Genomic DNA, 57,671 nt, shown 5'->3' with positions numbered 1-57,671 from the left:
TGTGCCTTGAATTCCTTCCTCCTCAAGAACTTCCAGTACCGCGCTGCCCATCCCTCCGGCGAGGATATGGTCCTCAACCGTAACCAGCCTCCCTGTTTTTTGGACCTCGGCAGTCACCATTTCCCGATCGATCGGATTGATAAAACGCAAATTAATCACACCGGCCTGAATACCTTCAGACTCCAGCTGCTTAGCAGCCTCCATACAAAAATTTACAACCGGCCCAAAACCGATCAGGGTAATATCCTGGCCCTCTCGCAGCAGTTCCGCTTTGCCTTTCGGCAATGTTTTGAATTCCTTATCAATCTTCACACCGACACCGGCCGACCTCGGGTACCGGACAGCTACCGGGTTGTCCAAGGTGAGCGCTGTATGAATCATATGTTTAAGTTCATTTTCATCTTTAGGCGCCATCAAGGTAAGGTTCGGGATCGTTCTGAAAAAAGAAATATCGAATATACCGTGATGCGTCTTCCCGTCCTCGCCGACGACGCCGGCCCTATCGACCGCAAACACGACCCTGGCATTTTGCAGGCAGACATCATGCAGGACCTGGTCATACGCTCTCTGATAGAACGTGGAATACATGGAAACAACCGGTTTCAGTCCCTCCAGCGCGAGTGCCGCAGCAAAAGTTACCGCGTGCGGTTCGGCAATTCCGACATCAAAAAATCTTTCGGGGTAATTTTGGCCAAAATTGCTCAGACCTGTCCCTGATCCCATGGCTGCCGTAACTGCAACGATCCTGTTATCCTCTTCCGCCAATTCACAAATGGTCCGTCCAAATACTTCCGTATAAGTCGGCGGCGCATTCTTTTTAACCATTTCACCCGTTTCTTTGGAAAATGGCCCTACCCCATGGAAGATATCCGGGCTTTGCTTGGCCGGCTCATACCCATTGCCTTTGCAGGTCTTAATGTGAACCAGAACCGGACCTTTTTTTTGTTTGGCCTGGTGGAGAACCTTTTCCAGTGACGCAATATCATGTCCATTAATTGGCCCGAGATAGGTCAGGCCCAGCTCCTCGAACAACAGACCGGGTACCAGGAAATATTTAATGCCGTCTTTAGCCCTTCCAGCTGCTTTAGCCATGGAGGACCCAATACACGGGATATTTCTTATGAACTTTTGGACATCTTTCTTCCTTCTGTCATAAGATGGATCTGTCCTGATCTTGTTCAGATACGAGGACATTGCGCCGACATTCTGGGAGATAAACATTTCGTTATCATTTAAAACAATAATTAAATTGCTGTCGCTGTTACCGGCATGATTCATCGCTTCATAGGCCATCCCGCCGCTCATTGCTCCATCACCAATCACAGCAACAACATGATAATTTTCCTTCTTAATGTCCCTGGCTTTGGCGAAGCCCAGTGCAGCTGAGATGGAAGTGCTGGCATGTCCGGTATCAAAACAGTCGTATTCGCTTTCCTCTCTCTTCGGAAAACCTGCCAAACCGTGAAATTGCCGGATCGTCTTAAAAGCTTCCTTCCTTCCGGTTAGAATCTTATGACCATAGGCCTGATGACCAACATCCCAGATAATCTTGTCGGTTGGGGTGTCAAATACTCTATGCAGCGCCAGGGTCAGTTCCACAACGCCGAGGTTTGATGCCAGATGACCGCCATTCACTGAAATAATATCTATCATCTCCTGACGGAGTTCTTCAGCCAGAACTGTCAGGTCACTTTCGCTTAAGCTTTTCAGATCGGTCGGAGAATCAATTTTGTCCAGAAGCCGCAAATTATTTTCCTCCTCGTTTATTTTTTGTCATGCTCAGTCCAGTTACCTTTTCCACACTGGCAATCACTCTGCCGGTCATATCAACAATCCGATTTGCTTCGTTAATCGCAATGGTTTTGCCCCAGGCCTTTCCCGTCACAGTAAGCGAAGCAATCAAGGCCAAAATCAACACATTTAAAAGTACCTTCCAGGTACTTAAAACAGAAAATTTAGCGATTAAGCTTAAGATAATGGTCGCGCCCATTGCCCCGCTTAATGTTCCCGTGATATCGCCGACAATATCATTGGCGAAATTGGCGACTTTATCGGCGTGTTTGATTAAATAGACAGACTGCTTGGCGCCAAAAATTTTTTTGGCTGCCCGGGCATGGTGAGGCGCTTCATCAGCAGCCGTCACCGCAATACCGATGATATCAAACAGGATTCCGACCGTAATCACAACCATCAGCAATATCCAGGTCAGGCTTACCGAAAAAAACCTTAAAAAAGCCTCTGTTCCGCTTCCCAGAAGTGAAGCAATAAAAAACGTGGCAATAAATACGGTAATAATATAGCGAACACTTTGTTTCTTGCGAACCAAAAGTCTATCCTGCCTTTCTAATCCTATACCCTGTTCTCAAAATAACGACACGAGAATGGGCTGCATTCTGGCGTCACTAAAAGATCAAACCGACTGCGCAGCCCAGAATTGCGCCACCAAACACTTCAAAAGGCGTATGACCGATTAGTTCCTTAAACTTTTCCTCTTGAATATTATAACCCAAAAAATCTGTCGGGTGCTGCCGCATCCATTCCACAAGATAGTTGATAATTCTGGCATGATTTCCGGCTGCGCGCCGGACACCGGCAGCATCATACATGACAATAACAGCCAGCGTAACAGCAATCGCAAACAGAGAAGATTCCCAGCCATCGGTTTTGCCAATGCTGATGGCCAAGGCACACACAATCGCTGTATGCGAACTTGGAAATCCGCCGGAACTTGTCAGAAGATCAAAATCCCATTCCTTCTCAATCACAAAATTGATCAGGATCTTTAAGAATTGGGCAAGTATCCAGGCAAAAAGCGAAACCCACATGATATTGTTGTTCAATATCGAAGAGACTGGGTTCATGGAGATGAATCATCCTCTCTCATCCTGATTAATTTTTTCTATCATGATGATGTTTCTGTCATTGTTCCCGTCATTCGTCATTTTTATCTGTACCTTGTAACCCCTAAAATTGTAATATAATGGTGAGCAGATTTCTTTTAAGACAAGGCGGTCGCTCTCTGCCATCCATGGCACCGCGACACTAGGCCATCCATGGCCGTCGGAGGCGAGCCATACCGAGTGTATGGCGATTGATGACAACGCAGTATGAAAAGAAATCCGCCGCCAGGATATATGAGATTTAGGGGTTACATGGTACTAGTTTGTTCTTTCAGCGGTGTAGTCAGCCAGAGATAATAAAAACGCCGCTTTCGGGCCAAAACAAGATAGGGATTCTTTCGCCAGAAAGATCGTTTTTTCCAGTTGTTCCCTGGCCCCCTCAAGCCCCAGCAGCGACGGATAGGTCGGTTTGCCGGATTTCTGGTCCTTACCGGCGGATTTACCGATAACCGCACTTTCTCCTACAACATCAAGAATATCGTCTTTGATTTGAAAGGCTAATCCTAAGTATAAAGCATAGCTTGTCAGGATTTCAATCTCCGGTTCCGATCCTCCGCCTAGAATTGCGCCAAGACGAGCTGAAGCCTTTAGAAGAGCGCCGGTCTTTAAATGATGGACCTGCTCGATATCAGCCAGCGTACTGTTTTCCAGGTTGCCAAGCGTATCCAGGCTCTGCCCTCCGACCATGCCCTGCCAGCCGGCGGCTTGAGCGGTCTCTCGGATGACCCTTAATTTTTTCTGAGCCTCTATTGCCGAAGGCCCGGCCAGCAGCTCAAAAGCAAGCGTAAGCAAGGCATCACCCGCCAAAATGGCTCCCGCTTCTCCGAACACTTTATGGTTCGACAGTTTACCTCGGCGATAATCATCATCATCCATGGCCGGAAGATCGTCATGAATCAGAGAATAGGTATGGATAAGCTCGATCGCGGCAGCTTCCGAGACAAGCTCTTCCGGACGGCCGCCGACAAGCTCTGCACAGGCCAGAGCCAATACGGGCCGAATCCTTTTACCTCCGCCGACCAGGGAATAGTTCATGCTCCTGCCCAGGATATTCTGATCCAGCGGCAAATGATTGAGATATTGTTCAACCATCTCTAAATAGTCATGATAGCGTTCTTTAAACATTTTTCTGTCTGTACTCCTAATCTTGATCGGTTAAGACCAGTTCGCCTTTACTGTTTTCCAACAACACTTTGACTTTTGCTTCGGCCGAATCCAGAAGGCCGTTGCATTGTTTGATCAGGTCAATTCCTTCCCCAAACAATTCCAGGGCCTGCTCGAGCTGCACATTGTTCTGGTCGAGGTCATTAATAATTTGTTCCAGCTTTTCAATCCCCTTTTCAAAGCTGAGGGCTTCTTTATCATTATTCTTTTTCATGGCAATCCTGGTAATCCTCTCTTGACGTTTGAATCGCTTAACGCTTATCGTTCTACTGTATCTGTTACTTCGCAGATTAACTTCCCATCGCTGAGCCGCACGGATAAAGTGTCCCCTGCCGCGGCCTGTCTCACCGTTTTGATTAATTTCCCCTCGGTATCATAGGCTAAAGAATATCCTCTTCCCAGTATATTCAAAGGACTTAATAAGTCAATTTTCGCGCTTAACAACCTAAGTATACCATTCTTTTCTGTCAGAAATCCAGTCATTCCCTCGACAAGACGCGTGGAGAGATAGTCCAGATTCTGTCTGGACTGTTCGACACGCCAGCCCGGGCGGGCCAAAGCAGAGTTGGACATCAGTTCTTCCACTTTATGCCTTTTGGTTCGCAGAACGCTTTGGATTCTTTGTGTAAGTTTTTCTTCATAATAACGAATACCGTCTTTCAATTCGTTAAGGACCGGAATGACCAATTCTGCAGCAGCCGACGGCGTCGGCACTCTTAAATCGGCAACAAAATCCGCAATCGTATAATCGACTTCATGACCGACAGCAGAAACGACCGGTATGCTGGAAGCGGCAATGGCTCTTGCCACCTCCTCGGTGTTAAAAGCCCATAGTTCTTCCAGGGAACCGCCTCCTCTGCCGACAATCAGCAGGTCAATCTCTCCATAATGATTGGCTCGCTGAATAGCTCGGACGATTTCTCCCGGTGCTGCCTCACCCTGAACCGCAGAAGGAATAATGATTAAAGAAACCAATGGATTGCGTCTTCGGGCAATATGCAAGATGTCCTTCAGCGCTGCTCCGGTAGAACTGGTCACAATGGCCACCCTCGAAGGAAATCTTGGAATCGGTTTCTTCTTCTCTGTGGCGAACAGTCCTTCGGCAGCCAGCCGGCTCTTTAGCTGTTCAAATGCCAGATATAAAGCGCCGATGCCGCTCGGGCAGATTTCTTCCGCATACAGCTGGACGCTGCCGTCTTTTTCATAAAGACGGATACTTCCCCGGATCAACACCTTCATTCCGTTTTGAGGCTGAAAACCGGCCGTCAGATTCCTGGTTTTAAACATTACGGTTTTAATGCCGGCTTCTTTATCTTTCAACGTAAAATACCAGTGACCTGACGGAATATGATCTTTGAAATTGGATATCTCGCCTGTCACCCAGCAATTCCATAAACCGTTATGTTTTTTCAGCGCGTCATTGATTTCCCGGTTGATTTCCGATACTGTCAATATTTTTTCGGTCAAATCAGTTCCACCTCATTTAAATACCCTTTAAATACCCTTGTCGATCTTAAAAAACATGGATATAATGGCGTGCAGATTTTTACAAAGTTCTGGTAATTCGTTATAATAATAGTACTATTATACTTACAAAATATCAAAAACACTAGAACAGCGCACCATTTTGAAGGGAGAAACAGGAATATGGAAATTATGAAAACCGTAGCTGAGCTTATGGCTTTGTCCGCAGTCACCGCCCCGAAAGCAAAAGGACAGGATTACATAAACGTAAAGGTCATTACAGAGCCAGCTGTACTGACCTATCTGGCCGATGAAATGTCGAAGTGCAGCGAGGAAAATGGGAAGAAGTTTTTCAACCGTGATGCTGCCAATATACGTAATTCTCAGGCGCTGGTTTTACTTTCTCTGAAGGATGCCAAACATGCCGGCTTAAACTGCGGCGCCTGCGGCCATCCAAACTGCACGATGCTCGAAGCTGTCGCGCAAGGGCCGGAATTTAACGGTCCGCTTTGTCCCTGGCGCCTGATTGACCTGGGTATTGCACTCGGGTCAGCCGTAAAGACAGCCGGAACGCTCAACGCGGATAACCGCATCATGTATTCCGCAGGCGCCGTTGCGAAAAAAATAGGGTTAATAGAGGGGGATATCGCTGTCGCAATCCCGCTGAATGCGAGCAGCAAAAACATCTATTTTGACCGCTAATGTTCTATTCTTACTTAGTCTTTTTTGTAAAGAATCTTTTGTATTCGTATACTGCTAATAGCTCACAAAACTATTAGCGGTATTTTCTTATCATTTTGGGTTTACGCCATGTACCCTAACCGCTCTTCGGCTATTGCGCCCTCCTTGGCGCGTCGCTCCTTGCCATCCATGGCACCGCGACATTAGGCCATCCGTGGCCGTCAAAAAGCCGCGCTCCGCATCGTGCTCCGCTTGGGCGCGGATAGACTACATGGCGTTGATTTTGAGTATATAAAGTAATAGGAAAAGCGCCTCAAATGAAGCGCCATCTTAGACTGAATATCTTTTTTCTTAGACTGAATATCTTTTCTTATAATATCTTCCTTCGAATCAGGATATATACTGCAGTTCCCGTAACCAGCGCAGCAATCGCCACGACGAAGACAAACCCATATGGATTTGAATCGCGGAAAGGGACATTGACATTCATTCCCCAGAAACTTGCGATCATCGTCGGGATCGCTAAAATAATCGTCATCGACGTTAAGAATTTCATGACCATATTCAAGTTGTTCGAAATAATGGATGCAAACGTATCTGTCAGATTCGTAAGGATCCTGCTGTACATCTCAACCATCTGAACAGCCTGATTATTTTCAATGATGACATCTTCCAGCAAATCTTCATCTTCTTCATGAATCTGAATGAGATGCCGGCACTGATTATTCGAGCGGATACGCAGCAGCCGATCCATAACAATGCCATTGGAACGAAGCGAGGAAGTAAAGTACGTTAAACCCTGCTGGAGATCCATCAGTTCGAATAGTTGTTTGTTTTTCATGGTTCTGCGCAGATCCACTTCAATTTGTTCACTTAACCTGCTGATTTGGCGCAGATATCTTAAATAATACGTTGCGGACTTGTAGAGGATCTGAAACAAAAACCTTGTTCGCTTGGCCGTATTGAAAGACCGCCGGTTATACTCATTAAATTCGAGAACAACGGGGTTATTTTCGAGACAGACCGTGATAATGTTTTCAGTCGTTATAACGATACCCAAAGGCAACGTGTCATAACTCGTCTCACTTAACATGACCGGTATATTAATAAGAATAAGCGCAGAATCATCTTCAATTTCAATACGCGGACGTTCTTCCTCATCAAGCGCCGCTTTGAGAAAATCAAGCGGGCAGTTGGTTTTTTCCGCAATCAGAACAAGTTCATCTGACGCAGGATTAACAAGGTTGACCCAGGCATTTCGCGTCAGGCTGTTCAGGTCATGTTCCTGGTAATTAATTCCATCGTTTTTATAGATTCTGAGCACAGCTTCCCCCCCGTTTTCCGCAGGAAGAAAGTCTCAGAATCCAAATGAAAAAAGCTATCTGCTTGATGACAGAACTATTTTCAATCTTCAAAAAATCGTAAGAAAACTAAGACTTTTTCCTGCTTTATACTATTGTAGATTTCTATTCCTCCGTAGGAACCGTCACCGTCCAGTTTTCTCACCTGCTTTCATTTTTAGAAAACTTGGCTGATGCCAAGCCTTTTGGCAGTCGCCTTCGTTTCACTGAAAAAAGACTCTAATGTTTCAAAAGTCTTTCGAGGCCTATAAAAAATATACTCTCTAATCAGGCATAAGTCAAACATTAATGAAAAATGACCGGCTGAACACGTACCGGCCATTTTTTATAATAATTTTTTGGACACCGAATTGAATAAAATTCCCGTTCATCCTATTGTAACTTGTCAGGTGGTCATACCACCGTCCGACATGTACAATATATCACAAATCACATGGGTATACAAGTACTTTACGTGATAGTTTTTAAATTTTTTACAATTTTTTGGATGGTGCTAAGCAATATATTCATCGTTTTCATGGTCATAGGTGAAATTCTGGGTTTTCGTTATATCCTCTTTTCATTTCTTACTGGCTTCTTTATGGAAGATGTAAGCCCAGAGGTTTTGGAATGTTAGCGTGGCTTCCCGTTTATAGCTGCGATAACGAGTGAACGGTGTATTTTGTGCGAGGCTGCAACTGCCCAAGAAAAATGCACCTCCAAATGTTCGTTTTTTTGTCCAACATTTGGGGTGCACATTAACATTGACGTCTTTTATTTAGGGCTAAGTTGTGTTACAGCCCCATAACCAATACAAGGAACAACTTTAACGGGTCAACTAGTTTGTCATTAAATACGCGTCGATCGAAGCTGCAGCCGTTTTTCCAGCGCCCATTGCGAGAATGACAGTGGCTGCGCCGGTCACGATGTCTCCGCCGGCATACACACCCGGAATCGAGGTCGCCATGGTCGTCTCATCGGCAACGATGTTCCCCCACTTGTTCAGTTCCAAACCTGCTGTCGTGGTGGTCACGAGCGGATTCGGTCCCTGGCCGATCGAGACTACGACGGTCTGCACCGGCAGGTCAAACTCGGAACCTTCAATCGCTACCGGACGGCGGCGTCCGGATGCATCCGGCTCACCCAGCTCATATTTCAGACAGGTCATGCTCTTGACATTACCGTTTTCGTCACCATTGATCGCAATCGGATTGGTCAAGATCTTAAATTGAATTCCTTCTTCTTCAGCATGATGCACTTCCTCAACACGCGCCGGCAGTTCGGTCATGGAACGGCGATAAACGATGTATACGTCTTTGGCGCCGAGACGAAGTGCTGTTCTGGCTGCGTCCATGGCCACGTTGCCGCCGCCAAGTACCGCGACCTGCTCCCCTACTTTGATCGGGGTCGCATGATTCGGGAAATCATAGGCTTTCATCAGGTTCGACCGGGTCAGAAACTCATTGGCGGAATATACGCCGTTGTAATTTTCACCTGGAATCTTCATAAAGTATGGCAGCCCAGCGCCGGTGCCGATAAATACGGCATCATAGCCGTTTGCCAGCAACTCCTGAACAGAAGTGACTTTGCCGACAACCTCGTTAACCAGGATTTCGACGCCCATATCTTTTAAGCTGTTGATTTCTTTCTGAACAATGGCTTTCGGCAGACGGAATTCAGGAATTCCGTACATCAGTACGCCGCCGGCCACATGCAAGGCTTCCAGAACGGTTACGGCATGGCCTTTGCGGGCAAGCTCAGCTGCACAGGTCAGTCCGGCAGGACCAGCACCAATGACGGCTACTTTTTTGCCTGACGGCGTTGCTTTTTCTAATTTGCTTGTGCCGTTGGCCATTTCATAATCCGCTGCAAAGCGCTCCAAACGGCCGATTGCAACCGGTTCGCCCTTTACGCCAAGGATACACTGGGCTTCACACTGGGATTCCTGCGGGCAGACACGTCCGCAAATTGCCGGCAGAGTATTTTTACCTTTTAAGATGGACGCGGCTTCGAGGTGTTCACCCTCGGCTATTTTATTGATAAACTGCGGAATATCTACCCCTACCGGGCAGCCTTCCACACATTTTGGCTTTTTGCACTGAATACAGCGTTCGGCCTCTTCTGCAGCAGTCTCTACCGTGTATCCCAGCGCAACTTCGCTAAAATTTTTCCCTCGGACAATTGGGTCCTGACAGGGCATATCATGTCGTGGTGCTTTTGATGCCATGATTATTTGCCCTCCTTTGCACACTGGCACTTGACTTTACCGTAAGCGACAGCTTCTTCGTTTTTAAAGAAGGCCGAACGTTTCATGGCCAGGTCAAAATCTACCTTGTGGCCGTCAAATTCCGGCCCGTCAACACAGGCAAATTTGGTTTCGCCGCCGACATCGAGTCTGCAGGCACCGCACATTCCTGTTCCGTCGACCATGACAGGATTCATACTGACGATGGTCTTGATGCCAAGAGGTCTGGTGAAATTCGCTACGGATTTCATCATAACGACCGGACCAATCGCCCAGATCGCATCAACTTTGATGCCCTGGTCCAAAACGGACTGAATGCCGTGCGTGACAAAACCTTTCATACCATAAGTCCCGTCATCGGTTGTAATGATGACTTCATCACTTACAGCCCGCATTTCGTCTTCGAGGATCAGCAGGTCTTTGGTTCTTGCTCCGAGAATGGAGATGACCTTGTTGCCTGCTTCTTTCAGGCCGCGCGCAATCGGATGAACCGGCGCGACGCCCACGCCGCCGCCAATGCACAGAACCGTACCGTAATTCTCGATTTCGGTGGCTTGTCCGAGCGGACCTACAAATGTAACAAAAGAATCCCCTTCCTGCATCCGGGTAATCAGATTGGATGAATAGCCTACTTCCTGGATGACGATGGTGATTGTCCCTTTATCCCGATTAAAGTCCATGATGGTCAAAGGGATCCTTTCAGATTCCTCATTTTGTCGAACAATGACAAATTCGCCGGGTTGGGCTTTCTTGGCGACTTCCGGAGCTTCTACTTCCAGCAGTGTAATAATGTCCGCCAACTGCCTTCTTTTGACTACCTTATACACGTTGTCTCCCCCTCAGGATTATTCGTTGTACCGACCAAACGGATGAATGGTCCCCTTTTCTAAACTATACAAGTATATACATCTATGTTTGGCACAGTGACACGTATTTGATACTTTACCTTGTTTATTATAAATGAACTTTTGCCTCGAAATCAAGTCTTTTAATTGTAAAATGTCCTTAGGGCTCGAAAAAACTCATTATATATCATATTTTTAGATTTTTTCTAAATCTCTTTTTTCCTAAATCTCTTTGTAGAAGATAAAACAATTAATGATTGTCCGACAGCACCGCTTCCCGCGTCAGAAGTGCGACCCCAATCGAATTATCCGAACTCCATCCCGGCTTTGCCCAAAATAATCTGGCCTGAGATTCCAGCTTCTTTTCAAGCTGATTCCTTAGATATTGATTTGAGGCTACTCCGCCGACAATCAGAATATCTCTGAGTCCGGTATCATCAACAGCTTTGGTCAAGACCTTATAAATCGTCCGGACAATACAGCCTTCCACCGCCCGGGCCAGATCGGCCGGACGTTTTTCTTCTTCGATCAGACGCTGAACTGCCGACTCGACGCCCGAAAAACTCATCTCATATCCTTTGACCGAGGAAGGCAGCAGGGAAGCAGATCCAGGCGCTGATTTTAAAGCCAGTTTTTCGAGCTCCTTTCCCGCCGGGAAAGATAGTCCCAGACGCACGCCGACCCTGTCTACAAATTGACCGGCATGCAGATCTCTGCTTCCGCCAAGAATCTGCAAACTTAGTTTTCCCGGAGAATCCTTCCGGACTTTCAATACTTCCGTTGTTCCTCCCGAAAGGTGGACAGCCAAAAAATCCGTCAAAGCAAAACCTTCGGCGGATTCCAATCCTGCAGCCAGATGTCCTTCCTGATGACTCGTCGTTACAAGCTTTACATTTAAAGCGCTGGCCAGAGATGAAGCAACCGACCTTCCTGCCAGAAAGACCGGCATATAGGATTGCTCTGCCGGACGAGGCGCCGTACTGACGCCAATGCCGGCAATTTCCGGCCATATCGTTGGCGGAACCAGAGCCAGTAGTTCCGGAAGATTTTTAATATGATTAAAAAGAGCTTCCGACTGGGCCAAGCCTTTCTCTCCCTGAGGAACTTCGAGTAGGCGTCTTTTTTCCCAGACCAGATGCTTTTCTTGATCCACCACGGCAACGGATGTCGTGTATGCGCTTGTATCAAGACCTAAGAACATCATTTTTCACTCTCGTCCATCAGCTTGTCTAAAATACCGTTAATGAATTTTGCTGAATCATCCCCGCCGAACCTTTTGGCAATCTCAATCGCTTCATTTAAAGTGACCCGCTGGGGCGTGCCGGGGCTGTACAGCATTTCATAGGCAGCAAGCCGCATCAGATTACGGTCCACATTGCCCATCCTGTCCAGAGCCCATTCGTGGGAAGTCGAAGCAAGCTTGGCATCAATATCCGTTTTGTTCTGCAGGGTTCCTTCAACCAGTTCCCTAATAAAATCTGCCGTCTTATCAGAGACGGCAAATTCCTGGATCCAATGCTGCAGGACTTGTTCCCGCTTGTCCGTTTCTCCCGTTATATCAATTTGATAAAGTATTTGCAGTGCCGTTTCGCGGGCCTTTCTTCGGCCCATTATTTTACTCATGAATATGCCTCCGGAATTTCATTCTACGTTTTATGTTTGCCCCAAAAAGGTATTCTATGTATTACTTTGCTCAGTCCGGTAGGCCAAACCCCATCATCCCAGCATTTTCCCAAGTAATATCCCCCGCAGGATAAGGCAGCTAAAAGCAGTGTCTGCCAAAATCCCAGCAAAATAAACATCAAAGCCACAAAAAAGCCAATCAAAAAACCAAAAAATTTACCAGGATGATTATCAAGACACCATAGAAAAAAAATATTGAGTTTATCCCCGATACTTCTCCAGAAATTGCTCATCTCTCCACCCTGCTGCACTGTTCTATTTTTCTTTCAAATCTTTTTCTTTATTCGTTTTATCTTTGCTGTCTTTGACGTCCTTGATCTCAGCCGTGTTTTTGAACGCAATGCCTTGAATATGAACGTTGATGACCATGACGGTTAATCCAGTCATCCCTTCAATCGCTTCTTTCACAACGATCTGTACCTTCTGGGCTACATCAGGAATTGACACCCCGTACTGGACGGCAATAAACAAATCGACAGAAGCTTCTTTTTCGTCAATTTCAACTTTGATTCCCCTGGACCCCTTGGATGTATTTTTGCCTCGACCTAAAATATTGGCAATATCCTGGGCAAAGCCTCCGCTTAACTCAGCAACTCCTTCGACTTCCGAAGCAGCCATCCCTGCAATCACTTCGACGACCTCATCAGCAATTTTAACTGAACCGATTGAATGATCTATTTTGTTATTATCCATCATTACACCTCATTTTCCATCTTCAACCTGTTATTAGCCTTATTATAACAGAATCCCCCGTTGCCGCAAATCCCCCTGCCTGCTTAACGTAGATTTACTTCCTGAATAATGAAAATATATTATATTTCCCATCAGACCCGATCATCAAATTTTTCCGGCGTTTCTTTGACGACTACTACTTCGATTTGATCAACTGAAAAACCGGTAATTTCCGATGCCGTGTTTTGAATGATAAACATATCCTGAACCTTCAATTCATTTGTCAGGACTGTAACCGTAGCCTTTTGCGTGTTGACTTCCGAAACAATATCTTTAAAACCTTTCATCTTCAGTGCATTCTCGATCTCGTCTTCCCTGCTGATCTTGTCACTTAAGGCCAGCCATCGCTGCTGGGCCTGACTGCGTGTCTCCGTGATATCGGACGCCAGCAGAGGCTCCAGCATGTTAAGTATTTCCTGTCTGGTCTGTTCCCGTTTGATCCTGTAATTAACAAAGTAGTTTTCTCCCTCATTTTCCGTCAGTTCAATAATTTCCGCTGAAAAACAGACTGAATCCGAGATATTGACCGGTATGCCTTCTTCATCTTGCTTCCCAAAACATGCTTGGCTTAACCAAACAATGCAGCATACCGCGATGGCCGGAACCCCAATGATCCAGATCAAAGATGTATTTATTTTCATGTTAATTCAGATGCCCCCCATTGGAACAACACTGATTTTGGCCGGCTGAATATTCAGCAGCGTCCTGACCGCTTCAAATACTTGTTCCTTTATTTTGGGATCACTTGCTCCCTGCGCGATAACCAGCACTCCCGCGACCTCCGGACGTTCTTCCGTAATGATTAAAGCATTTTCGCCGACGACCACGATCTTGTTATTCTGAGTTACCTCTTCCGTCTCTCTGGTTCCGCCGTCTTTATCCGTTTCCTTTGAAGTTTTTTTCGTAACGCTTTCATCTCTGGCATACTGTTTTTTTACATCGGAGGTCAGGGTAACCAGGACCTTCGTTTTGCCAACGCCCTGGATTTTTTCCAGATTAGCTGCAAGTTTTTCTTCAAGTTGTTTTTCCAGTGCAGTAAAACCCGATTCATTTTCTGGAACGGCTGTTACCGTTTCAGCCGGGGGTTGGACTGATGCAGCGGACTGATCCTCCTGTGAGGTAAAAATAAGAATGGCTGCAACGATTACCAGCAAGATCACGGCCAACGTAATCTTTTCTGTGATCACCTGCTTGAAAAATCCCATACTGACTTCCTTCCTCCTATTTTTCTTCCTGCACAAACACGATTTCTTCCGGCAGCTGCATGAGTGCTGCAACCTGTTTTTTTATTTCCATTGCTTTCGCTGACTCAGCCGTTCCCTGACTCTCGGCCTGGTCGGTGTTGACGCCTCCGATAATGACCGGCTTAACGGGCTCAATGCTGACACTTTGCTGACTGAAATGGATCTCGACTTTTTGGATTTGCGGATAGTCGGCAAATCCCTCTCCACCGTCCTCCAGTTCAACATTCGTATCCGAGCTTTTGACCCCTTCCACCCCGGATACAAGGGCCTGAATCTGGCTAACCAGAATCCTGCGGTATTGTTCGATCACCAGAGCATTTGCTTCCGTGGAAGAATTGTCTTCTCCGTCAGAACTATTTTCCTGTGCCAGAACAGGCAAGTCTCCGGAAGAACTGCCGGCCCAGGCCGGCACGCTATTTTCAAAGTCCCAATTCAGTAGATCTGCCAACGGATTCAGGATTGCCGCAATCACAAACAGCCCCATGACCATCTGCACAAATCCCCGCATGGATTTATTCGGCAGAAGCATCTCGAGAAAGGAGGCCAGCAATAGAATGAAAGCCAGGTTGCGGATCAGCGTCTTTAATCCTTCCATTTTCCCACACCTCAAAATCAGCGAAGCATTACCGCCAAATTTCCAGTCCCGACAATGATCACAATCGTCATAAAAAACATGATGCCGACGGATGTAACGGTTACAAAAATATATAATAAGCCTTTGGACATGTCCTGAAGACTATCCGCAAGTTCTTTTTCTCCCAGAGGTTCGACCAGCGCCGCAGCCAGTTTAAAAGTAAACATCATCGCGATAATCTTAATCGCCGGCAGAAAGGTAATGACGATAATCGCAATCATTGCTACGATCCCCAGCGCGTTCTTAAGCAAGAGACCTGAGCTTGCCACGATCTCAACAGCGTCTTTGAAAAATTTGCCGGCAACCGGGATCAAATCTGCTGCATATTTTACCGTCCTCAGCGTGACACCGTCGGCTACGCCCCCTGTTACGCCTTGTACCGACATAATGCCGATAAAAACCGTCATGACGATACCAATACTGAGTTTACCTCCGAACTCCAGCAGAGAGGCTAATTTACTGAGCTTGAACTGTTCGGAAATGTTATTGAACAGCCTCAGGATAATGCTCAGGAAAAAAAGCGGCAACACAATGTTTTTGATTACCGTAGCCAAAAAAATCAGACTGCCGATGACCATCGGTTTAAACAAGGCTGCGCTGGTCAGACTGCCCATGGTCAGCAGGACGGTATACATGGCCGGGAGGATGATCTGCATAAAAGAAACCATATTGTCAATGGACGCATTGCCAACATCCAGCGCAATACGAAAAGATGTCATCGCAAGCGCCAACAGAACAAGATATACGAGCATTCGGGCTATCCTGCTTACTTCGCCTGTAAAAGCAGACTGCAGTTGATTGATGATTGCGCAGATCACAGCGAGCACCAGCAGCTTTGCAATCAAAGGCGCGTTGGTGACTACCTGTTTTAGCAGAGCCTTGACAATACTGCTGCCGATGCCCTGCAGACTAAAATTAACCTCGCCGTTTTTAATGCTTTCAAAGATCTCTGTTAAAGAAAAATCAGGCAGAGCGTCCTGAACATCGCGGTCCAGTTGATTCAAAAATTCTCTGACTTTAGATAAATCGATCTCCTCTGACAAATCTACTTTTCCGGACACACCCATCTCCCCGGAAGTCTCTGCTTCCGCAAATCGTTTATCCGCCTCCGTCCCTGTGTAACTCGTCTCCTGACTTTCTGCCGCCAGGGTCACCACTGGAAAAGCAAATACCAGGGTCATCCATATGGCAAGCCCCAGCGCAGCCAAGACTTTTTTTGTCATCCGTATCGCTCCTCACGCCAGCAGCTTCATCACGGATTCCATGATCGCTGCAATGATCGGGATAGCCAAAATGACCACGAATACTTTGGCTGCAATTTCAACTTTTGTGGCCAGTGCATTCTCTCCGGCATCCCGGCAGATTTGGCCTCCCAATTCCGCCAAATAGGCTACTCCCACGATTTTAAGAACAATGAACAAGTAGTAGGAACTGATATCTGCCTGATCAGCCAGTTTCTGCAGCAGATCAACCACCAGTCTGATTTTGTCCATGATCAGTAGAAATATGGTTACCCCTGCCAGAATGCTTAGCTGAATTGCAATCTCAGGTTTAATTTGTTTCAGAACAGCTCCGAGAACCGTGACAATGATGGCGAGTCCAATCACTTGTGCTATTTCCATTGCCAGAGCCCCCTAGTATAGATTAAATACGCTTTTCACCAGAACAAACAGATCGGAGATTCCCTGGATAACCAGATACAACACGACCACAACCCCGGCAATGGTAACCATCTGGGCCTGCTCTTTCTTACCGGCCTCATTCAGGATAATTGCACAAATGCCCACCAATAGACCAATACCTGCTACCTTCAAAATGAGGTCAATACTCATCGCGAACCCTACCCCCTCACATGATCATAATGACAACCGCAATTCCGCCCAGGAAACCGAGGTAAGACCACATCTTTGCCCTGCTTTCTGCCTGCTGCCTGGCCTTTTCGTCTACGCCTGCCAAATGCCGCTGAACAAGTTCGAGTTGTTTATGCTGTTCATTCCGGTCCGACCTGCCCAATCCCTGACTGATTCCGCTGATCACCAGCCAATCGTCATCTGTCAGGCAGGTTTTCCGGCGGTGCGTTTCAATACTTTTTTTCCAGGCCTGAGAAGCATTTTCTCCGGCTCTGATCCATTCCTCAAGACTGGCAAAAAACAGCTGCCAGGGAGGACCAGTTCTTTCCTTTAGTACCTGGAAAGCATCCGGCAACGGTGTTGCTCCCCAGTATATCTCCGTATCCAGCAGCGCCAAGGCATTGATCATTTCCCTGATTTCCTGCGGACGTTTCTTAATTTGATTTGCTCTGATAATCCCCAAACAGCCAAATCCAATAATCAGCCCAAGATACCCTGCAACCAACATACTTTTCGCCTCCAACGGCCTAATAAAGCGGACCGATCAACTAGCAAAACATTCTTCATATAAAGACCCTCTTGGTTTAAGACCAACATAAGCAAACTTATCATCAGTCTGTGGGGTACAATACCGCTGTGAGCGGAGCACGATGCGGAGCGCGGCTTTTTGACGGCCACGGATGGCCTAATGTCGCGATGCCATGGAAGGCTTATTGAACAAATTAACGCCGCTCGCCATGTCATAAACGGTCTCCACCGTGCCCGGACCGTTTGCCCTGCTTAACACAACAATCCTTTCAAACGTCTCTCTATTCAGCAATTCCCTGAGATGGGCCCTTTTTTGCAGTTCGTCCAGAGAACCGGCATGGACCGTAGCCAGAATTTTTACGCCGCAGCGAACGGCCTCCCCAAGCGCCGCGGCATCTTCCCGCCCCCCCAGTTCATCAACAGCAACCACCTCAGGCGCCATAGACCTGATCAACATGATCAGCCCCTGGGCCTTGGGACATCTGTCCAGCACATCTGTGCGGCAGCCAAGATCAAAAGAAGGAATGCCTTGCCACATTCCGGCAATCTCACTTCTTTCATCAACCACGCCGACAGTATGACCTTTCAGGTTGAGTTGAGGTACACCGTTGCTGAGATTTTTAACTAAGAATCTCAGCATTGTGGTCTTCCCTGCTCTCGGAGGTGAAACAAGTAACGTATGGCAGACTGTATTTTCCTGATTGATCAGTAAGCCCAGCAATTCCGGAATGATCATTTCCGGCTGTCTCGCTAAACGAATATTCAAAGCGGAAATATGGCGCATAATCCTGATCTTGCCATGTTCAACGACTGTTTCTCCGCTTAATCCCACGCGGTGCCCACCGGGCAAAGTCAGAAAACCCTGCCGTAATTCCTCCTCAGCGGCATATACAGAACTGAAGGTCATTTTTTCCAGCGTTTCCAACAGGTCTTCACGCTTGACAATATATGCTAGATTCTTTGTTCCGGTTTGCCCCGCCGAAGTACAGAAATATTCCCTGGTTCCTGTTCTGAAGAGGACAGGCTGGTTGATTCTGAGACGAATTTCTTCAATATTTTCCGTGTCGGGTAAAGCCCCTGCCGCCTTGCGGATCATTCCGCCCAACCGTTCCCCAAACCAACGGATAATCCCTTCACCCTCTGATTCCTGATTAAAGAGTACATCATTTTTATTCCTAGGAACTTCCGTTAAAGGTGAAGCAAAGCTTACCTTCATGTTTTAACCTCCTCTGTATTAGAAGGTATGTCCTAAAAAACGTTTTTAGAATTACCAGTTTGTTCGGAGAAAATAAAAAACAACCTCAATGGCCGTTTTAAGGAAAATTAAATATGAAAGGCTCCTTGCCAAAGATAAATCACCTTGAGTCTCCTTTCTACATATCCTACATGAAAAGGAGTGGGAGGTGCTCTATGCTTATCCATGTCGTCAAAGCGAATCAAACTTTGGATCAGATTGCAATTACATATCGGATCTCGCCGGCATCAATCATAAGCGTGAATGGACTTGTTGAACCTGTACAACTGCTGACCGGACTAGCATTAGTTATACCAACTGAAGATGTCCTCCATACTGTGAAATCGGGAGAAACATTATGGAGAATTGCCCAGACTTATGGAACGACCGTACAAGTCATTCTCGGAAACAATCAAATTACGAACCCTGCCAATATTTATCCTGGTCAGTTGATCACCATTCCTGCCAGACGGCATCGCGTCCTTGCTGGGGAGACTTTATGGTTTATTGCTCAAAAATATCAAGTCTCTTTACAAAACCTCATTAAAGTCAATAACATCACGAACGCCAATTTGATCTATCCGGGCACTGTACTCATTATCCCGCGTAAACCTCGACCAACCATCGATGTCAATGGCTATATCTATCGCTTCAGTCAGGACGCGGTTGCTACTGTCAATCGGGAAGCTGAACATCTTACATATTTAAGTCCTTTTGCCTACTTGATTAGAGAGGATGGAAGCCTGCAGACAATTGATGATCTTCCGCTCATTCAAGCTGCCATATCAAAAAAGGTGACCCCTATGATGTCTATTACCAACTTTACGTCGACTACGCGTGGAGAAAATCTTGCTCATCTCGTTTTAACCAATACTGAAGCCATTAATCGGTTATTGACAAATGCCATCAATATCATGAAAGAAAAGGGTTATCGGGGACTTAACATTGATTTTGAAAACGTGCTTCCCGAAGACAGGGAAGCTTATAACGCTTTGCTTCAAACAGCCGTAACCCGTCTTCATGCAGAGGGTTTCTTCGTCTCAACGGCTTTAGCGCCAAAATTAAGTGCTGAACAACGGGGACTGCTATATGAGGCGCACGATTATCCAGCCCATGGCCGAATTGTAGATTTCGTTGTTCTCATGACCTATGAATGGGGGTGGCGTGGTGCTTCACCGCAGGCAATTTCTCCCTTGAATCAGATTAAACGGGTTTTGGACTATGCTGCTTCAGTCATTCCAAGAGAAAAAATCTTTTTTGGCTTTCAAATTTATGCCAGAGACTGGCTTTTGCCGCATGTCTCCGGCCAAATTGCCGAAACCTTTGGGATGGATGAAGCAATGTCCAGGGCCCTTCGATACCATGCTGAGATCCAGTACGACACGGTTCCCCAGTCCCCTTTCTACCGGTATACGGATACGCAGGGAAACGGTCACGAAGTGTGGTTTGAGGATGCCCGCAGTGCCCAGGCCAAATTTGATACCGTCAAAGCTTATGGCTTAAGAGGTATTAGTTATTGGGCTTTAGCCTATCCCTTCCCTCAAAACTGGGCTTTGCTGGAAGATAATTTTACGATCCGGAAATGAGGAAATGAGAGATTCCTCAAATAGATTCTTACGTTTCACAAATAATAAAGGGTTGTTGCTCAAGAAATTACTTGCCCAACAACCCTTTTTATTCTAATTATTCTTTTTATGACAGACAAGCTTATTAAGCCCGGGAAACATACGCTCCGCTTCTGGTGTCGATAATCAGGACATCGCCTTCATTCACAAAGAATGGAACCTGAACCGTAGCGCCAGTCTCGACAGTCGCCGCTTTGGTACCGCCTGTGGCCGTATCACCCTTGACTCCGGGCTCACATTCCGTTACTTTAAGCACAACTGTATTGGGAAGGTCTACCCCAATGACTTCACTATTATAGAGCAAGACGCCAAGGTTCATATTTTCTTTGAGCCACTTGACTTCCTGGCCAATTTGAGCCTCGGTCAGCATAATCTGCTCATAGCTTTCATTGTCCATCACAACGAATTGATCACCGTCTTTATACAAATACTGCATCTCACGGCGATCCAGACGGGCTCTGGGAACTTTCTCCCCAGCATTGAATTTCTTTTCGACAACGCCGCCCGTTCTGACATTTTTGACTTTGGCACGCACAAAAGCAGCGCCTTTTCCAGGTTTCACGTGTTGGAATTCGACTATCTGAAATATATCGCCATCCAGTTCAATAGTCACTCCGGTTTTAAAATCGTTTGAAGAAATCATTTTGCTGATCCTCCTATAATATTGTAGATTCTTTTATGTATCAATAACGGATACAAGTCATACCACTAATCAATAATAATGCACTGCTTTGGCGTCTGTGTCAATACTTCCGAACCAGAATTTGTGACTAACGCGACATCTTCAATTCTGACGCCGCCCCAGTCAGGGATATAAATTCCGGGTTCAATCGTAAGCACCATCCCCGGTTCAAGTATCGTTTCATCACGGGTATTTAAATACGGCGTCTCATGGATCTCGATCCCGAGGGAGTGCCCCAGACTGTGACCGAAATATTCACCGTAACCGGCACGTGTAATCACTTCTCTGGCTGCCGCGTCGACATCTTTGGCCTTAACGCCGGGCTTCAGAGCTTTAAGCCCGGCCAGCTGCGCCTCGAGCACGATATCGTAAACTTCCAGGTGCTTGCTCTCAGGCTTTCCCAAAAACAGCGTCCGTGTGAAATCGGAACAATACCTTTGGTAGACCGCTCCAATATCGAGCGTTAAAAATTCCCCTTTTTGCATCTTTTTACTGGAAGCTGTACCGTGCGGTAACGAGGAGCGTATCCCTGAGGCCACAATATAGTCAAACGAACGGCCGCTGGCCCCCATTTTTCTTTGCGAGAATTCTAGTTCCAGAGAAAGCTCTTCTTCCGTCATTCCCGGATAAATCTTGCTAAGCGTCTGGGCAAAGGCATGGTCCGTGATTCCAATCGCTTGGCGAATCAGCGCAATTTCTGTTTCATCCTTAATTTGTCGAAGCTTCTTGAAGAGTGCTGAGGCATTCTCGAATCTGCGCCCGTCAAGAGTTTTCTGCAGTTTCTGGAAATCGCCCAGGGACAAAGCCTCTTCCTCAATCCCTATCACGATCAACCCTTTAAGCATTTCCCCGATGACTGTATAGGGATCTCCGGTCACTTTGACAATTTCAAAACCCGGAGCTTCCGCTGCGGCCTGTTCCATGTACCGGAAGTCTGTGAACAGAATGGAACGTTCTGGTTCGATCAGCAAGGTTGCACTGGTTCCCGTGAAACCGCTCAAATAAAAAATATTGGGCGGTGAGGTCACGATCAGCGCATCAAGTTTATTCTCGGCCAGTCTCCGGCGAATCTTTTCCAGCCTCATGGTTGCTATTCCTTTCTTTCTGACGGTACTTTTGAAATTCCAGCGCATAGGCTAAGGCCAGAAAATAACTGTCTGTCCCGAGTCCGCTGATTTGCCCGACGCAAGCTCCGGCGATCACCGAATGGGAACGGAAACTTTCCCGGGCGTAAATATTCGACAGATGCACTTCGAGAGCGGGTACGCTGACCCCTTTGATCGCATCGTAAAGCGCATAGCTCGTATGGGTCCAGGCCCCGGGGTTAAGGATTAAAAAATCAACCGGCGTTAACTTTGTAATCCAGTCCACAAGCTCTCCTTCATAGTTCGTCTGACGGCACTCGACAGTGAAGCCATGTGTTTGGCCCGTCTCGATCAGTCTGCCGTTCACTTCATCAAGGGTTATTCTGCCGTATATATCCGGTTCTCTCTGCCCGAGAAGATGAAGATTGACACCATGGAAAACATGAATACGGTTCATAGGTCTCTCCTTCTTTATCTATTATTTTCTATAGAAAACAAAATAATGACATAGCCTTTTTCTATCTAAAATAAGGCATATCTCATTATAACGAAAAAATGAAGATTATTAAAATCATTTTAGTGATTTCTTTCAAATCGTTATGAACCGCGTCAGGGACATCTATTTTGGCGCTTCGCTGTTCGTCTTCTCACTGTTCTGGGTCTGAGGATAAATAACCCCAAGTGCGGATTTTTCGCCTTCGATCCGCGGAGAATTGACAATGTTAATATTGCTCAGCATGATGCTGGTTTCAATAACTCCATTTCCGGGACATTCCACTTTCCGGATTTCAGTCCTTGGCAGGATAAAATGCACCTCATGCGGAACTGTCGGTTCGCCGATTCTGGCAACCCGGATTTTTACACCTTCTACTTCAAGGATTACATCATCATACCGTTTTTGGGCACCGGTAAAAGAATTGCCTGGATTGTTGGCGTAAGCTGAACCGGCAGATCCGGAAGCACCATAACCGGAAGCCTGACGATCCGGAATATTGATGAGCTGTCCGATGACCAAAGCGCAGGGATCAATGCCGGGGTTTGCTTTGCTGATATCCTGCCAGCAGCACCCGTTTTGGCTGGCTAAAAGGAAAAATGTATCTCCTGACTTTATTGCATACTTTTTCAACGGCCCTACCCCTTTCTACATTTCCATATTATGGGGATCAAGGTTGTCAGGTTCTTTTTTATCAAGTAGGTCTTTGACAGCTTTAACGATCAACCAGACACAATAGAAAGGAGATATCATCACCAAAATTGACAATATCCCGGTTCAAAGGTCTTCCGACTTGATTCATGAAATTTATAAACATCAAGTCGGCGATAAGATTTCGGTCACTTACCTGAGGAATGGTAAAACATCCACGATATCAGCGATTCTTGGCCAAAGAGGCTCCAACATGTAGAAAGTGCTGTCAATGCGCCTCATGCAAAGGGTTTCTGTCAGCTTTATTTACTTCTTATTCTTGTCCTTCTTCTCCATTGTAATTTGGGAAAGTACGAGTTTGGGTATGTTTTGCGGACATTGAGACTTTACAATGGCATAAGCATATTGCAATGAGAAGGGCTTTGGAAAATAAGCAAGATATCGGTTTTCCCAATGTGTGGGCGCATATTTAGCCTTGGCATGATGCAAAGCCTTAAAATCGTACGCATAATTCAAATTATCATAGATGTAGGCAAAAAACTTTTCATTCAGTGTGGTTTTGTCCCCTGACGCCACATTATAAAGAGGAGAAAGTCCCATATTGCCCCACTGTACACCCTCACCTTTCATGACCATAAATGCTTCATAAATGATTTTCTCTATAACTCCCTGAGGGGCATTTTTTCTTCTTCTTGTTACATCGGCCAGATAGCCTAAACCACTTAAATAAGGCAGGAAAACCACAAATCCAAGCATTTGTTCCTGGGCATTGATTGCATAAAAATATCTCCGGTCAAGCGGATTATCTAGCCCTACCCCGCCAAGCATAAAGGACATTTCCGGAGTACGTTTATTCCGTAACCATTCTTCTGAAATTTGATGGATCTCCTTTTCTATTTCCAGATCCCGTGCTACTTCAGGTTTATACTCTTTGACAGTGATCCCCGCTTTATTCGCATAGTTGACCGCTGCCCTCACTTTGGCCACTTTTCCGCCTGTAAGGGTATATTCTGAAAGATTAAAGCAGGCATCTTCCCCGTATTTCAGCACGCCAAACTGAGCGGCTTTATATAAATCAAGAAAATAATCGGTAACATTAAGCAGTAAAAGGTCAAGGCCATTCTGTTTGCAAAAAAATAATAATTCATTAAGAAAAATAAAACTATCCTTTTCGTCACAGATGATATCGCCACAGCAGACCAAAACGCCCCCGATAGTTGTATAGGAGCACATGCCGTCAACGCTGCTGCTGAAGAAGTAGCGTTTGTCTTTTTCCAGGGACAGATAGGACATCGGGTTTTGTCCATATTTTAACACTAATCTGCGAACCTTTTCCATATCCTGTTTATCATGAATATAATTGTAGACAAGGGGTTTCATCAGAAGCAGCGCCGAAGCAAAAATACAGATCCAGTTAATCATGATTAAAGTATCCGCATAAATACGGCCGTAATTGCTTTTGATTTCTAGCACGGAAGCATCCATAAAGATTAATAATTTGATGGAGCCTGCCAAAGCGCTAAAAACTGAGTGCACGTCGTTGATATGACCCCTCATCATGTATAAACCAATTGAGGCATTGGCAAAGAGTAAAACAAAAGAAATGCCAATAAACACAAAAGCCCACTTTAACGTTACTTTATTAGGCAATCGGCAAAAGTCCTTATATGAAAGAACGAGTACTAACAGAACGAACAATTCAATGATCACGATGGGAATACTAAATTTATGAAAACGTACAATTTGTAAAGCTAATGTTGCTGATAAAAAGATGACTTCGATAATCCAGGCATTACGAATCCTTTGGAATAAGCTGTAAGCAAGAAGAAGCATCAATAAGCCGAGCATAAAGGATAATACGCCATGAACCATGACATAACTCGGATTAATAATATTGCCATAAATATGCTCTACTTGCCTTGTAAACTTAAAAGGCAACGCCGACAATAAGTTTGCAAATCCTGTCAATACCAAAAGAAATATAGAAAAGTTTTGTATTTGCCTTTTTATATATGTACTCATTTTTTAGTTCCTTCTGATATCCTTCTATACTCGTCTATATATTACCTGACGTGACAGGCAAAATCAAATGATTGAAGGTCTCGAAAATGATTGAAGGTCTCAAATAGGCTTCGTAATTGTAACTTGTCCTTTTGAACTAATTCTTGATATTTCCATGACAGAACCACCTTTCTATTCTTTACATCTTTACTTTCTTTACGTCTACCATGCTACTGTTACAGGATATGTGCAAATCATTAACAGTCATCCATTGTTGTTCCCTTTCCCCGCATGACTTGTTGTCAAGTCTTTCGATGTGAATCTTCGATACGGCAAAATTTTTTAATTTAAAGAATTTGTACGCGCCTACAAATTCTTCGGTTAATAAAATAATTCGCTTGCCGCTCTATACGAATTGATTTTCCTCTTTACTTAGTATACCGATTGAACTGTTTCCTTTATGCCATGATGAAAAATAAGACTGAATACCAAGCTCCTAATTTGTGATAAAATGGTAATTACTTGATGAATTTGATATATCGAAAGATGAACCGATTAAATTAAATCATGTTGTTAGGGTGGTAAAAACAAATTAAAGCAGCTGCCGGGGAAATGTTCTCGGCAACTGCTTTAATATGAAGTTGAAATTTACAGCTTGAGCAGACGTTCAACATTGCCATGGGCAATCTTTTCCTTATCGGATGCGCTGATTGGCGCATTTTCAAGAAACGCCCGCGCGCGCTCGTTGCCGATATAAGGATAATCTACAGAGAATATGATCCTGTCTGCGCCCAATACCTGCAAGATAAATTGGAAGTGCGGCAGCGTAAACATACCGCTTGGCGTAACATAAACATGGTTTATAAAGGTTTCAGATATTGTTTTCGGGAGATGGGTTGCCTCTTTGGAAAGCGCTTCATCAAGGCGAGCAAGGAAGAACGGCACCATCTCGCCCCAATGACCTGCAATCAGCTGTAAATTGGGATATTTCACGAAAACACCCGCTAATATCATCCGTAGAATGTGGATGCCTACTTCTGCGTGCCACCCCCAGCCAAACGCTGACAACCTGGCACTGACAACCGGATCCAATCCGGCATAATACGCCTCCTGCACGGTTCTGGCAGGAAATCCCGGGTGCATATAAATGGGCACCTTTAAAAAGTTCGCCATCTCAAGAACAGGCTCAAATTTAGGGTTATCAAGAAATGTTCCGTCTGCTGCCGGCCGTCCGCTAAGTAAAACCCCTTTGAAATTAAGCTCTTTTACAGTACGCTCCAGTTCATCTGCTGCTGCCTTCGGGTCTGCCCACGGTAAAGTTGCAAAAGCTGCAAAGCGGTCAGGATATTTTCTAACCCTCTCTGCCATTTCATTGTTGGCTGCCTTCGCTATCGAAATAGCTTCCGGCGCAGGGATTAACTGCGTCATTGCCGTATAAGAAAGCACCTGCATATCAATTTTTCCCGCATCCATGCTTGCCAGCCACTTTTCTTCTACATTCCCATCTGTGTCTGTGGTGTAATAGGCCAATCCAGGTGAGTGGGAGTCTGGGACATAAGGGGCCATTTGCAACAAATTGCCAAATGACGCTGCGGTTATTTCTCTATTATTTACATGTTCTTCTATTGTGATAATCTTCATTTTTTATTTATATTTCCTTTATGCGTTTATAAATGACTCAATCCCATTGACCCAAACGCGTTTAACATTACGTATCGCTTGAATATCGGCAGTGGGGTCACCATCAACCAAAAGCAGATCCGCCCTGTGACCGGGTTTAATCATGCCTCTGTCTTTAAAGCCAAATAATTTGGCAGGAAGGCTGGTTGCGCTTTGAAGCGCCTGCACGGGAGTCATGCCCGCAGCCACAAACGCTTCGATTTCATCAAGCAAACCAATACCGTGGTCGATACTGGCAGGGGCAAAGGGCGCATGATTTGCATCCGTACCTGCAATGACTGGTATCCCCGCATTCATTAAGGTTTTTAGTGTAATATCAATATTTTGTGAATCCAAGTTGACATTAGGTATACGATTTAGAAAAGTGACCGTTTTTTTCATCATGCCCGAAGTAGGAACCGTAATGATCCCTTTTTCCAACATTTCTTCGATCAGGGATTGCGTAATCGGGGCTTCAACCGGAATGTGGGTAATAATATCAACACCTGCGTCAATGGCTGTTTTGAAAGTGGCCATCGATACAGCATGGGCAAATACCAGAAGCTTATGTTCGTGTGCAGCCTCTGTCAAGGCGGTAATTGTTTCCGGGGATAAGATGATATTTCCTTCTATTTCATATACTTGGCGGACCACCTCTCGAAGTAATGTTTACTTTACGGTAAAAAATAATTTACAGTTGACATGAATAACAGGTGGTTTGTTAGGGATCGTCAGGAATTGGACTTGCGAGAACAAATATGAAGTAAGCGCTTGTCCCAAAATGAGAATTTAGGAGGGGAAGTTATGTCAATAGAAATAACCAATGTACAGATTTTTGATGGCATAAAATTAACGAATCATGATCTATACGCATGTAGAAACCGGACTTTCATCAAAGCTGGATCTACTGTCCGCTGAAGAGCTTGACGAGTTAATGTCTGCAGCGGTTTCAATTAAGAAATCGCTCGAGAAAATAGATGAAAATGAATAGGATAAGTATAAATATTTAGGTAGGAAATGATCAAAGTCGCCCTCTCTATTCGGAGCGAATAAGAATACTCAGACGAACTTCCGCTTCTCCGTTTACATAATCCAGTTCCTGAATCAAAAAAGGGACCTCCTTCTGAAGCTGAATTATATTCACCGCCCGGAGTATTTTTTTCAGTTCCCCTTCTCCGTTTACTTTGATCGTGGCTTGAAAGAAATCCCCTCTTTTCATTGACGGCTGGGTGATATCCATTGCCTTAACCGAAACATTTTCGGATTTGAGGCAATGATTGATCTGTTCCAGCATATGCGGAAGATCGGCGCGATCCGGTATCAGCAGATTGTTCTTGGCCCCTTCTGCTAGAATGTCCTGGCATTCCTGCCGGAGTAAGTTTTCTTTTGCACTGACGGTATCTAGTTGCCGAGTCAGCGGTCGCACTGCCAGGACCTGGACTGCGATGACGGCCAATAGAATGATACTCGCGCCCATGATCACAATTCTGCTTAAACTTAACTTATCTAAAAACCGCCACCTTGTAGCAGGCTCAGATAAGAAGTCTCTCTGAGATGAGATGTTTCTATCAGATAAAAAGTGCTTTAAAAATTGAAGGTATTTAAAAGACACATCTTTACCTCACTTCAAATTTTTCTTTCTACACGCAAGCAGAACGAAATTGTTTTATCCCGATAATCATAATCGGTCAGGACTGGTTCCCTCCAGCCTTCTTCCGTCAAAACCCCGATTAAACTTGTGATACTAAGATTATCGGAACAGTCCGCATATAGGTACAGCGTATTCTGCCGATAGCTCAGACGATTCAAACGTATACTGCTGTTAAGGCTGGCTAAGGACTTCTGAACCATTGTTAAATCCCCAAATGTATCGCTGCGGTTCCGTTCCCATTCCGACCAGATCTGATTTTTCCGTTCCGCGTTTAGTTCATCGACCTGTTCCTGCAGTGCCGTAATTTCTATCTGGTGCTCAGAAATATGATTGATTAGCGGATAGCAATAACAACCTATCCCGAAGACCATTCCAATAAAAATCATCAGGACCAGCAGGCATGTTTTTATTTTGGCCGGCCGCAAAAAAATGCAGCCAAAATTGCAGTTTTTCTTTTCTTTCACTCTTTGCCTGCCAGCCAGCAGTGCCAGGTCATGAAAATTCATAGAATGGCTATCTGCCGAAAAATCACTGGAATCAAATTCCTGATAAACGGATTCCAGCGTCCGAACACCCTCAGCCTCTCCTGAATCAATCAGGATATCTGCGATCCGGGCGGCTTTAGCGCTTCCATCCGTGACAACGATATTGAAAGGAATTGTGCAGTCTTTCAGCGCAGTATAAATCTGATATTTTGGAGTCTCCGGTTCACTGCCCGGGATCACCCTTATCACTTCCGGCAAGCCATTGCGATATTGGACAGCCTGGATATTTTGATTATCAAGTTTAAACAGGCAAAGAATTCTTTTTTCTTTTAAAGGTGCCAGGATCCCGCCAAATGCCTGAACAGTATATTCGGCACCGCAAAGTTCATATCCCGTCTGCTGAAGACACCGGGCATAAAGCTCAAGCGTAGTTTTCCTTACGCCAATGGCGCTGATCCGAAGATATTCATCCTTCTTCTCGTCCAATACCACGTATTCATAACAAAGTTCGCTGATTGGAACCGGAACTTCCTGTTCAAGCCAGAAATGAACTGTTTTATCCCGATACGTCGGAACAACCCAAGGAATACAAAATTCCCTGATCAGCCCGTTCTTAAAAGGAAGCAACAGATAAACAGGGACTTTTCTCGAACATTTTCGTTGCCCGAATCGTCCCTGACAGTCTTTTTGACGATATTCATCCAGAACCATTTTAAGATTTTCTTCGGCGTCACTGCCTTCGGACCCTGAAAAAGTCTCCAGGGGAAAGCTGGAGACGACAATCTCGGAACCCATGTTTCCAAGACGCTTCGAGCGATAAAAAAATCTTATTTCTTGGGCATCAATCTCTAAAAAAAGCATTTTTTCTCGGCCTGCCTTCTAAATAGACGACCATAAAGTACTGGCAAGACTTTCGTCAAAAACTTTAACTTCAGCCTGAGATCCATCCGAACTTAGATATACCATAATCAAATTTCCGGGGTCAGGAAAGGTATTTCCGGTAATTTCTGCAATACCAAAGCCCGTTTTCCCTGTCTCGGCCTTTTGCTGCGTCACCGTTGAATCAAGTCTGGCAATATAATCAGGGATAAGTCCTGAACCCGTGATCGTTCCGTTTGCAGCAGAAAGTTCATCAATCCTGAGATATATTCCATTGTCGACCTGATACCTGTCCAGCGCTGCTTTGACTTCACGTCCTGTTGTGATGTCGGCTTTCTCCCGAGCTGTTTCTGCATTCCCAACGAAACGCGGGATGACAATTGCGGCTAGGATGGCCAGAATAACGACCACCAGCATAACTTCCAGAAGGGTAAATCCTTTCTCATTTTTAACCACTTAAGACTTCCTCCCTGTATTTTTTGACGTTTATTTTAATTTTCGCCTGTGATTTAATGGCATGTTCAATTTGTTTATCGTATAAAAGAATATAAGCTTAATGGATCTGTGAGCTTATATCAAAGATCGGCAGGAGAACTCCGATAGCTACGAAACCGACCAGGCCCGCCATAAGAAACACTAGAGCAGGCTCTAAGAGCTTCGTATACTGCTCAATTCGCTCCTCCAGCTCTTTTTTGAACATCCGAGTCATATACGCAAGCATTTCACTGAGTTTGCCGGATTCCTCCGCAACCTCCAGCATTTTTGCAACTTCAGGAGGAAACAGCTTACTCGTCATGATGACCGAGAACATTCTTCTTCCTTCGTTGACAGCAAAAATTAATTGGGTTGTCAATTCCTGCATCAGATGATCCTTGAAAAGGTTTTTCACCAGGAGCAGTGATTCCTGCAGAGACAGCCCCGCGTCCAGCAATCTTCCCAGGACCGAACAAAATTGAATGAGCTGCCTAGTTCTGTTGATCTTACCGGTTCCAGGTATGATGAAGGAATGTCCCTTTTTATTCAGCAGCCACACCGTTACGGCCAGAACAGGGATAACGGCTGTCAAATACGGGATACAACAACCCACATTAAACATTATTTTTGTTGCCAGCGGCAATTCCGTCTCAAACCCGCGGAAAAGGTTTTCATACATCGGCAGAATCATAAGGCTAAGGGTATAGATGATAAACAAAGATGCGACAAGAAGCAGAACCGGATAGAATAAAGCATTTTTGAATTTCTTCTCAAAAAAATACGCGTCCTCCAGATAACCTGCGATATCGATCAACGCAGTCGGCAGAGTCCCGCTTCTTTCGCCGGCTTTGACCATCGTGGCAAACAGGTGCCCCGGAGAGGGAATGATGCCCTGCAAACTGACATGCAGTTCGACGCCAGCCTGAAGAGAGCGGCTAACCTGCTTCCATTGATTTTTATCTAAACCGGTTGTTTCTCTTTCCGCAATGACATCTAATACCGTAAGCAGAGGAATGCCTGCCTCGAGCATTGTTCCCAGCTTACGTGCTGTCCTCCCCCAAAACAGTTTTCTATTTCCCGTCTTGTATCTGATCCACACCGAAGTGAATAATGCCCTGGTGATCTCCACGGGATATAAATGCTGTTCCCTTAGCCCGGAAACAACTCTGCTTTGATCTTCCTCCGCCCAGTAGCCCTTCCGTATATTGCTATTTTGATCAACGGCTTTCCATTTCCAGAGCAATCGCAAACCCTCTTATTATCCTAATCTATATTTCCGCCCACAGTCTCATGATTTCTTCCAGAGAAGTTATTCCGGCAGCGACTTTCCTAAGCGCATCTTCTTTCAGCGTAAGCATTCCAGATTTTTTAGAGACCTTTTCAAGGCTGGCGGCACTGCCTTTTTGCAGAACTAGTTCCTTGATTTCCTGATTGTAGGGAAGATATTCATGAATCCCGATTCTGCCGTAATATCCGGTTCCATGGCACTTGGAACAGCCCGCCGGTTCATAAATAGCTGATACGGCTTCCCCGTGAAAAATTTGTTTTTCTTCAGCTAAAACCGGTTTTAATTTCCGGCAATTCAGACATAGTCTCCGGACAAGTCTCTGAGCCAGTACCCCGCAGACCGCCGAAGCTACCATATAGGCATCGATATCCATATCCAATAAACGGGAAAGCGCTTCTGCTGCAGTATTGGTATGAACGGTAGATAAAACAAGGTGCCCGGTCATTGCAGCCGCTGTTGCAATTTTGGCGGTTTCTCTGTCTCTTATTTCCCCTACCATAATAACATCCGGATCCTGACGAAGAATGGATCTCAGGCCACTTGCAAAGTCCAGGCCAATACCAGCATTGACCTGGGCCTGACTGACTCCCGGTAGCCGGTATTCGACAGGGTCTTCGATGGATACCATATTTATTGTTTCGGACTGCAGCTCCCGGATCAGGGCATATAATGTGGTGGTTTTGCCGCTCCCGGTCGGGCCGGAAATGAGGATCAGCCCATGCGGCTGGCGGATAAGCTTTCGAATTTGATATTCGACATCCTCCCGCATACCCAGTTCTTCCAGGGAGAGACGTGCGGTCTTTTCATCCAGAATCCTGGTCACGACTTTTTCTCCATAGACAGTCGGAAAAGTAGAAACTCTGACATCAATTTTCTTATCAGAAATGTCCAGCATGATTCTGCCATCCTGAGGGAGACGTCTTTGGGTTATATCCAGACCCGACATGACTTTCAAGCGGGCGGTAACACTTCTGGACAGATCCTTTGGCAAGTTTTCCTTAACCATCAGCAGCCCGTCTATCCGAAATTTCACGCTGAATCCGGTTTCGATCGGTTCCCAGTGTATATCACTTGCTTTTTCGATAACAGCCTGTCGGAACAGCGAATCAACAAGGCTGACGACCGGCGTCTCCTGGGCATTGACATTTTCTTCAATCTTCCAGCTCACTGATTCGTTTGGATTTAGAACAGCATGTTCCCCAGTTGATCTTTCTAATGTAAAACATTCTCGGATCGCAATTTTGATTTCTTCAGCGGAAGCTAGGAGCGGATCAACCTGATATCCGGTAAAAAGCATCACATCATCCAACGCGGTTCTATCTGTAGGATCCGCCATAGCGATGATGATTCTTTGATTCTGAGCCGCAATCGGAATCAGCGTATATTTCCGGGCCAGTTCTTCCGAAACCAATTTTGCTGCTGAAACATTGACAGGTCTCTCAGCAAGACTGATCATGTTAATTCCTGATATCCGGCTTTTAAATTCCAGGATTTCCTCTTCTGCCAAATACGCTGCAAGAAGTTCTTCAAGTTTTGCTCCCTGGTCAAGCAGGGCAAGCTGAGTAGCTATCTCATCGGCATTTGAAATAAGCGCCTTGTTCTCACGGGCATACACGTAAAGTTCTTTAAGCACAAAATCTTTCCAAAATCCTGGTTTGGACTGATCAATCATAAACGTACCTGTACCCGGTAAGGTCGTACTTCCCGTCTTCTCCCAACACAAGCTCCCCAACCCTGCACTGTTTCATATTCCCCATTGTTGCCCTGGATGTGATTTGAGTTACATCGTTGGCCCGTATGACTTCAATTTCAACAACCATTCCTTCCGAATCGTATTGAATGCTCCCCTGCCAGGAAGGATCATGAGCAAGAACTGCTTTGGCGTATTCAAGTCCGCTGTCAGCCATATAAGCAGTCTTGACTTTTTGGGCCTCGCAGACAACGATACGTTCCTGTGAGCTGATCAGAATAAAGGTCTGAACTCCTATCCAGGATAAAGAAAACGTAACAAGAAGTATCAGTAAAGATACATTACCGCTTTCCCGATTTATTCCGAAGAACTTCTTACGCGAACAGTTCTTTGCCAATAAACGGCTCTTTCCGCCTGCGCTGCTGTTAAAGAGATTTGCCATAATCCCTCCCTAACCCCAGTACAATGAAATTCACAAATCCTGCTTACTACCGGAATCGGAACACCAAGATGTTCACGGTACAAGTCCAAAACTCCGTTAAAGTCCTTGTCCGCAAGATAGTAGCTGTCCGTAATGATCTTACCGTCCTCAAGACAGTTGATACGTAATACTTTGCCTGCCCATGCTACACTTTCTGCCGTGGAAACAGCGGCGGTCAATACCTGACCTGCCCGGACAGCTGCAAAGGAAAGATCGGCATCTGCCATTAGCCCTTTAGCCATCCGATACTGGCTGATATACAATTGAAAAACCATTGCCGCAATGATTCCGGTAATGACCAGCGAAACGAGAACTTCTAACAGCGTAAACCCCTTGTCATTTTGCTGTACCGTTTTCTTTGTCAACCCAGTCATATGTTACTCCAACCAGCATAGTCAAACTCTTATCTACTTTATTTCCATTAATTAACTTAATTACTATATTTCTACATATTTCTAAAACTTCCTGCCTGTTTTGTAAATAATTTACTTATTTTCCCAAATTATTATTCTGCAATATAATGCAGATAGCTCAGTTTGTACTCTTTCTGATCCTCCAACTCAGTCCAACTGATTTTTACAGTAATTTTAAGCAGATTCGGAGAATCCCATTCACAACAGACCATTCTGGTAAACAGGCCGGATTCATCGCGCGTGGTCCCGCTCAGATAACGATAAACGGCAGAAGGATCATCAAGCAGGACTGCCGTGATTTCCTCCACTGTCGAGCTGGCAAGATTGACTGCCTGCAGGGTATGATCAGTATGGCTATTCTTGATGTAAGCTGTATTAATCAATGCCAGCATAACTGCAAATCCCAAACTAAAAATAAAGAGTCCTATTAAAACATCAAGCAATACAAAGCCTTTTTTCTTATCGTCCATTCCGGACCTACCTCCCAATACAACGTTAACCTTAACGAATCACTGCTTTTCCATTGTCATCAAGCGCATAATGTTTGCTTGGATCAAACGGGCATGCCGGTATTTCCTCAAGATACGGTCCTTGCCAGTTTAAATCAGCAGAAGGGCAGGTAATCAGATCATTCAGACTTCCCGGATAGCTGCCCACGTCAAGACGGTATAGTCTTGCAGCACTTTCTATTTTGAGAACATTGACTTTGTGCACTTCCGATTCCGTACTGTTGATACTGCCGCTGTAACATGGCAGAATCATAGAGGCCAGGATACCCAACAAAGCGATGACCAATAATACTTCCCATAAAGTAAAACCGTTCTTGCAAGCTTTTGGCATAACGATTCCTTTCTTGTCTCTGATAAAACGAAAAAATATGTAAATTAATTACATATTTTCTACACAAATATTCTATTTCCTTTAAGATTAGTATTTTTTGGGAACAGCAAAAAGGTACTGCTGTAAATCTCAACTTACATTTTTTTGTTCTGCAATTTATATTACTAGTACTTATTTGACCTAAATGATGACTTTTTCCCAGGCCCTGAGGATTTCTTCATCGTTACAGTCTGCAGCGATGACCGATCTCCCAATGCCGACCGGCAGAATTAGCACCTTATTGCCGGCTTTATTCTTCTTATCTGCAGACATGTGTCCAAGAAGTACTGCCCGGTCATGCGCTTTGGCCGTAGTGGGCAGATCCATTTTCATTAAGAGATTCAGGATTCTGTCAAGCTGTTTGTCGTTAACCAAACCTCTTTCTCTGGACAGATTGGCTGCGGCGGCAATCCCGATACTGACCCCTTCGCCGTGCATAACACCCTGATAGGCTTCCTCTGTCTCCAGAGCATGCCCGAAACTGTGTCCGAGGTTCAGAAGCATCCTGTTTCCCTTTTCTTTCTCATCCTCAGTGACAATCTTAACTTTGACAGCCAGAGACCGCAGGGACATTTCCTTGATGATCTTGTAGTCCAATCCTTTGATGGCTTCAGCATGTTCTTCGATGAATTCAAACAAATCCGGATCAGCGACAAGCGCGTGTTTAATGGTTTCGGCAAGCCCGTTCCGCATCTCTTTCCACGGAAGTGTCTGCAAGGTGTCAAAATCCGTCCAGACGGCCTGGGGGGCATAAAAAGACCCCAGGAGGTTTTTACCGGAAGGATGGTTCACCGCCACCTTGCCGCCAATACTCGAATCAATCTGGGACAGCAAGGTGGTCGGAATATGGATGTAACGCATTCCACGCATAAAAATACTTGCAAAAAATCCAGACAAATCCCCGATCACCCCTCCGCCGAGGGCCAGCACCACAGTGTCCCTGTCCGCTTTGAATTGCAGCGCCTGTTCCGTCAATTTACTGATCCTGTCCAGTGATTTCTCCTGTTCACCGTCAGGAACGGTAATCAAATCGGTCTTTAAGTCCTTCATTCCGTCCAAAAGTTTATCTGCATAGTATCCGGCCACAACATCATTCGTGATGAGAAGATAATGCCCGCTCGTGCCGTATGCTGTTTTCAAATGACCGCCAAGCTCGTCCAAAGTGGCTCCCAGTAACAGTGGGTAACCGTGTCCTCCACTGACATCTATTCTCTGTATCATGCTGTAATGTGTTCTCCTTTCAGCAATTCGAGGATCTCCGCCGCAACGGTTTGAACATCTTTATCCGATGTGTCAACCGTTATAGGCGCCTTTCTGTAAATCACTTCCCGGTCTCTCCAGAGCTTTTCTATTTGTTCCGGCTCGCTGCTGGAAAGAAGCGGCCGATCGTGATGTTCTTTTGCTCTCTGTAAAGCAATCTCCAATGGAACATATAGGTAAACCAACTTCCCAAGTCCGTGGAGAATATTCCAGTTTTCCGGATCTAAAACCGTTCCTCCGCCAGTGGCAATAACTGTATCGGTAAATCCGGAAATCTTATGTACCAGCAGATTTTCTTCCGACCGGAACCTTGCTTCACCGTATTTTTGAAAAATTTCCGGGATTTTCAACCCTGTCATTCTTTCGATCTCACTGTCCGTATCCATAAATCCCCAGCGGAGTTCCCTGGCCAGAAGCTTGCCGACACTGCTTTTTCCAGCAGCCATAAAGCCGATAAGTACAATATTTTGGGGTATCGAATTCAGGCTATCGGACACGAAATTTCACCTCTCTATTCCATCCTGATCCTGCCCATCACAGGCGCAACAATCACATTTCTTTCTAAATCCCCTGACGCCAGCATGACCGTCAGACCGGTGTCAGGCGTCCCTGTCGGGCGAAAAGTAAGATCAGAAGGACTATTGGCAAAGTGCACCCCATTCTGCAGGCTGACTTTGCGGATAAATTCTCCCTGCCTGAAGATCTTATATTCACCGGTATAAACAGAAAATTTGATTTTATACCAAACATTCTCAGCCAATGCTGTCTGCTGAACTTCCCGTAAGTCCTGAAGCAGAACTGCCGCTGAGAGTTCCAGTCTCCGTTCCTCCATTTGCTGCGGAATGTGCACAAGGAAAGTAAAGGCTGCACTTGATAATAGTGCAAGCACAAGCAGGATCTCAATCAATGAGTACCCGTTCCTTTTCTTCGCTATCATTCCGATCACCTGTTATCTCCCAGTTTCTCCTGTAAAGCTTTGCGCATAATGTCCAGCGGAGCCTTCTGCTCCAGCCAGAACTCCCAGGCAAGGATCCCCTGAAACAGCAGCATATCCAGACCATTCATGGACCGGCAGCCGCAGGCACCGGTCTGTGCCATGAAATCTGTAACGGCTGGATAGTAAATCAGATCAACGGCCCAAGCCGAAGGATTAAGGCCTTGAAGATCGATCGTATACACTTCGCCTTTCATGCCAATCGAGGTTGTTTGAATCAGCAAATCCACAACTCCCAGCCAGCGCCCGGGAGCCAAAATACCCGAGGCCGCATTTCCGCCGAGCATGTTGACTTTTCGGGCGAGAATCACAGCTTTTTCCTCACTTCTGTTCAGAATAAGCATCTTTACCTGTAAGGATGCCAGGGCTGCCGCAATGGCTTTGGCAGCCCCTCCGGCCCCTAATATGACAACTTCTTTGCCCTCAAAAACGAAACCCTTACTCAGCAAAGCCTGAATGAAGCCGCCCCCGTCCGTGTTATGCCCAACCAATCTTCCGTTTTGGACTTTCACTGTGTTGACTGCGCCAATACGCTGCGCTTCAGAAGTCAGGACATCCATATAAGGAATGATTTTTTCCTTCAGCGGATACGTGACGTTCCAGCCGTCATAGCCGTTATTTTTGAGATATCCGATACTTTCAGCCAGTTGAGTCGGCTGAACTGTTATCCTGTCGTAGGTTGCAGGCAAACCGGCAGCCTTAAATCCTGCCTCGTGCATTTTCGGAGACAGGGAATGTTCCACAGGATAACCGATGATTGCATACTTCATGCGTCTCTCAGTCCCCTTCATAGACATCTGAAAATGGACAAACAAAGAACGAAGTCTTACGTATTCTTAAGATTTTAACGGCGTTTTTAACGGCGGGTATACTTGGCTTTTCTGCCTGCCAACCGTTCCAGAAAACGCAGGACTTTCGTACCATGAAATTCTCTTTGAGCGATCGGTGAAACTAATATGGTCTTAAGCCCGAGCTTGTTGCCGCCAAAAACATCTGTAAACAGCTGGTCCCCAATCACTGCGACCTCGGACTCCGGAATATCCAGGACCCGAATTCCTCTCAGGAAAGCTTTTTTCTGCGGTTTCTTGGCCCTGTAAACATAAAGTATTTCCAGCATATCAGCAACCGCAGAAACCCTTTCGGGTCCTCTGTTATTGGAAACGATGCAGGCTTTAATTCCTGCGTCATTCATTTTTTTAAACCACGCAATCACGTCTTCGGTTAAGGTTCTGTCATTCCAAGGTGTTATGGTGTTGTCCAGATCCAGGATCAAACCTTTGATGCCATTTGCCTGCAGATCCTCTGCCTGGATATCCTGCAGCATCTCATATTGAAAATCCGGTCGTAAGATTCCGCGCATACCGGTTCCTCTGCTTTCCATTTAATATTACCAAATAATTATATATCAGCTCAATATCCAAGAGCAACCTGTTTCTGGCAAGTTTAAGGCAAGTTGTACCTGATAGGTTGTTATCTCTCCCGGTGATCCTTCATTTCCTCCATCAGTTTCTGCACCGCTTTTTTCTCTATCCGTGAGACGTAGGACCTGGAGATTCCCAGCAGTTTGGCTATCTCTCTCTGAGTCTTTTTGGGCGTGTTCATCAGGCCGAAGCGAAGTTTTATCACCGTTTGTTCCCTTCCTGTCAAATATTTGAGTTTTTCCAGGACCACTCTTTGTTCAAATTGACTTTCCACCTGATCCGAAATTGCATCCGGATCTGTACCCAGGACATCAATCAGATTAATCGCGTTTCCTTCTTTATCCGTACCAATCGGGTCATAAATGGACACTTCCCCGCGAGATTTTTTCAGGGAGCGCAAATACATCAGAATCTCATTTTCGATGCAGCGTGCCGCATAGGTGGCGAGTCTGGTTCCCTTTTCTGTGTTGAACGTATTGATGCCCTTGATTAAGCCGATGGTCCCAATCGAAATTAGATCGTCACTGTCCGCTCCGGTTCCGTCATATTTTTTTACAAGATGCGCGACCAGCCTCAGATTATGCTCAATCAGTTTATTTCGCGCGTTTTCCGCGACAAGTTCATTGGAAAAATTTCTGGCATTTTTGTAGTCCGCCAGGATACTCAGATATTCGGCTTCCTCCCTTTCTCCTAACGGTTGGGGGAACGCATTATTATTAATATATGATACCAGCAGGGTAACGCCCTTTATCACCGATAAGGCAAGCCCGACAAGAAAAGCTTCAGCAATCATTAACCCTTCAACTCCTTACGCATGCTCTTTTAATAACTATGCGTAAAGCAGAAGAATACTGCTTATCCTGAGCTGGAAATTTTTTGGTCAAACAAAAATGGCTGTACAAAACTCAGCCATAAAGTGTTACATTTGCAGTTTTTCTTTTCCCTTGGGCAGTGCAGCCTTGCACAGATACGAAGTGAACGCAAGTGCCAGCTGCGTTTAGCAAACATAAACCAGCAGCTTTTAAATATGCCAACGGTTCACTTGCAGAAAGCCCAGAGGTTTTGGCATATTAGCAAGGGGTTATGTTTGTAGCAGCGAGAACGTGTGAGCGCAGTATCTGTGCAAGGCTACACCATCTTGAGCAAGTAAAACAATACCCCAAAATGGATGCATTTTTGTTTAAAATCACCTTAGTTGTTTATTCCTTATAACCATAAGCAATGATCCTGATCTTGGCTGAAGCAGCATCTTCGTCACCTTCATTTACCTGGATGCTGTCCAGCGCCAGATTATACTGACTTACCTTGCGAAGCCGTTCCACAAAAGCATAGATTTTGGCGGTTGGCCCCGTACAGGAGAAATTCATAGCCAGAGAAGAATAACTGCCTTCATCTTTCATCTCTTCAAAAGTCAGATTCTGAGAATTGATCCCGCCGTCTTTGGCCAGATTGAAAATAAAGACCATCATATCCGGTTTGATCAGGTTTTTCGGAACGGTCAGATCCAGTTCAGCAGCTTGAGCTGTTAAATCCGTCTGTTCCTGTTTCAGCCCGGACAAATTGATGTAATTGTTCTGCAACGTCACCAGATAAGCCTCGCGTTCATAGCGTTGAGCTGAATTCTTCTGCAGCACCCCAAACTGACCGGCCAGCAGATAGACATAACCTATCCCGAGCAGAATGATCAGGCCTGTTATTAAAATGCCTTTTTTCTTCATACGCATCGTTTCTATTTCTCCTACGGTTTCAGTTTCAGAGCGAGATTTAACGTCTGTCCCCTGTCATTCAATGAAATCGTTTGGATATCAAAACTTTCAAACCTACCGGAATTAATAAAAATATTTTCTAAACTGCGGATATTTACCGATTCAGGCAGGATCAGCTGCAATTGGACCATATTATCCGCCTGAAGCAGAAAAGAAGTGACCTGCGCGTCTCCCGGCAGAAGTCCGCCTATTTGACTCCTTACAACTGCCGGATTGCTGATTGATCCCTTTGTCCCAAGCTCCAGAAAGCTGCGCTGATCAGTGATCAGGGAACGGAGCCTGTCGTTTTCTGCCATGACAGCAGCAACTTCATTGTAGGACTGAATACTGGCTTCAATCCTTTCTAAATCTAAGGCTAGTTTTTGCTGCCAAACCCACGGGGAGGCTAGAATGATGACAGCAAAAAAAGCAGCGATTATCCTAACAACGACGCTAAGCTTTCTTCGAACAGGCTGTTTTCCGCTGCCGGCTTCAATTTCCCAGCGCAGCGCAAAGTTAAACTGTGTTCTTTCGTTCATCTGCCCCTCCAGCTAGTGTATATCTTCACGTAAGGCGAGCCCGTACAGACTGCCATACTTCTGCCAGTTTTCCGCTAAACCTGTATCCCCATCCGCCTTAAACAGCGGCTCCCAGTTATTCGGGAAGCCCGTTTCGGTGTTGATCCGTAAACTTTTTCGAAAATATTCTTCCAGCCCTGGCCAGAGGCAGTACTCTCCGGTCAGATAGATTGTCCCTACCGAATTTCCGGCATGACGGTCGGAATAGAAGTTCAATAGCTTGGATAATGCGGATATGATCGGGCTTAAATCTAATTTACCGGAAATATCGGAAAGTTCTTTCGGCGAACTGTACATACTCAGGTCAGCTTTTTTATCAGCTTTAACCGCCATTTCTTTTTCTAAATCCTGATATGTAGAAGAGATAGGTAATTCCTCGTCCAATAGTTCGTAAGGTACAAATAAATCTTCCAGGACAAACTCATCTTTTTCTTTGACCGATTTGACGGATTCCAGCTTGGAGTAATAGAATTCCGCAGCTTCTAATTCCTCCAGAGATAATGTTTCTTGATTCTTCCGCAGGTTCTGAACCTTATAAAAATCGAGCTGCGGGTATTCGTCGTCTTTAGTCTCCAGCCCAATTAATTCATCTAACAGATCAGAAGGTTCCTGGCCTGTTGATTGGGGCAAGTCTTCGGAAAAAGCATGTTTTTCGGTATTGCCTGTTCTACTCGCATTTTGATTTCTTTCATCCGCATTGAGAGTTTCTTCTGCATGGACGGTTTTCTCGTCCGTATTAACTTTTAAATCGGTATACAAAAAGAAGCTGCCATTTTCCAGCAGTACAAACTCAATCAGCCCCGGATTTAAGGAGACAATCGCGAAATCGTTGCTGTTTTGTCCTTGTTCCGTATTTTCCTGGGGAGCATGAGCAGGCATTTTTTCTGCCAAAAAAGAATAAATTCTGGCCAGGCAATCCGCAGTAAGATCCACCGTCTTGGGTTCAATCCCAAGATCTCGGCAGAACGACTGAACCTGCTTCATTTTTTCGGCCGGGAAAGCTGCCAGGAGGACTTTTAACATGGGTACCCCGTTTTCCTGATATTTTTTCAGGATGCGATAGTCCACAATATAATGATCGGTATACCGTTCAAGATATTCATCCATATCTCCGGCAATAAATTTTTCGAGTTCCTGATCCGCCATATTCGGCAGTGTAATAATGGTCGTAATTAATCCTTGACCCGAAACGGCAATTTTAAGTTTATTGAGCGGTATCCGCTGGTATTGAAGCCAGTTCTTCAGACCCGAAACATCATAACCGGCCGGCACGGTATAGCCAATATTTTTACCGCCCGGTTCCTTGTATGATGCATGCATGTATATCTCAATTTCTTTAGATTTTCCGACAGCAATTGTGGCTATTGACAATTCATTTTCACCGATGACAGCCAGCCAGTGTTTTTTCATGCGGAAAGTCTCTCCTACTCTTCTCGTATCGCCCATAACACTATAATAGTATAGGATTTTTCTCAGAACAACAAGATTCTGATAGAATATCTAATTTGAGTTCAAGGAAATCTCAAATCCCAATTGCGATAAAATCTCAATTTGTAAAGGAAGTGTTGAGAGTACTTTTTCCAGTTCCGGCCAGCAATGCCTAGTCGTTTGGATCATAACTTCACCGTTGACTTTATCGGTCGTTGTGATCACACCCAGGTGACCAAGTCCTTCGACATATTTGGCCAAAAGCTGAATATCCGAGCGAAGAATCCTTGCTTTGACCAGCAGATCAGAATCTTCCCAGCTGATATGGGAGTCTTCAGCAATTGATTTCGCTTTAAGATTTTCGTCTTCCATATTCTCGTCTTTTTTCATTTGGTCTTTCTCCTATGTGTTTATCCGGCGTCTTATCCCTCGTTATTATGTAGGTTGGTCTCCCTCAATGATCCTTATCATCACAAATTCTTTTGGATTAGCGGGCAGGCACAACTTTTCGCAGGATACTGAAAGGTTTCAACGGCGCGGGAGCCGCAATCTTCAGTTTTTGCTGCGGATGCCTCGCCACATCGGTCTTCTCCCCGTCTAAATTCCAGAGACCGTTCACTTTAAATGTCCACGGTTCTCCTTCCGGGGCAAGCACTTCAAGCTCGTCACCTTCCCGGAAATGATTACGCTGCTCTATCCAACAGCCGCATTCACTTCCCTTCCCGATTGCCGCGCATTCCTCTTGTTCCAGCACTCTTCCAACAAAACTGTATTCGCGGATATAATTGGAAGTCTCAATGTTATGCGCTTCAGCCCCCGGTTTTCCAAAAAGGAATCCGGTCGAATAGTCACGGTGACTCACCTTGTCCATTTCAGCAAGCCAGGAGGGAATTTTTTCTCTAAATTTTGTTTCTCCTTGTTCCCACAGGACGTCCAAAGCTTCACGATATACTTTGACCGTACTCGCTACATAATAGGCGCTTTTCATTCTACCTTCTATTTTATAGCTTGCCAGATTTAAATCTTTTAATAAAGGCAAATGGGGCAGAAGGCAAAGATCATGGGAGTTAAATATATAGCTTCCCCTGACATCTTCCTCCAACGGAAAATACTGTCCGGGTCTCTTCTCTTCGACCAGCGCGTAGCCCCAGCGGCAGGGATGGGTACATTCTCCATGGTTGGCATCACGACCGGTGAGGTAATTGCTCAGAAGGCAGCGTCCCGAGTACGACATACACATGGCTCCATGGACAAAGATTTCCAATTCGCCTTGGGCTTGGGGACAGAGGGTTTTTAGTTCTTCCAGTGTAAGTTCCCTTGCAAGTACGGCTCTGCGCACGCCCTGGGAAAACCAGAAGTTGGCACTAGCTGCATTCGTACAATTGGCCTGCGTGCTCAAATGGACGGGCAGATCTGGTGTTTCCTTCCGGGCCAGAGACAGTATTCCGGGATCAGAGACGATAATCCCGTCAATTTCAAGCTCCGTTAATCTGGTCAGATAACCCTTAAGTCCGGCAAAATCCTGTTCATGCGCAAAAATGTTAACGGCAATATAGATCTTCCGGCCAAGCCTATGCGCATATTCGGCTCCCCACTTAAGTTCGTTATCATTCAGGTTCCCGGCATAAGCCCGCAAGCCAAACGAAGCCCCCCCTGCATATACCGCATCAGCACCATACGCAAACGCAAATTTTAACTTTTCAAAATCCCCGGCAGGTGCCAGGAGTTCCGGTTTATTCATCAGTTACTCCCTGCATTATTTTAAACTTAAACAATTAATCATCACGTTTTATCAAATATTCTATTGATAGATGCTTACATTTTTTAAATGTTCCTCATAGGTAACAGCAAAAGCATGTGATCCGTCATTTTTGGCGACAAAGAAGAAATAGTCGGTATCTTTCGGGTAAAGGGCGGCCTGTAAAGAAGCATGACCGGGGTTCGCAATCGGTCCGGGAGGCAGCCCGGTATTCCGGTACGTATTATACGGAGAATCGATCTGGGTATCCGCAATGGTCAGCACCGGTTTGACTTCACCCAAGATATACTGAATCGTTGCGCAGGATTCCAGCGGCATGTCAATTTTCAGACGGTTTTCAAAAACACCTGCAATCATTGGTCTTTCTTCAGCTTTCTTCGCTTCTTTCTCGACGAGAGAAGCTTTGATGAGCCACTCAGAAACAGACATATTCCGTTCAGCCAGCCGTTTCGTGATTTCAGGTGTCAGTTCCTGTTTAAAACGCTGTAAAAATCGATCAATGTTTTCTGAGGGCGTAGCTTTTTTATCAAAGAAATACGTGTCGGGAAACAGAAAGCCTTCCAGCCGGTTTTCACCCGAAGGGATATCTGCCAAAAAATTGTAATCATCCTGATCAAATCGTTTCATAGCGTCATAAAACTCATTCTTCGTTCCCAAGCTATTCTCGACGAGCTTATCGACAATCTGGGCAACCGTATATCCTTCCGGAATCGTAATCCGGACAACTTCCGGTTCCGGTCCTTTCATCAGCGTATCCAGGATCTCCTTGGCGCTCATGGAAGGTGAAAGATAATATAATCCCGCAACCAACTTGGAATCAGCTTTGTTAATCCGGCATAACTGGCGGAACACACTTGCCTGGCGAATTAAATGGTCAGTTTCTAGCTTGGCCGCAACTTCAGAGGCATTCATGCCAGGCTCCAGAACAAAGGCAACTTTATCGGAAGAATCGGAGACCGGCTTTAAATTCCCTGACCACCATGATCCACTGGCCAACAGCACAAGCAGCAAAACCAAAACAATGCCAATCCTATAGATTTTTTTTCTTACAGGAGCCTTTCGGCGTTTTCTCCTCACTTTACCTCTCTCTTTCCTTGTCCTAGAATTTGGATAACTGAAACAATGGTCAAATTGAATAAGAAACCTACCATGTGCTATTATACCTTTTTTTTCGTCAATAAGAAACTCACGCTTTCCAGCGTGAGTTTCTAAATTATTTATGACTTTTAAGAACAAATTTTCTGCTTATTCTTCGTCAAACTCGTCTTCCATTTCTTCCCAAGCATCGGCGACTTTTTCCCATTCCTCATCATCTTCAATATCCATGAGCATGTCTTCACCGTTTTCATCTTTGCCAAGCTTCAGAATAATGGCTTCGGCTTCCTCTTCGTCTTCTTCTGTTTCTTCAACAGGAAGAAGCACGAAATACGTACTGCCTTCAACTTCGAGGGTGGCAAGATGCATGAATTCGTTTTCATTTCCTTCGTCATCATTTAAGACAATGACATCAAAAACCTCTTCATCATCAAGATCATCTTGCTTATTAATTTCATCGGACATATGTATCACCTCTTCAAATCAGATATTGTAATTCTACCTTGGCAGGAAAAGAAAGTCAAATGGTATCTCAATTTCCGTTCACTTGCTATTGAGATATCCCTGGAGAATGAATACTGCCGCCATCTTATCAATGACTTTTTTTCTCTTTGCTCTGGATAGATCTGCCTCCAGCAAGGCCCTTTGGGCTCCGATGGTGCTCAGCCGTTCATCCCACAACTTCACCGGCAGTAGATAGCCTTCACGAAGTTCTTCGGCAAAAACCTCCGTCAGCTTCGCCCTTTCACCGAGTGTCCCATTCATATTCTTCGGATATCCCAGAACAATTTCATCCACTTCGTATTCCCGAATCAGGCGGGCTAATTCTTCCCGCTCTTTCTCTTTTCTGGTTCTTCTTATGACTTCCACTCCCTGGGCGGTAATACCCAGCGGATCGCTCATCGCGACGCCAATCGTCTTTTCACCAAGATCCAGCCCCATTATCCTCATTCATGCACCTCAGCAACTGCCTGACCACGCAAGGTCTACGCCCGGTCCTGCTCGTCATCGTTGTTTAATGGAATAGAGTCGTTCATTACACCCTGCGAATTGTGACTTCCGCAATTCTTACACAACCATTCTTCGCCATCATACAGGAATTCAGTAATCTCACCGCACTCAATGCAATACTCCTGAACTTTCTTTTTCATAACAGCGTCCCCCTGTCTGTATATTTTGGTATCACTATTCGGTTATTTTCAGATGTACGTCCCTTATCCTAATTATATACCTTAACATTTTCCTCCGCTATTATTATCCCGGTTTACGGAAAATATTATTTAAATTTTTTTCATGAAAGGCATCAAGTATGCTGACCCTCAGGCCGGCTCAATTTCATATGATCAGTCTGCGTGCCACAGTTCCGCGACAAGCGGAGCATGGATGCGGAGCGCGGCCTTTTGACGGCCACGGATGGCCTAATGTCGCGATGCCATGGATGGCAAGGAGCGACGCGTCAAGGAGGACGCAACGGCCGAAAGCGGTATTGTGGCATGCAGACCGTCCCCAAAAAAAGGGAAATAATACAAAGGTATCATATAATCTTCAAACAGAAATGCGGGCAATATCTGCCGCAGTATCCGCACAGAACACATCTTTCCGGCTGCAGACAAACCTGTCCATCGTTAAGATAAAGCGCATTTTGCGGGCAGCCGCCGACGCATTTTCCACAGCCCTGGCACCAGTCGGCGATGTACAGTTTTCTCTCCCGGTGTAGAACCGAATTACGCAATTCGTTGGATATGGGCTCTCCATCCAGTAGTGCAAGATTATAGTCTACTTCCGGAATCGATGACATGCCTAAAGCCATCGCCTGAATTCCTGGAATACTCCGGATAAAATTCACGGCCCTTTCCGGTTCAGCCGCCAAGTGCCCACCGCCAAAAACCTTCATCGCATAGATCCCGATACCTAATTCAGCTGCAAACGCAATAGCTTCCAGCATGTCCCCAAGACTTCCATTGATAATACCGAGTCCCTGGTAATTAATGAGTGGGTGAATCACGTCAAGACCCGGCTGAAGGGCCCCTGCTCTTACCCCTTGAACCGCGTGGGTCGAGATTCCGATCGCCCCGACCTGACCCCTGGCCTTTGCTTCAAGCAGTCCTTCCCAGGCCTCAGCATGTCCTTTGAGCGTTAGATGGCTTTCCTGCTCATGAAGTAGAAAGATATCAATAGAATCCCTGCCCAGTTCCTTTCTGGCTTTCTCCAGACTCGCATCCAGCTCCTGATGCGTCACCGCATAAGATTTGGATACAACTTTCATCTCGGGGTTCCTGCCCAGAACAGGTTTTAACTGACTGTAGTTTTCATAGAGTTCTGCCGTATCGACCCAGTCTATCCCCCTTGAAAACGCATATTGAAGGATCTCTCTTCCCTGCTCTTCGCTCACTCTGCCCTGAAGTGAAGAAATCGCGAGGCTGCCAAAACATATCTCCGACACCGTCGGACCCTTTAACCCTAATTTGACCTTCAGCAAATGACCGTCCTCCAAAACGAAACCCCCACGTACTGTGAGGGCAGCTAATCAAACGCAACGCAAAAATAAGAACCATTCGTGTTAATTAAAAAAATTCAAAAAATAAAGGTATTCAGATGCCAAAAGAAATTCTTAAAGAAAAAAGGTGAAAATAAAAAGCAAGAAAATCTTTTTTATAGATCGCGCAAATAAAATTTTACCAGTTCCTCCAGCAATTCATAACGTTCCAGCTTACGGATTTTGGTTCTAGCCTGATTATGACTGGTAATATAGACAGGATCTCCGGACATCAAATAACCCACCAATTGATTGATCGGATCATATCCTTTCTCCTGCAGTGCAGCATAAACCTGTTGCAATATTTCCCGCGGTGAATTGTCACCTGGATGGGATTTGAACATCATGGTTTCTTCCATCTTACTCAAGGTTTATACCTCCTTTCCTTCACCAGTTTGTTATACAGTATTCTGCATTGATCCAAAGATTACCTGTCAGTCTGTTAAAAATATTTTTAATACTTTTTTGGTAATCTTAACTATTATGCCCCAAAAAATGACTGATTATGGAAGGCACTTTATCCAGCGCCTCGCCAAGCTTGGAAGAGTCCTTGCCACCGGCCTGGGCCATGTCGGGACGCCCCCCGCCTCCGCCGCCTGTAATCGAAGCCACTTCCTTAATAATCTTGCCAGCATGAAGTCCATTTAACCCCGACGGATGAACCACAGTCACCAGATTTACTTTTTCGTCGGCAACAGCGCCAAGGACAATAACGCCTTCTTTCAGCTTGTCCCGGAGCATGTCCGCTGTTTGCCTGAGTGTCTCCATATCCGGAGCCTGAACCCTGGAAGCGAGTATTTTCACGCCGTGGATATCCTGAACCTTGCTCAAGATGCTGTCCGCTTCATATTTGGACAGCTTGGCATTCAGCTGCTGAACTTCTTTTTCAAGTTCTCTGATCTGAGCAGTCAGAAGGTGAACCTTTTTCACGCTTTCCTTTGGTTGAACTTTCAGCAGCGTACTGATCTCGTCGAACTGGCTCTCCATTTCTCTTAAATATGCCAAAGATTCCTTACCGGCCACAGCCTCTATTCTTCTTAAGCCTGCGCCGATACCGCCCTCGGAAATGATTTTAAACAAGCCAATTTCCCCTGTATTTTTGACATGCGTTCCGCCGCAGAGTTCTCTGCTGTAATCACCCATTTCGACCAAACGCACAATTTCTCCGTATTTTTCGCCAAATAACGCAATCGCGCCTTTTTCGCGGGCCTGGTTCATGCTCATTTCTTCCGCTTGCACCGTAAGACTCGCCATAATTTGCCTGTTCACGTTGTTTTCTACTTCGGTAATTTGTTCAGCCGTAAGCGGTGAAAAATGTGAAAAATCAAACCGCAGGCGTTCACTCGTAACAAGAGAACCTGCCTGTTGGACGTGATCTCCCAAGATCTTACGCAGCGCCGTCTGCAGAAGATGCGTTGAACTATGATGTCCGGCTATGGCCTTGCGTTTTTCCTTATTGACGACGGTGTGGACCTTTTCCCCTATTTTCAGCACGCCGTCCTTGATCAGCAGACGGTGCGTGATCGCGCCGCTCGGAAGTTTCCGCAATTCCAGTACTTCAGCATACGCCTTGCCGGTCCGGATGATTCCTTCGTCTGAAATCTGGCCGCCGCTCTCAGCATAAAAAGGTGTCTGATCCAAAAGACAAATGACTTCCTCTCCTTCACCGGCCCCATCCACTTCCCCTTCTTCATTGAACATCGCTTCAATGATGCTGTCACTTTCCAGTTGTTCATAACCGAGAAAACGGGTCGGCCCCAGTCTTTTCGCTTTTTCTGTGAGCAGGCTGTTTTCCCCGGCAGCCTTCATCTGACGGGATCGTTCTTTCGCCAGCAGACGGTGTTCTTCCGATGCTTTGTCGAACGACTCCATATCCACGGAGATCCCCTCCTCCAGCAACATTTCTTCCGTCAATTCTACCGGAAAACCATAGGTCTCATACAGGTGAAAAGCGTCTTCCCCACTGAGTATCTTCTGACCCGATTCTCTGAACGCTTTCACCTTATCCTGAAGGATCAGCATGCCCTGCTCGAGGGTAGCCTGGAAATTCTTTTCTTCCAGCCGCAAATGATTGAGGATAAAATTTTCATTCTCCTTGAGCTCCGTATACCAGTGTGCATAATGTTCCTGGATAACACGGAATATTTGTTCCAAAAACGGCTTTTCAATTCCTAAAAGCCGGGCAAAACGAATGCTCCGGCGTAAGATTCGCCGCAAAACATAGCCGCGTCCGTCGCTGCTCGGCCTAATTCCGTCCGCCAGCATAAAAGATACTGCTCTGGCATGGTCGGCAACGACCTTCAACGCAACATCCGTCTTCGGATCCTCTTTATATTGCAAACCGGCGATTTCTGCCGTTTTATTGATGAGTGGCATAAATAAATCCGTATCGAAGTTGGATTCAACTCCCTGAATCACCGATGCGATTCTTTCCAGCCCCATCCCGGTATCAATGTTTCGCTTCGGCAGAGGGGTTAGTGTACCTGCTTCATCTCTTATGTACTGCATAAAGACCAGGTTCCAGACCTCCAGGAAACGGTCACAGTCACAGCCGATTGCACAATCATCTTTGCCGCAGCCCCGGCTTTCTCCAAGATCTACGTAGATTTCCGAACAGGGCCCACAAGGTCCGACCGGTCCGGCAGCCCAGAAATTCTCGGGATCGGCGACAATTCGTTCCGGACTTACACCTGCCTTTGACCAGATATTTCTGGCCTCTTCGTCCTCTGGATAGATGGTTACCCAGAGCTTTTCGACGGGAACTTGCAGTATGCCGGTAATATATTCCCAGGCCCATGGAATGACTTCCTCTTTAAAATAGTCACCAAAAGAAAAATTACCGAGCATCTCAAAAAAAGTATGGTGTCTGGCCGTTTTGCCGACACTCTCCAGGTCGGGGGTCCGGACACATTTCTGAGCGGTGGTCGCTCTCGAAAACGGAGGTTCCACTTGCCTTAAAAAATATGGCTTAAACGGAACCATTCCGGCTACCGTTAAAAGCAAAGTAGGATCATCTTTCGGGATCAGGGAGGCACTGGGCTGAATAACATGTCCTTTTCCCTCAAAATATTTCAGAAACATTTCGCGCAGTTGATTTCCGGTATACATCTACTTCCTCCTTATATGGAAGGCTCCTCGTGCCTTGTCAACTCTAAAATGATAACATAACGGCGATCAACGACAACACCGTATTGTGAGAAATCTGCCGACAGGATATATCAGATTTAGGATTGACATGGTACTTAAGCTTATATTTATTACAGAATAGCAAAGGCAAATCTTGCTAAGACATAAGAAAACCTGGCTGGCACCAAGCCTCTTTGGCACAGGCGGCAGCTTTCGTTGCACTTAGCTGGTTCAGAAAATACTTACACTTTCTGATACACTAAAATAAGTATAGCCAAAAGAGAAGTTGCCTGTCAACAGACCTGATAGCCGCAAATCCTACTTAATTCTTCGTTGACTTCAGATCTCGCGGTGCAATCAGATAATAATAAATATTTCTGATTATAATACGCAGGACCGCTGCCAGTGGAACTGCAAAAAGCATTCCGAGCAAACCGCCGATTTCCCCGCCGGCCAAAAGAGCAAAAACAACCCAGAGCGGATGAAGACCGATTTTGTTGCTCATCAGACGCGGATTAATCAGATTGCTGTCCAGCTGTTGGACGATGAAGATTACCAGGGTGACTTTTACAGCCATCAGAGGGGATCTGCTTAAGCCCAGTAAAATTGACGGTATGCCGCCTAAGATCGGACCAAAATACGGGATCAGATTGGTAATTCCGCAAATGATCCCGATAATCAGCGCATATTCCATACCGATGAGCTTAATCCCTATGCCGATCAGAAGGCCGACGATGACCGCATCAATCATATTGCCCTGGATATACCGTTTGATCACATAATCAATTTCCTGTAATACCTTGTGCCACTGCTCCCTCATCCTGCCAGGAACAAGCATTAAAACCCCGTCCGTGATTTTTCTCCAGTCCGTCAAAAAATAGATGGCCAGAATTGGAGAAAGAACCATTAATCCGATGGAAGAAAGCAAAGCCGGAATATTTTCCATGACCTTTTCCAGCCAGCCGGTCAGATAGGATTGCCCCTGAATCAGTTTTTTATCCATTAATCTGCTGAGCTCTTCAGGCAGGATATTTTGCGGGTAAACACTTTTCCCGGTTTGTACATAATGGTAAATGACTTCCAGCCTCTCTGGAAGTACGACGGACAGTCTTCCAAGCTCCAGGTAAAACGTGGGCAGCAGCAACAAAAACAGCACAGCAAGCAAAACCACAATCCAAAGGAAAATCAAGGCAATTGCCCACCGTCGGCGCAGGCCTTTTTTTTCGAGCCAATTGACCATGGGACTTAAAAGATAGGCTATAACGGCGCCTGCTGCAAAAGAAAAAGCAATCTTTTTAACTTTCATAAACAGCAGGAAACCTGCTATAACCAACAAGATGCCAAAAATCCAACGCAGCTTGGTCTGTCCCATACTCGCCTCCCAGTTATGTTTTAAGACAAATAAAGGGCGGTCTTTTCAAAATGAATTTGAAAATCCCAACCCCCGATGGACAGGCCGTGGCCTTAGCTTCTTGGCCTTGCCGCTACTTGCCATCCATGGTATAAGCGAAGCGCCAACTCTATTCTACGCATGCACGGTATGAAGAACTCTAGACATAGCAATTCGGCGTCATTCAGCAGCTGCCTGAGCCTGAACGATCTGCTCGCTTTCAAGGAAGAAATCTTCCCACGCTACCAGTGTCCCATCTTCTTCCAAATCAAATACGACTACCTGATCGGTATGACTGTTGAATTCAATAAAACAGTCCCAGCAATAGTATTGTTCCACACCGACCTTTCCGGTCTGTCGTCCCCCGCAAACCGGGCAAATCATGACAATGAACCTCCTTCAATCACAACAACATCCTGGCTCTCGCAAAGAATGTTTTCCTCAAATACAGCCTCCCTGCCCTTCATCAAATCCGCAAAAAGACCGTCTGATATTTCATAACCAAGTACTTTTTGGACTGTGTTGTCCACATAGATATCGCCTATCGTTCCTTTGATATCGCCTTCTCCATTAAAAACCTTGTTTCCGACTTTCTGAGACCAGGATGCACCTGAAATCTTTTTCCCTTCTGGGTTTTTAACAGCAAGGGAATCCTTGCCGAAAGATACGATATCATCTCTGCTCATGTCTTCCAGCGGGTGCGTGAGCAGAGAATCTTTTTCCACGATGACGCCGGAAACCGTATTGTCTTTTTCATTATATAGGATATCTTTTACCCAGCCCAGACGTTCCCCGGAATTCAAATCAATCACCGGAAGCCGGACAATATCTCTCATCCTCCGCATAATTCCCTCATTTGCCTTAGGATTATATCCGGTATTATTGCCGGAATATCGGGATAATATTCCTTTCAGCAATATTGCATTCTATATTATGACATAAAACTGAAATATCGCTGAAAGAAGTATTTCGCACGGGTCAGCCCTTCGGCAATCACTTCTTATTCTGCCTTAAGAAGATCTTGGCGGATTCCGCACTTATCCGATACAATGACCCCTCCTCCCAACACCGTCGGCCCGTCATAGAACACAACCGACTGACCGGGAGTAACTGCCCGCTGCGGGGTCTCAAACTGAACCCTGACAAGATTATTTTCAGGATAAAGAACAGCTGCTGCAGGATTCGCCTTGTAACGAATCTTCGCCTGCACCTTCAAGGGGCCGGACAGCCTTTCCAGGGCAATCCAGTTCAGACCTGTCGCCCAGAGAATATCGGTATAGAGATCATTTCCTTCTCCAAGTATTACCCTGTTGCCAACCGGGTCAATCGAAGCCACAAACATTGGTTTACCAAATGTTACCCCTAATCCCTTGCGCTGTCCGACCGTATAATGGATCAATCCCCTGTGTCTGCCGATAATGCGGCCGGAGAAATCCGTGAAATCACCTGGTTCAGAATCTTTGCCCATTGCCGCCCTAATATATTCCGCATAGTTGTCGTCAGGAATAAAACAGATTTCCTGACTCTCACTGCTGTCAGCAGCTGTCAATTTTCTGTTCCTCGCCAAGTCCCTGACCTGTTCTTTCGTATAATCACCAAGCGGGAAAAGTGCATGGGCAATCTGCTCCTGGCTTAAGGAGTATAACACATAACTCTGGTCTTTTTTCGCGTCCAGTCCGGTTTGAATCAGCCAGCGGCCTGAAGTTTCGTCAACCATTTTCCGAACGTAATGACCGGTCGCAAGATAGTCGGCACCAAGTCCGCGCGACTGTTTCAGCAATTCTCCGAATTTGATTTTCCGGTTACACAGCACACACGGATTTGGCGTTTCCCCTCTGTAGTAGCTCTCTGCAAAAGAATCAATGACTTCCTGTTTAAAAACCGTCCGGAAATCAAGCACATGCAGCGGTATCCTGAGCTGCTCAGCTGCTTCCAGCGCAGCAGTTTCAGCAAGTCCGCCTTCATGGGTCACAATGGTGACTCCGATCACCTCATGACCATTTTCTTGAAGTAAAGCAACGGCGGTGGAACTATCCACGCCGCCACTCATTCCAACAGCAACTTTCATACGTTTAACCTTCATCCTTCCTCAGACCTTGGTCTTTTTCTGGATGTAGTCTTTGATAGCTTCATGAACAGCATCTGCGGCAAGATTGGAACAGTGCAGCTTGGCTTCAGGCAAACCTCCAAGGGCTTCGGCAACAGCAGCATTCGAAATATCCAGGGCTTCATTCACGCTTTTGCCTTTGACCATTTCCGTAACCATACTACTGGTCGCTACCGCAGCCCCGCAGCCAAATGTCTTAAACTTGATATCTTTGATAATATCGTTTTCAACAACCATTGAAATCCGCATAATGTCGCCGCACTTGGCGTTGCCGACTTGCCCAACGCCATTTGCATTTTCAATTTCACCTACGTTGCGGGGATTCGTAAAATGATCGATTACTTTTTCTGAATACATCTGATTCACTCCTGTCTTATTTCTGTCTTTCAGCTTGCTTTGAGGAACAATCTATTTGCTTTAAGCTAGTTCAAATTGCTTTATGATATAAAGGAGACATTTCTCTTAAGCGCTGCACGATCTTCGGAAGCTCCTGTAACACATAATCGATCTCTTCATCCGTATTCTGTCTGCCAAGCGAGAGCCTCAGAGAACCATGGGCAACCTCGTGGCTTAAACCCATGGCCAGTAAAACATGCGAAGGATCCAAAGATCCCGAAGTACAGGCCGAACCGCTGGAACCGGCGATGCCAACCAAATCGAGACTTAAGAGCAGTGATTCTCCTTCAATGAAATTAATGCTGATATTGACATTGTTCGGAAGACGCTTGGCGCCACGCGGGCCGTTCACCTTGACACGATCAATGCTGGCGAGGATTCCGTCGAATAATTTATCACGGAGTCTGACCAGTTCAATATTCTCGTCTGCCATCCTTTGTCCGGCCAGCTCACAGGCTTTGCCAAAACCAATGATCCCCGGAGCGTTTTCCGTACCGGAACGGACTTTTCTCTCCTGCGAACCGCCAAAAACAAGCGAAGAAATCCTGACGCCTTTGCGGATGTATAAAGCTCCGGCCCCTTTCGGGCCATAGATTTTATGGCTCGATATCGTTAACAGGTCAACATTCATCTGATTTACATCGATTGGCAATTTTCCAAGAGACTGGACGGCATCGACATGGAACAGGATCCCTTTTTCCCTGGCAATTCGGCCTATTTCAGCGACAGGCTGAATCGACCCGACCTCGTTGTTGGCGTGCATAATACTGATTAAAATCGTGTCCGGACGGATTGCTTTTTCTATATCCTGAACACTTACCAAGCCTTCCTCATCGACCGGCACAATGGTTATTTCGTAGCCGTTTTTAGCCAGGTATTTAAAAGTATCCAGAACAGCATGATGCTCAATCGCCGAAGTAATCAGGTGAGTGCCTTTTTTTGCTCTTGTTCTGGCGGCACCCTGAATGGCCAGGTTATCAGCTTCCGTTCCGCCGCTGGTAAAGGTAATCTCCGAAGGATTTGCTCCAATCAGAGATGCAACCTGTTCTCTGGCTTCGTCGATGGCCTTATGAACTTGTCTTCCAAAGGAATGTACGCTGGATGGGTTTCCGTAGTACTCTGTAAAGTACACCATCATTAATTCTGCCACCTGCGGGTCAACCGGCGTTGTGGCACTATGATCCAAATATATTCGTTTCATCTTATCCTCCATTAAGCAGCTCTTATCTGTCGACAATTATCTGACAGATCGTAGCAAAATCATCATCTCAGACATCTATTGAAGAAATCCCAAGTTTTCTCCGCCGCTACCTGCCTCTTTTAGTAAATCAGCCAAAGAAATGGAATCAACGACACCGTTGATGGAATCCCTAACTTTCACCCATACTTCCCGCGTTACGCAGAAATCTGTTTTTTGGCAGCAGTCTTCTTCCGACTGGGTAACGCACTCGACTGGTGCGATCGGCCCTTCCAGTACCCTGATCACATCACCGATATTGATTTGTTCAGGGCGCTTGGCCAGTTCATACCCGCCCTGGGGCCCCCGGATGCTTCTAACCAGCCCTGCCTTACGCAGCTCAGGAACGAGCTGTTCCAGATAATGCTCAGATAGTTTCTGCCTGTCAGCGACAGACTTCAGGGAAACCGGACCATCAGCCGCGTGCTGGGCTAAATCAACCATGATTTGTACGCCATATCTGCCCCTGGTAGAAAATCTCACGCAATTCACCTCATGCCATGCAAAATGTTACCCTTCGTCAGTACGCTTATATCCTACTAAACCAATCGGAATTTGTCAATAAGCATTCTGGTTATTCTTTTGCAATTTTATTTGTTATAATGGATTCATCTTTCATAACATTTCCTTTTTATTATTGGTTTATCAATGATCAAGTATATCTGCAAGAATAATTTTGGAGGAAAAAGAAAATGAATCTTTTTTCGGCTGCTTTTGACTCCGGCAAAGTTGCTCCCCTGGCCGACAGAATGCGTCCCCGTACCCTCGAAGAATTTATCGGCCAACAGGGAATTCTTGGCCCCGGCAAACTTCTGCGCCGCGCCATTGAAGCAGACCGGGTGACATCGATCATTTTATACGGTCCGCCTGGAACAGGTAAAACATCCCTGGCTCAGGTCATCGCTAATAAAACGACCTCGAATTTTATCCGGATCAATGCTGTTTCTTCCGGCGTCAAAGAACTCAGAGATATCCTGGAAAAAGCCGAGGAAAGGCTGCATCTTTATCAGCAGAAGACGCTTGTGTTCTGCGATGAAGTCCACCGTTTCAACAAAGGCCAGCAAGATGTTCTACTCCCGGCTATTGAACGCGGTATGATCACCTTTATCGGAGCAACCACTGAAAACCCTTACTTTGAAATCAACTCCGCCCTTTTAAGCCGTTCCACGATTTTCAGACTGAATCTTCTTTCAGAACATGAACTCCGTCTGGGGCTTGAGAATGCCTTGAAGGACAATGAGCGAGGTCTTGGTAATTACCATACAGAGATTACAGCAGAAGCATTTCAGCATTGGGTGGATTTCGCCGGCGGAGATTTGCGCCGGGCATTAAATGCGCTCGAACTCGCAGTTCTGACCACAGCTCCTGAAGACGGGATCCGCAGGATTGATCTGGAAACCGCCATAGAGTCCGTTCAGGAAAGACACTTTCGTTTTGACAAAAACGGTGACAACCATTACGACATGATTTCGGCGATGATCAAAAGTATGCGCGGGTCCGATCCTGATGCGGCCCTGTATTGGTTTGCTGTTCTGCTGGAATCCGGCGAGGACCCGCGGTTCATCATGCGCAGGATCATCGTGCATGCTTCCGAGGACGTCGGCCTTGCTGATCCGTCA

At 45.7% G+C, this 57,671-nt stretch carries 66 protein-coding genes (2 of these 66 only partly in view); 4 read left to right on the top strand and 62 right to left on the bottom strand.

Annotated elements, in window-relative coordinates:
• The 6 genes from dxs to xseA form a co-directional block, all read right to left on the bottom strand.
• Positions 1-1,746 carry the 5' portion of a 1-deoxy-D-xylulose-5-phosphate synthase gene (gene dxs, locus DHBDCA_RS02270; RefSeq protein ID WP_015042534.1) on the bottom strand. It extends 129 nt beyond the left edge of the window, so 1,746 of the gene's 1,875 nt are visible here — the first part of the coding sequence; the start codon lies at positions 1,744-1,746; the stop codon falls past the left edge of the window.
• Position 1,747: 1 nt separating this feature from the next.
• Complete coding sequence (locus DHBDCA_RS02265; RefSeq protein ID WP_015042533.1) at positions 1,748-2,326, bottom strand: hypothetical protein; 579 nt, start codon at positions 2,324-2,326, stop codon at positions 1,748-1,750.
• 76 nt (positions 2,327-2,402) lie between these two features.
• A complete protein-coding gene (locus DHBDCA_RS02260) occupies positions 2,403-2,861 on the bottom strand; it encodes a divergent PAP2 family protein (protein WP_015042532.1) in 459 nt (152 codons plus the stop codon).
• Between the two features lie 297 nt (positions 2,862-3,158).
• On the bottom strand, positions 3,159-4,025 hold the full coding sequence (locus DHBDCA_RS02255; RefSeq protein WP_015042530.1) for a polyprenyl synthetase family protein: 867 nt from the start codon (positions 4,023-4,025) through the stop codon (positions 3,159-3,161).
• A 16-nt stretch (positions 4,026-4,041) separates the two neighbouring features.
• Positions 4,042-4,278, bottom strand: a complete 237-nt coding sequence (gene xseB, locus DHBDCA_RS02250; RefSeq protein WP_015042529.1) for an exodeoxyribonuclease VII small subunit — start codon at positions 4,276-4,278, stop codon at positions 4,042-4,044.
• 44 nt (positions 4,279-4,322) lie between these two features.
• Positions 4,323-5,531 (bottom strand): exodeoxyribonuclease VII large subunit, encoded by a 1,209-nt coding sequence (xseA, locus tag DHBDCA_RS02245; RefSeq protein WP_015042528.1) that lies wholly within the window; start codon positions 5,529-5,531, stop codon positions 4,323-4,325.
• A gap of 180 nt (positions 5,532-5,711) precedes the next feature.
• Here xseA and DHBDCA_RS02240 point away from each other — a divergent pair, with 180 nt between their 5' ends.
• Positions 5,712-6,230 (top strand): ferredoxin domain-containing protein, encoded by a 519-nt coding sequence (locus tag DHBDCA_RS02240; RefSeq protein WP_015042527.1) that lies wholly within the window; start codon positions 5,712-5,714, stop codon positions 6,228-6,230.
• A 349-nt stretch (positions 6,231-6,579) separates the two neighbouring features.
• Here the strand turns inward: DHBDCA_RS02240 and DHBDCA_RS02235 are convergent, their stop codons facing one another.
• From DHBDCA_RS02235 to spoIIIAA, 15 genes are all read right to left on the bottom strand, one after another.
• Positions 6,580-7,533 carry a magnesium transporter CorA family protein gene (locus DHBDCA_RS02235; RefSeq protein WP_015042526.1) on the bottom strand — a complete coding sequence of 318 codons (954 nt, stop codon included), beginning with the start codon at positions 7,531-7,533 and terminating at the stop codon, positions 6,580-6,582.
• Positions 7,534-8,387: 854 nt separating this feature from the next.
• Positions 8,388-9,776 (bottom strand): NADPH-dependent glutamate synthase, encoded by a 1,389-nt coding sequence (gene gltA, locus DHBDCA_RS02230; RefSeq protein ID WP_015042524.1) that lies wholly within the window; start codon positions 9,774-9,776, stop codon positions 8,388-8,390.
• A 2-nt stretch (positions 9,777-9,778) separates the two neighbouring features.
• Positions 9,779-10,621 carry a sulfide/dihydroorotate dehydrogenase-like FAD/NAD-binding protein gene (locus tag DHBDCA_RS02225; protein WP_015042523.1) on the bottom strand — a complete coding sequence of 281 codons (843 nt, stop codon included), beginning with the start codon at positions 10,619-10,621 and terminating at the stop codon, positions 9,779-9,781.
• Positions 10,622-10,889: 268 nt separating this feature from the next.
• Entirely contained in the window at positions 10,890-11,843 is a 954-nt protein-coding gene (locus DHBDCA_RS02220) for a Kae1-like domain-containing protein (protein WP_015042522.1), read from the bottom strand.
• Positions 11,840-12,262, bottom strand: a complete 423-nt coding sequence (gene nusB, locus DHBDCA_RS02215; RefSeq protein WP_015042521.1) for a transcription antitermination factor NusB — start codon at positions 12,260-12,262, stop codon at positions 11,840-11,842. The genes DHBDCA_RS02220 and nusB overlap by 4 nt, the downstream gene beginning before the upstream one ends.
• A 23-nt stretch (positions 12,263-12,285) precedes the next feature.
• Positions 12,286-12,555 carry a DUF2273 domain-containing protein gene (locus DHBDCA_RS02210; protein ID WP_015045111.1) on the bottom strand — a complete coding sequence of 90 codons (270 nt, stop codon included), beginning with the start codon at positions 12,553-12,555 and terminating at the stop codon, positions 12,286-12,288.
• A gap of 22 nt (positions 12,556-12,577) precedes the next feature.
• Positions 12,578-13,015, bottom strand: a complete 438-nt coding sequence (locus tag DHBDCA_RS02205) for an Asp23/Gls24 family envelope stress response protein (protein WP_034378932.1) — start codon at positions 13,013-13,015, stop codon at positions 12,578-12,580.
• Positions 13,016-13,146: 131 nt separating this feature from the next.
• Positions 13,147-13,695 carry a SpoIIIAH-like family protein gene (locus tag DHBDCA_RS02200; RefSeq protein ID WP_015042518.1) on the bottom strand — a complete coding sequence of 183 codons (549 nt, stop codon included), beginning with the start codon at positions 13,693-13,695 and terminating at the stop codon, positions 13,147-13,149.
• A gap of 6 nt (positions 13,696-13,701) precedes the next feature.
• On the bottom strand, positions 13,702-14,259 hold the full coding sequence (locus DHBDCA_RS02195) for a stage III sporulation protein AG (protein WP_015042517.1): 558 nt from the start codon (positions 14,257-14,259) through the stop codon (positions 13,702-13,704).
• A gap of 16 nt (positions 14,260-14,275) precedes the next feature.
• Complete coding sequence (gene spoIIIAF, locus DHBDCA_RS02190; protein ID WP_015042516.1) at positions 14,276-14,893, bottom strand: stage III sporulation protein AF; 618 nt, start codon at positions 14,891-14,893, stop codon at positions 14,276-14,278.
• A gap of 17 nt (positions 14,894-14,910) precedes the next feature.
• Positions 14,911-16,155: a stage III sporulation protein AE gene (gene spoIIIAE, locus DHBDCA_RS02185; RefSeq protein ID WP_015042515.1), complete on the bottom strand. Its 1,245-nt coding sequence runs from the start codon at positions 16,153-16,155 to the stop codon at positions 14,911-14,913.
• A gap of 12 nt (positions 16,156-16,167) precedes the next feature.
• Positions 16,168-16,554, bottom strand: coding sequence for a stage III sporulation protein AD (gene spoIIIAD, locus DHBDCA_RS02180; protein ID WP_015042514.1), 387 nt, complete (start codon positions 16,552-16,554; stop codon positions 16,168-16,170).
• A 12-nt stretch (positions 16,555-16,566) separates the two neighbouring features.
• Positions 16,567-16,764 carry a stage III sporulation protein AC gene (spoIIIAC, locus tag DHBDCA_RS02175; protein WP_015042513.1) on the bottom strand — a complete coding sequence of 66 codons (198 nt, stop codon included), beginning with the start codon at positions 16,762-16,764 and terminating at the stop codon, positions 16,567-16,569.
• A gap of 16 nt (positions 16,765-16,780) precedes the next feature.
• Positions 16,781-17,290, bottom strand: a complete 510-nt coding sequence (locus DHBDCA_RS02170) for a stage III sporulation protein AB (RefSeq protein WP_015042512.1) — start codon at positions 17,288-17,290, stop codon at positions 16,781-16,783.
• A gap of 177 nt (positions 17,291-17,467) precedes the next feature.
• A complete protein-coding gene (gene spoIIIAA / locus DHBDCA_RS02165; protein WP_015042511.1) occupies positions 17,468-18,526 on the bottom strand; it encodes a stage III sporulation protein AA in 1,059 nt (352 codons plus the stop codon).
• Between the two features lie 194 nt (positions 18,527-18,720).
• Between spoIIIAA and DHBDCA_RS02160 the strand changes: the two genes are divergently transcribed.
• Positions 18,721-20,130 carry a LysM peptidoglycan-binding domain-containing protein gene (locus DHBDCA_RS02160; protein ID WP_015042510.1) on the top strand — a complete coding sequence of 470 codons (1,410 nt, stop codon included), beginning with the start codon at positions 18,721-18,723 and terminating at the stop codon, positions 20,128-20,130.
• A gap of 124 nt (positions 20,131-20,254) precedes the next feature.
• Here DHBDCA_RS02160 and efp read toward each other — a convergent pair whose 3' ends face one another.
• The 4 genes from efp to DHBDCA_RS02140 all read right to left on the bottom strand — a co-directional run bounded on the left by efp (position 20,255) and on the right by DHBDCA_RS02140 (position 23,062).
• On the bottom strand, positions 20,255-20,812 hold the full coding sequence (gene efp / locus DHBDCA_RS02155; protein ID WP_015042509.1) for an elongation factor P: 558 nt from the start codon (positions 20,810-20,812) through the stop codon (positions 20,255-20,257).
• A gap of 65 nt (positions 20,813-20,877) precedes the next feature.
• Complete coding sequence (locus DHBDCA_RS02150) at positions 20,878-21,936, bottom strand: M24 family metallopeptidase (RefSeq protein WP_015042508.1); 1,059 nt, start codon at positions 21,934-21,936, stop codon at positions 20,878-20,880.
• Entirely contained in the window at positions 21,896-22,393 is a 498-nt protein-coding gene (locus tag DHBDCA_RS02145) for a type II 3-dehydroquinate dehydratase (RefSeq protein WP_015042507.1), read from the bottom strand. Before DHBDCA_RS02145 ends, DHBDCA_RS02150 begins: the two co-directional genes overlap by 41 nt.
• Positions 22,394-22,555: 162 nt before the next feature.
• Positions 22,556-23,062: a LysM peptidoglycan-binding domain-containing protein gene (locus DHBDCA_RS02140; protein ID WP_015042506.1), complete on the bottom strand. Its 507-nt coding sequence runs from the start codon at positions 23,060-23,062 to the stop codon at positions 22,556-22,558.
• Between the two features lie 115 nt (positions 23,063-23,177).
• Between DHBDCA_RS02140 and DHBDCA_RS14805 the strand changes: the two genes are divergently transcribed.
• Complete coding sequence (locus DHBDCA_RS14805) at positions 23,178-23,339, top strand: PDZ domain-containing protein (RefSeq protein WP_081580497.1); 162 nt, start codon at positions 23,178-23,180, stop codon at positions 23,337-23,339.
• 47 nt (positions 23,340-23,386) lie between these two features.
• On the opposite strand, the gene DHBDCA_RS02135 is transcribed toward DHBDCA_RS14805, so the two are convergent.
• From DHBDCA_RS02135 to DHBDCA_RS01960, 37 genes are all read right to left on the bottom strand, one after another.
• Positions 23,387-25,102 (bottom strand): bifunctional lysylphosphatidylglycerol flippase/synthetase MprF, encoded by a 1,716-nt coding sequence (locus tag DHBDCA_RS02135; protein ID WP_242824947.1) that lies wholly within the window; start codon positions 25,100-25,102, stop codon positions 23,387-23,389.
• A gap of 627 nt (positions 25,103-25,729) precedes the next feature.
• Positions 25,730-26,722 carry an amidohydrolase family protein gene (locus tag DHBDCA_RS02130; RefSeq protein WP_021315743.1) on the bottom strand — a complete coding sequence of 331 codons (993 nt, stop codon included), beginning with the start codon at positions 26,720-26,722 and terminating at the stop codon, positions 25,730-25,732.
• 18 nt (positions 26,723-26,740) lie between these two features.
• A complete protein-coding gene (locus DHBDCA_RS02125; protein ID WP_015042502.1) occupies positions 26,741-27,394 on the bottom strand; it encodes an amidohydrolase family protein in 654 nt (217 codons plus the stop codon).
• Positions 27,395-27,776: 382 nt separating this feature from the next.
• Positions 27,777-28,217 carry a hypothetical protein gene (locus tag DHBDCA_RS02120; RefSeq protein ID WP_015042500.1) on the bottom strand — a complete coding sequence of 147 codons (441 nt, stop codon included), beginning with the start codon at positions 28,215-28,217 and terminating at the stop codon, positions 27,777-27,779.
• Positions 28,218-28,366: 149 nt separating this feature from the next.
• Positions 28,367-29,737 carry a hypothetical protein gene (locus tag DHBDCA_RS02115; protein WP_015042499.1) on the bottom strand — a complete coding sequence of 457 codons (1,371 nt, stop codon included), beginning with the start codon at positions 29,735-29,737 and terminating at the stop codon, positions 28,367-28,369.
• A gap of 18 nt (positions 29,738-29,755) precedes the next feature.
• Entirely contained in the window at positions 29,756-30,211 is a 456-nt protein-coding gene (locus DHBDCA_RS02110; protein ID WP_015042498.1) for a type II secretion system protein, read from the bottom strand.
• 97 nt (positions 30,212-30,308) lie between these two features.
• Positions 30,309-31,472, bottom strand: a complete 1,164-nt coding sequence (locus DHBDCA_RS02105; RefSeq protein WP_021315742.1) for a type II secretion system F family protein — start codon at positions 31,470-31,472, stop codon at positions 30,309-30,311.
• Between the two features lie 25 nt (positions 31,473-31,497).
• Positions 31,498-33,240 (bottom strand): GspE/PulE family protein, encoded by a 1,743-nt coding sequence (locus DHBDCA_RS02100; RefSeq protein ID WP_242824945.1) that lies wholly within the window; start codon positions 33,238-33,240, stop codon positions 31,498-31,500.
• Positions 33,182-33,604, bottom strand: a complete 423-nt coding sequence (locus DHBDCA_RS02095) for a hypothetical protein (protein ID WP_015042495.1) — start codon at positions 33,602-33,604, stop codon at positions 33,182-33,184. Before DHBDCA_RS02095 ends, DHBDCA_RS02100 begins: the two co-directional genes overlap by 59 nt.
• Positions 33,565-34,062, bottom strand: coding sequence for a type II secretion system protein (locus DHBDCA_RS02090; RefSeq protein ID WP_015042494.1), 498 nt, complete (start codon positions 34,060-34,062; stop codon positions 33,565-33,567). Before DHBDCA_RS02090 ends, DHBDCA_RS02095 begins: the two co-directional genes overlap by 40 nt.
• 131 nt (positions 34,063-34,193) lie before the next feature.
• Entirely contained in the window at positions 34,194-34,571 is a 378-nt protein-coding gene (locus DHBDCA_RS02085; RefSeq protein ID WP_015042493.1) for a type IV pilus modification PilV family protein, read from the bottom strand.
• A gap of 31 nt (positions 34,572-34,602) precedes the next feature.
• Positions 34,603-34,941, bottom strand: coding sequence for a type II secretion system protein (locus DHBDCA_RS02080; RefSeq protein WP_015042492.1), 339 nt, complete (start codon positions 34,939-34,941; stop codon positions 34,603-34,605).
• A 180-nt stretch (positions 34,942-35,121) separates the two neighbouring features.
• A complete protein-coding gene (gene aroB / locus DHBDCA_RS02075; protein ID WP_015042491.1) occupies positions 35,122-36,201 on the bottom strand; it encodes a 3-dehydroquinate synthase in 1,080 nt (359 codons plus the stop codon).
• Positions 36,198-36,737: a shikimate kinase gene (locus DHBDCA_RS02070; RefSeq protein ID WP_015042490.1), complete on the bottom strand. Its 540-nt coding sequence runs from the start codon at positions 36,735-36,737 to the stop codon at positions 36,198-36,200. Before DHBDCA_RS02070 ends, aroB begins: the two co-directional genes overlap by 4 nt.
• Positions 36,738-36,751: 14 nt before the next feature.
• Positions 36,752-37,177, bottom strand: a complete 426-nt coding sequence (locus DHBDCA_RS02065) for a prepilin-type N-terminal cleavage/methylation domain-containing protein (protein ID WP_034378940.1) — start codon at positions 37,175-37,177, stop codon at positions 36,752-36,754.
• Between the two features lie 5 nt (positions 37,178-37,182).
• On the bottom strand, positions 37,183-38,004 hold the full coding sequence (aroE, locus tag DHBDCA_RS02060) for a shikimate dehydrogenase (RefSeq protein WP_015042488.1): 822 nt from the start codon (positions 38,002-38,004) through the stop codon (positions 37,183-37,185).
• Positions 38,005-38,090: 86 nt separating this feature from the next.
• Positions 38,091-38,594, bottom strand: a complete 504-nt coding sequence (locus DHBDCA_RS02055; RefSeq protein ID WP_034378942.1) for a YqeG family HAD IIIA-type phosphatase — start codon at positions 38,592-38,594, stop codon at positions 38,091-38,093.
• A 110-nt stretch (positions 38,595-38,704) separates the two neighbouring features.
• Positions 38,705-39,448 carry an RNA polymerase sporulation sigma factor SigK gene (gene sigK, locus DHBDCA_RS02050; protein WP_015042486.1) on the bottom strand — a complete coding sequence of 248 codons (744 nt, stop codon included), beginning with the start codon at positions 39,446-39,448 and terminating at the stop codon, positions 38,705-38,707.
• A 406-nt stretch (positions 39,449-39,854) separates the two neighbouring features.
• Positions 39,855-40,379, bottom strand: coding sequence for a type 4a pilus biogenesis protein PilO (gene pilO / locus DHBDCA_RS02045; protein WP_015042485.1), 525 nt, complete (start codon positions 40,377-40,379; stop codon positions 39,855-39,857).
• Between the two features lie 14 nt (positions 40,380-40,393).
• Entirely contained in the window at positions 40,394-40,939 is a 546-nt protein-coding gene (locus DHBDCA_RS02040; protein ID WP_015042484.1) for a hypothetical protein, read from the bottom strand.
• Positions 40,940-40,951: 12 nt separating this feature from the next.
• The gene (gene pilM, locus DHBDCA_RS02035) at positions 40,952-42,388 is read right to left on the bottom strand and encodes a pilus assembly protein PilM (protein WP_015042483.1); all 1,437 of its coding nucleotides are present in this window, start codon (positions 42,386-42,388) and stop codon (positions 40,952-40,954) included.
• Positions 42,389-42,478: 90 nt separating this feature from the next.
• Entirely contained in the window at positions 42,479-42,796 is a 318-nt protein-coding gene (locus tag DHBDCA_RS02030) for a DUF4911 domain-containing protein (protein WP_015042482.1), read from the bottom strand.
• 97 nt (positions 42,797-42,893) lie between these two features.
• Positions 42,894-44,147, bottom strand: coding sequence for a peptidase U32 family protein (locus DHBDCA_RS02025; protein ID WP_015042481.1), 1,254 nt, complete (start codon positions 44,145-44,147; stop codon positions 42,894-42,896).
• Between the two features lie 60 nt (positions 44,148-44,207).
• Complete coding sequence (gene mltG, locus DHBDCA_RS02020; RefSeq protein WP_015042480.1) at positions 44,208-45,242, bottom strand: endolytic transglycosylase MltG; 1,035 nt, start codon at positions 45,240-45,242, stop codon at positions 44,208-44,210.
• Positions 45,243-45,410: 168 nt separating this feature from the next.
• Complete coding sequence (locus DHBDCA_RS02015; protein WP_015042479.1) at positions 45,411-45,725, bottom strand: DUF1292 domain-containing protein; 315 nt, start codon at positions 45,723-45,725, stop codon at positions 45,411-45,413.
• A 78-nt stretch (positions 45,726-45,803) separates the two neighbouring features.
• Positions 45,804-46,211 carry a Holliday junction resolvase RuvX gene (ruvX, locus tag DHBDCA_RS02010; protein ID WP_034378937.1) on the bottom strand — a complete coding sequence of 136 codons (408 nt, stop codon included), beginning with the start codon at positions 46,209-46,211 and terminating at the stop codon, positions 45,804-45,806.
• Between the two features lie 35 nt (positions 46,212-46,246).
• Entirely contained in the window at positions 46,247-46,411 is a 165-nt protein-coding gene (locus DHBDCA_RS15360; protein ID WP_015042477.1) for a hypothetical protein, read from the bottom strand.
• A 383-nt stretch (positions 46,412-46,794) separates the two neighbouring features.
• Complete coding sequence (locus DHBDCA_RS02005) at positions 46,795-47,754, bottom strand: aldo/keto reductase (RefSeq protein WP_015042476.1); 960 nt, start codon at positions 47,752-47,754, stop codon at positions 46,795-46,797.
• Positions 47,755-47,912: 158 nt separating this feature from the next.
• On the bottom strand, positions 47,913-48,164 hold the full coding sequence (locus DHBDCA_RS02000; protein WP_015042474.1) for an IreB family regulatory phosphoprotein: 252 nt from the start codon (positions 48,162-48,164) through the stop codon (positions 47,913-47,915).
• Between the two features lie 106 nt (positions 48,165-48,270).
• Entirely contained in the window at positions 48,271-50,904 is a 2,634-nt protein-coding gene (gene alaS / locus DHBDCA_RS01995; protein ID WP_015042473.1) for an alanine--tRNA ligase, read from the bottom strand.
• Between the two features lie 340 nt (positions 50,905-51,244).
• Positions 51,245-52,294, bottom strand: coding sequence for an AI-2E family transporter (locus DHBDCA_RS01990; protein WP_015042472.1), 1,050 nt, complete (start codon positions 52,292-52,294; stop codon positions 51,245-51,247).
• A 198-nt stretch (positions 52,295-52,492) separates the two neighbouring features.
• A complete protein-coding gene (locus DHBDCA_RS01985; protein WP_015042471.1) occupies positions 52,493-52,696 on the bottom strand; it encodes a hypothetical protein in 204 nt (67 codons plus the stop codon).
• Positions 52,693-53,157, bottom strand: a complete 465-nt coding sequence (locus tag DHBDCA_RS01980) for a PRC-barrel domain-containing protein (protein WP_015042470.1) — start codon at positions 53,155-53,157, stop codon at positions 52,693-52,695. The genes DHBDCA_RS01985 and DHBDCA_RS01980 overlap by 4 nt, the downstream gene beginning before the upstream one ends.
• 155 nt (positions 53,158-53,312) lie before the next feature.
• A complete protein-coding gene (gene mnmA / locus DHBDCA_RS01975) occupies positions 53,313-54,380 on the bottom strand; it encodes a tRNA 2-thiouridine(34) synthase MnmA (protein WP_015042469.1) in 1,068 nt (355 codons plus the stop codon).
• A 21-nt stretch (positions 54,381-54,401) separates the two neighbouring features.
• Positions 54,402-54,776: a Fe-S cluster assembly scaffold protein NifU gene (gene nifU / locus DHBDCA_RS01970; protein ID WP_015042468.1), complete on the bottom strand. Its 375-nt coding sequence runs from the start codon at positions 54,774-54,776 to the stop codon at positions 54,402-54,404.
• Between the two features lie 70 nt (positions 54,777-54,846).
• On the bottom strand, positions 54,847-56,016 hold the full coding sequence (nifS, locus tag DHBDCA_RS01965; RefSeq protein ID WP_015042467.1) for a cysteine desulfurase NifS: 1,170 nt from the start codon (positions 56,014-56,016) through the stop codon (positions 54,847-54,849).
• A 75-nt stretch (positions 56,017-56,091) separates the two neighbouring features.
• Positions 56,092-56,535, bottom strand: coding sequence for an RrF2 family transcriptional regulator (locus tag DHBDCA_RS01960; RefSeq protein WP_015042466.1), 444 nt, complete (start codon positions 56,533-56,535; stop codon positions 56,092-56,094).
• Positions 56,536-56,744: 209 nt separating this feature from the next.
• Here DHBDCA_RS01960 and DHBDCA_RS01955 point away from each other — a divergent pair, with 209 nt between their 5' ends.
• On the top strand, positions 56,745-57,671 hold the 5' portion of the coding sequence (locus DHBDCA_RS01955; protein WP_015042465.1) for a replication-associated recombination protein A. Its footprint extends 384 nt past the window's final position; only the first 927 of its 1,311 coding nucleotides appear in the window; its start codon is at positions 56,745-56,747; its stop codon lies beyond the right edge, outside the window.

It is taken from the genome of Dehalobacter sp. DCA (assembly GCF_000305775.1).
GTDB classification, from domain to species: domain Bacteria; phylum Bacillota; class Desulfitobacteriia; order Desulfitobacteriales; family Syntrophobotulaceae; genus Dehalobacter; species Dehalobacter alkaniphilus.
This window is presented reverse-complemented; position numbering and strand designations above follow the sequence as displayed.

Coding starts and splice junctions, on each gene's coding strand:
- DHBDCA_RS02260 (WP_015042532.1), bottom strand. CDS start 2,861: ATGAACCCAGTCTCTTCGATATTGAACAACAATATCATGTGGGTTTCG.
- DHBDCA_RS02255 (WP_015042530.1), bottom strand. CDS start 4,025: ATGTTTAAAGAACGCTATCATGACTATTTAGAGATGGTTGAACAATAT.
- xseB (WP_015042529.1), bottom strand. CDS start 4,278: ATGAAAAAGAATAATGATAAAGAAGCCCTCAGCTTTGAAAAGGGGATT.
- DHBDCA_RS02240 (WP_015042527.1), top strand. CDS start 5,712: ATGGAAATTATGAAAACCGTAGCTGAGCTTATGGCTTTGTCCGCAGTC.
- gltA (WP_015042524.1), bottom strand. CDS start 9,776: ATGGCATCAAAAGCACCACGACATGATATGCCCTGTCAGGACCCAATT.
- DHBDCA_RS02220 (WP_015042522.1), bottom strand. CDS start 11,843: ATGATGTTCTTAGGTCTTGATACAAGCGCATACACGACATCCGTTGCC.
- nusB (WP_015042521.1), bottom strand. CDS start 12,262: ATGAGTAAAATAATGGGCCGAAGAAAGGCCCGCGAAACGGCACTGCAA.
- DHBDCA_RS02210 (WP_015045111.1), bottom strand. CDS start 12,555: ATGAGCAATTTCTGGAGAAGTATCGGGGATAAACTCAATATTTTTTTT.
- DHBDCA_RS02205 (WP_034378932.1), bottom strand. CDS start 13,015: ATGGATAATAACAAAATAGATCATTCAATCGGTTCAGTTAAAATTGCT.
- DHBDCA_RS02200 (WP_015042518.1), bottom strand. CDS start 13,695: ATGAAAATAAATACATCTTTGATCTGGATCATTGGGGTTCCGGCCATC.
- DHBDCA_RS02195 (WP_015042517.1), bottom strand. CDS start 14,259: ATGGGATTTTTCAAGCAGGTGATCACAGAAAAGATTACGTTGGCCGTG.
- spoIIIAF (WP_015042516.1), bottom strand. CDS start 14,893: ATGGAAGGATTAAAGACGCTGATCCGCAACCTGGCTTTCATTCTATTG.
- spoIIIAE (WP_015042515.1), bottom strand. CDS start 16,155: ATGACAAAAAAAGTCTTGGCTGCGCTGGGGCTTGCCATATGGATGACC.
- spoIIIAD (WP_015042514.1), bottom strand. CDS start 16,554: ATGGAAATAGCACAAGTGATTGGACTCGCCATCATTGTCACGGTTCTC.
- spoIIIAC (WP_015042513.1), bottom strand. CDS start 16,764: ATGAGTATTGACCTCATTTTGAAGGTAGCAGGTATTGGTCTATTGGTG.
- DHBDCA_RS02170 (WP_015042512.1), bottom strand. CDS start 17,290: ATGTTGGTTGCAGGGTATCTTGGGCTGATTATTGGATTTGGCTGTTTG.
- spoIIIAA (WP_015042511.1), bottom strand. CDS start 18,526: ATGAAGGTAAGCTTTGCTTCACCTTTAACGGAAGTTCCTAGGAATAAA.
- DHBDCA_RS02160 (WP_015042510.1), top strand. CDS start 18,721: ATGCTTATCCATGTCGTCAAAGCGAATCAAACTTTGGATCAGATTGCA.
- efp (WP_015042509.1), bottom strand. CDS start 20,812: ATGATTTCTTCAAACGATTTTAAAACCGGAGTGACTATTGAACTGGAT.
- DHBDCA_RS02150 (WP_015042508.1), bottom strand. CDS start 21,936: ATGAGGCTGGAAAAGATTCGCCGGAGACTGGCCGAGAATAAACTTGAT.
- DHBDCA_RS02145 (WP_015042507.1), bottom strand. CDS start 22,393: ATGAACCGTATTCATGTTTTCCATGGTGTCAATCTTCATCTTCTCGGG.
- DHBDCA_RS02135 (WP_242824947.1), bottom strand. CDS start 25,102: ATGAGTACATATATAAAAAGGCAAATACAAAACTTTTCTATATTTCTT.
- DHBDCA_RS02130 (WP_021315743.1), bottom strand. CDS start 26,722: ATGAAGATTATCACAATAGAAGAACATGTAAATAATAGAGAAATAACC.
- DHBDCA_RS02120 (WP_015042500.1), bottom strand. CDS start 28,217: ATGGGCGCGAGTATCATTCTATTGGCCGTCATCGCAGTCCAGGTCCTG.
- DHBDCA_RS02115 (WP_015042499.1), bottom strand. CDS start 29,737: ATGCTTTTTTTAGAGATTGATGCCCAAGAAATAAGATTTTTTTATCGC.
- DHBDCA_RS02090 (WP_015042494.1), bottom strand. CDS start 34,062: ATGACTGGGTTGACAAAGAAAACGGTACAGCAAAATGACAAGGGGTTT.
- DHBDCA_RS02085 (WP_015042493.1), bottom strand. CDS start 34,571: ATGGACGATAAGAAAAAAGGCTTTGTATTGCTTGATGTTTTAATAGGA.
- DHBDCA_RS02080 (WP_015042492.1), bottom strand. CDS start 34,941: ATGCCAAAAGCTTGCAAGAACGGTTTTACTTTATGGGAAGTATTATTG.
- aroB (WP_015042491.1), bottom strand. CDS start 36,201: ATGATACAGAGAATAGATGTCAGTGGAGGACACGGTTACCCACTGTTA.
- DHBDCA_RS02065 (WP_034378940.1), bottom strand. CDS start 37,177: ATGATAGCGAAGAAAAGGAACGGGTACTCATTGATTGAGATCCTGCTT.
- aroE (WP_015042488.1), bottom strand. CDS start 38,004: ATGAAGTATGCAATCATCGGTTATCCTGTGGAACATTCCCTGTCTCCG.
- DHBDCA_RS02055 (WP_034378942.1), bottom strand. CDS start 38,594: ATGCGCGGAATCTTACGACCGGATTTTCAATATGAGATGCTGCAGGAT.
- sigK (WP_015042486.1), bottom strand. CDS start 39,448: ATGATTGCTGAAGCTTTTCTTGTCGGGCTTGCCTTATCGGTGATAAAG.
- pilO (WP_015042485.1), bottom strand. CDS start 40,379: ATGCGTATGAAGAAAAAAGGCATTTTAATAACAGGCCTGATCATTCTG.
- DHBDCA_RS02040 (WP_015042484.1), bottom strand. CDS start 40,939: ATGAACGAAAGAACACAGTTTAACTTTGCGCTGCGCTGGGAAATTGAA.
- pilM (WP_015042483.1), bottom strand. CDS start 42,388: ATGAAAAAACACTGGCTGGCTGTCATCGGTGAAAATGAATTGTCAATA.
- DHBDCA_RS02030 (WP_015042482.1), bottom strand. CDS start 42,796: ATGAAAAAAGACGAGAATATGGAAGACGAAAATCTTAAAGCGAAATCA.
- DHBDCA_RS02025 (WP_015042481.1), bottom strand. CDS start 44,147: ATGAATAAACCGGAACTCCTGGCACCTGCCGGGGATTTTGAAAAGTTA.
- DHBDCA_RS02015 (WP_015042479.1), bottom strand. CDS start 45,725: ATGTCCGATGAAATTAATAAGCAAGATGATCTTGATGATGAAGAGGTT.
- ruvX (WP_034378937.1), bottom strand. CDS start 46,211: ATGAGGATAATGGGGCTGGATCTTGGTGAAAAGACGATTGGCGTCGCG.
- DHBDCA_RS15360 (WP_015042477.1), bottom strand. CDS start 46,411: ATGAAAAAGAAAGTTCAGGAGTATTGCATTGAGTGCGGTGAGATTACT.
- alaS (WP_015042473.1), bottom strand. CDS start 50,904: ATGTATACCGGAAATCAACTGCGCGAAATGTTTCTGAAATATTTTGAG.
- DHBDCA_RS01990 (WP_015042472.1), bottom strand. CDS start 52,294: ATGGGACAGACCAAGCTGCGTTGGATTTTTGGCATCTTGTTGGTTATA.
- DHBDCA_RS01985 (WP_015042471.1), bottom strand. CDS start 52,696: ATGATTTGCCCGGTTTGCGGGGGACGACAGACCGGAAAGGTCGGTGTG.
- DHBDCA_RS01980 (WP_015042470.1), bottom strand. CDS start 53,157: ATGCGGAGGATGAGAGATATTGTCCGGCTTCCGGTGATTGATTTGAAT.
- mnmA (WP_015042469.1), bottom strand. CDS start 54,380: ATGAAAGTTGCTGTTGGAATGAGTGGCGGCGTGGATAGTTCCACCGCC.
- nifU (WP_015042468.1), bottom strand. CDS start 54,776: ATGTATTCAGAAAAAGTAATCGATCATTTTACGAATCCCCGCAACGTA.
- nifS (WP_015042467.1), bottom strand. CDS start 56,016: ATGAAACGAATATATTTGGATCATAGTGCCACAACGCCGGTTGACCCG.